The following is a 57,671-nucleotide window of genomic DNA, read 5'->3' as shown; positions in this document are numbered from 1 at the left end:
TAACTACAGGACGCCGTGATCTGGAGCAACTGATTGCAAAATCTATGCTTCCGGACAGTATACAATTGCCCAATTCGATCGGACTGACAGGTACATTCAAAGGAGGAATGAAAGGGTTTGATGCAGATCTGAAACTGAAGACCGAGCAGGGAAATGCCTCGTTTGACGGTAAACTCAATATGGCAGGACGCGACACCTCCTATGATGCACGGGTACGTATCGAGGATTTCAACCTCGGACATCTGTTAAAGATGGATTCCACACTGGGTATACTTGCCTTTGATGCTGATGTGAAAGGACATGGCCTCAATCCCAAAACCATGCAGGCCGATGTAAAAGGAAAACTCCTGCGCCTGGATGCTATGGGATACCGTTATCAGAATATTGACCTTGATTTACTTGCCAACAAAGGAGATATCGGCGCAACGATCAGCAGCAGCGATCCGAATCTGGATCTTCATATGAATGCTAATGCAGATATGCGCGGAAAATATCCCAAGGTAAATATGGAAATGATGATCGATAGCATCAATTTCAAAAACCTCAAACTCATGACAGACGATCTGCGCTATCATGGTAAGATCGTTGCTGATTTTGAAACTGCAGACCTTAATTTCTTAAACGGCCGTATTGACATTGTCAATTCGTCTATCGCCTACAACAATGATCGTTTTGTACTGGATAGTGTCTCTATGATCGCTAAAGCAGACACCAGCCGCAATATGCTGACCCTGCAATCTGAATTCCTGAAAGCTCACCTTGTGGGTAAATATAAGCTTACCGAACTGGGAAGTGCTATGCAGGATATTCTGCGGGTATATTATCAGCCGAATGCCAACCCTGCAAAAATACCTCCGTATTCACCTCAAAATTTTGAGTTTAGTGCGCAACTGAACAATTCGCGATTTATTCGTGACTTCTTTCCTGATCTGGAGGAACTAAGACCCGTAACACTGGATGGTACATTTGATAGTCAGACCAAATCTATCCTGGCAAAACTCGTTGCGCCAAAAGTCATCTACGGAGGAACAAAAATTGAAAATGTTTCACTCGATATCAATACTGTAGACAGCACGATGTACTATTCTACACTTATCAATAAAATTGCGATCAGTAATGTTGAATTGATTAATACCGTATTGAGTGGAAAGGTAATAAAGAACAACCTGGACTTTGGTCTCTGGATAAAAGATAAACAGGAGAAAGAACAATACTATCTCGGAGCGCAAATGAAAGTCAATGATGATAATTATATCCTCAGTTTGCTCGAAAATGGTCTGATGCTGAACTACGAAACGTGGAACATCAACCAGAATAACAGCCTTTCCTTTGGTAAAGCCGGTATCCGGGCGCAGGATTTTATTCTGACCAATAAAGGTCAGGAACTGAAGATTGTTTCTCAGGATTCATCTCTGAACTCTCCGATCAACTTAAGTTTCAACAATTTCAGAATCGAAACATTCTCTCAAATGCTGGAATCTGAAGCGCTGAATCTGGGTGGAGGAATAAACGGAAGTGCCACCATATCCCGTCTGGAAAGTAAGCCTGTTTTTGTTTCTGATCTGACAATAGATAAATTCTATTTCGGGAAAGATACAGTCGGAAATATTGCCATTAAGGTCAATAACGAAAAAGAGAACACTTATGCAGCGGATGTGAGCATCACAGAAAATGGCAATAATGTACGTCTTCTTGGAGAATATATAAGTCCTCCGGATGGCAAGTCCACTTTTCAGGCAACATTAGACCTCAAACCACTAAAAATGAAAACGGTCGAGGCTTTCAGTCTGGGCTATCTTCAAAATACAGAAGGGAACCTCGAAGGAACACTCAATATCAGCGGCACTACAGCCAATCCGAGTATAAATGGTGATCTGGTATTCCAGGATGCACGGCTGAATATCACCATGCTTAATGCCGACTTTTATATGGACGATCAGACCATTTCATTCAATGATCAGGGTCTTGCATTCAAAGAGTTCAACATTAAGGATAAAAGAGGAAATACAGCCAGAATCAACGGTTCGATCCTTACAAAAGATTATACAGACTTTGATTTTAATCTCAATCTGAATACAAATGATTTTACGGTGGTCAACTCTACACGCGAGGATAACGATCTGTTCTACGGTAAACTATTTGTAACCTCCAATCTGCGCATCAGAGGGGATATGCACAAACCTGTAGTAGACGGTAATATCAAAGCAAATGACAAAACCGATTTCGTATTTATCGTTCCTAACGATAATCCGGGAATGGTACAGCGGGATGGTGTAGTCGAATTTGTAAATAAAAGTGATACTTCAGCAGCCAATGTATTTGCAAAGCTCGATTCCATGACCACTACATCACATCTCTCAGGAATAGATCTTACCCTGAATCTGCAAACAGATAAAGAGGCTAAATTCAAGATCATCATGGATGAAGGTTCCAAAGATGCGCTGAATATACAGGGAACAGCCGAATTGAATATGGGAATTGATGCCAGTGAGAAAATCACGATGTCAGGTACATTCACCGTAGAAAAAGGAGATTATTCCTTCAGCTTCGGACCACTCAGTAAAGAGTTTGCTTTTGAAAAAGGCAGTACCATTACCTGGAACGGGGATCCGCTGGATGCACAACTGGCCATTACAGCTCTTTATACAAATAAATTTCCGACACTGGAACTTGTACAGAATCAGATCGGTACCGAAAGCGCCAACTTATACAAACAACGGATTCCATTTGCTGTAAAACTGTTACTGACCGGTGAGTTGTTCAAACCGAACATTAACTTTGACATTGATCTCGATGAGAAGAATGCTATTGTTTCGCAGGATGTGGTAAGTAAGGTCAACATTGCACTCACGGCTCTTCGTGAAGATCAGTCTGAATTGAATAAGCAGGTCTTCTCCCTAATTATACTAGGTCGCTTTATGGCCTCAAATCCATTTGAAAGTCTGTCCGGAGGTGGCGGCGTAGAGGGTACTGCCCGTAATACCATGAGTTCCTTCCTGAGCGGGCAGTTAAATGCGCTGGCTTCCGACCTGATAAAAGGTGTAGAACTTGATTTTGGTCTGGAATCTTCACAAGATTATCTGACCGGATCCGGCAATACGCGTACTGACCTCAATATCGGTGTATCTAAAATGCTGTTTGACGATCGTCTGAAAATTACAATCGGTTCTAACTTTGAGGTCGAAGGAAGTTCCAGACCGGGTGAACAAGCCAACAATATTGCCGGTGATATTTCTTTGGATTATCAGCTTTCACAGGACGGAAGATATTTTGCACGTGTATACCGCAAAAATCAGTATCAGGCAACGCTGCAGGGACAATTTGTAGAGACAGGGATTGGTTTCATTATCAATATGGACTATAATAAGTTCAGGGAGATATTTATGAATACCAAGCAACTGGAGAATTATTATGACACGGAAAGTAAAGGATTCAGAAGAAGATTTGATGTAGAGCGTATGGATAAGGATTCGGTTTACAGGGATAGCGTAAGAGCAGTAATACGGGATAGTCTGATGCAGAACAGTCCCGAGTACCGTAAACGTCAGGAGAAAAAACTCCAGGAACAGCAACAGCTTAAGAAAGATTCACTGGACAAATCCGGTAAAAATGATACAAACCACAAAAAGACAGATACTTTAAAATCAGCTATTCGTAATGAAGAAGAGGAAAGGAGACAAAATGCAAAAGGGTAAACTGCAGGCGCTGGGATTTATTACTGTTCTGCTGCTGCTCTCTTCAGCATGTAGCACGAAAAAGCATTTGCCGGAAGGAGAATCATTATACGATAATGGCGAAGTAGTCATCAATTCGGATACCATCCCTGCTGACAAAAAGAAGCTGCTATCTGAACATCTGGAAGGACTTCTGATGCCTAAGCCTAACAAAAAACTCTTAGGCTTACGGATTAAAAGCGGACTATATTATATGGGAGGCGGAGATTCTGTCACCAATAATATTGTACGCAAATGGATCAAAGGTCTGGGTGCAAAACCTGTTTTTCTGAGCGATGTAAACCGGGAATATAATGAAAATCTGGTCCGGAATAAACTGGAGAATATAGGCTTCTTCAATGCAGAAGTGACGTCGGACACCACCATTAACAACAAAGAAGCTACAGTAACCTATACAGCAACTCCCAATCTGATCTACAGGATCAAGTCTGTAAAATTTGATATAGACAGCACCTCCCAGATTGGTAAAGATATTCTGGAATCGAAAGACAGATCACTTCTCGTCGTAGGCCAGAATTACAGTCTGGATGTTATTCTTAATGAGCGTGACCGTATAGACAACGAACTTAAAAATAAGGGATATTACTATTTCAATCCCGAAAACCTTCTTGTTCAGGTAGACAGCAGCATCGGAAATCATAAGGTAGATATGTATGTGGTGTTGAAAAAAGAAACACCTGAACAGGCTAAACACCCTCAAAAGATAGGCAACATCTACATTTATCCCAATTACCAGCTTTCTAACAGCGGATATCAGTTGTCTAACCCCCGAAATGCTGAACTCTTCAGAGACAATTATTATATCATCGACCGAAAGAATACCTTTCGTAAACCCGTTATTGCGAATCACATCTTCTTTAAACGCGGGGACACGTATAACCGTCACAATCACAACCTGACGATCAACCATCTGGTCAATCTCAACAGTTTCAAATTTGTGAAGAACAACTTTGTAGACTCCAAAGATTCGACGAATACACTAGATGTGTATTATTACCTGACACCGCTTCCGAAAAAGTCGCTTCGACTGGAATTACTGGGAAAAATGGCATCCGTATATAACGGTTCCGAACTAAACGTAACCTGGAGCATGCGTAATGCCTTCAGAGGAGCTGAACAATTATCGCTGAATGTATTCGGTGGATATGAAACACAGACCGGCGGAAGCGTCAATCTGAATTCCAGTTACTACCGCTACGGAGCCGAACTGACCTATTCATTGCCCCGCCTGCTGACCCCGTTTAAATGGTCAGGAACACGCAAGTACATTCCTAAAACATATTTCAAAACAGGATTTGAATTTCTTAACAGAAAAGCAGCTTACCAGCTCAATTCCATCAAATTTGACTATGGATATGCATGGAAGGAAACTGATGAGAAACAACATGATCTGAGCGTACTGGAGGTCATATATGTACAACCACGAAATGTATCTGACGATTATCGCGCGCAGATGGATACCGTGCCTTCACTGAGACATATTATAGATCCGCAATTTTCATTCGGCCCCAACTATAACTATACCTACACCAATACCATGAATACGGCCTTGAAAAATACATTCTATTTCAAAGGAGGAGTAGATTTGTCGGGTAATATTCTGGGATTGATTCAGGGAGCCAATTATGCAGAAGGCAAGCGCCACAAGATATTCAATGCGTACTATGCTCAATATATCAAGCTACAGGCGGATGCCAGACATTACTTTAAATTGTCTGAAACCTCGCAGATCGCTTCCCGTGTTGCGATCGGATATAGTTATTCCTATGGCAACTCCAATTCCCTGCCCTACCTCAAACAGTATTTTGTAGGAGGTCCCAACAGCTTAAGAGCATTCAGAGCAAGAGCTATCGGCCCGGGTAGTTCCGCGCCGCAGAATGTAGGACAAAACAACTTTTTTGCAGATCAGACGGGTGATTTAAAGTTAGAATTAAACACAGAGTACAGAGCTAAATTAGCCAGTATTGTCCATTGGGCAGCGTTTATTGATGCCGGAAATGTGTGGTTACAAAATGAAGATCCGGACAAGCCGGGAGGTAAGTTTTCAAAAGACTTTATCAGTGAACTGGCGGTAGGTGCAGGTGCAGGTCTGCGCTTTGACTTTACCTTCCTGATCTTGCGTACGGATTTTGCAATTCCCTTGCGGGTACCCTATTTACCAAAAGGAGACAGATGGGTATTCAAGGATATAGATTTTGGAAGCAAAACCTGGAGAAGTAACAATCTGGTATTCAATCTGGCTATCGGATATCCATTTTAATACCGTATCCGGAGAACTCTTTTTTCCGGATTTTATTTTTTATAATCTAGAGGATTTCGTTATTTATTCAGTATATTTACCATATACCGAATAAGTGTAAAACAAGTTAAATTCAAGGTTTATGAAAGTAACAGTAGTTGGTGCAGGAGCTGTTGGTGCAACCACAGCAGACAATCTGGTCAGAAGAAGTGTAGCAGAAGAAATCATCCTTCTGGACATAAAAGAAGGTTTTGCAGAAGGTAAAGCTCAGGACATCTCGCAGACTGCAGCTCTTCTGGGTTTTGATGCAAAAATAAAAGGTGTCACTAACGATTATGCGCAGACGGCAGGTTCTGCGGTAGCTGTTATTACTTCGGGTATACCCCGTAAACCTGGAATGACGCGTGAAGAACTCATCGGAACCAATGCAAACATTGTAAAATCTGTTGTAGAAAATCTGGTAAAACATTCTCCGGACATTATCATTGTTATTGTTTCCAATCCCATGGATACCATGACTTATCTGGCTCTTAAATCCAGTGGACTTCCTAAAAACCGTATTATCGGAATGGGCGGAACATTAGATTCAGCCCGCTTTAAATATCAGTTAAGCGAGAAGCTAAATGCCTCTCCCGCAGACCTGAATGCTATTGTAATAGGCGGACACGGTGACACAACCATGATCCCGTTGATTCAACATGCCACGTGGAACAGTATCCCCGTATCTACCTTTTTAACCAAAGAAGAACAGGACGATATTGTACAAAAAACAATGGTCGGCGGTGCTACTCTGACAGCTTTGATTGGTACATCTGCCTGGTATGCTCCGGGAGCGGCATCTGCTGCTGTAGTAGAAAGTATCGTTCGGGATCAAAATAAACTTTTCACAGCTTCTGTCTACCTTGAAGGAGAATTCGGACAGGAAGATATCAATCTGGGTGTTCCGGTAATTATCAACAAAAATGGCTGGGATCGCATCGTTCCTTTGGAACTTTCGGATGAAGAATCGCAAAAGTTTAATGCAAGTGCTGAAGCTGTGCGCAATATGAACAATGTGCTGAAAGAGATTAATGCGCTATAATATTTTTTTCGATTATCCCATATAGCGCTCTTTTTAAGCATAAATGACTATTATTCCTTTCACGCTGCTGAACCTTCAGGGAGATGGTTACCACATTGTCCTTGAAGTCGAAATATTTGACAGATCCTTCAATATGGTTTTGGATACAGGTGCTTCCAAAACCGTATTGGACAAGGCTACAGTTATCTCTTCCGGTCTGGCCGAGCAGGATCTGCAAAGCACCGATATTCTCTCTACTGGACTGGGAACCAATTCCATGGAAAGTTTTATCCTCCACCTGCCTAAATTACGAATCAGGGAATGGGAAATTAAAAAGGTAGATGTGGCGGTATTAGATCTGAGTTCGATTAACTATGCTTACGAACAAATGGGCATTGAACCGGTAATAGGCGTATTAGGTGGTGATATTCTAACCCGTTACGGTGCGGTAATAGATTACAACAAACATACGGTCAGACTCAGGAGTCGCCCCGTTCGTAAAAACTGAATTTGAACAGCCTTCTGTGAATATGCAAGCGCAGATAAGTATAATAAGCTACAGAAATCAGCACTCCTACTCCACCCATTATATACAAGGTATTGCGCAGTCCGCAGTATTCAGCGATAACACCTACCAGTAAACTACCTAACGGAAATATACCCTGAAAAGCCATTACATAATAGCTGATAGCCCGTGCACGGTAAGCCGGTATAGCATGCGTCTGGATATAGGTATTGATACTGGAATTCTGAACCATCATAGCAAAAGAAATAACAGCTATATAGATTAAAGCAAAAGCCAGCATTTTAGATGCGGCAAGAAAGACCAGCCCGACGCCCATTGCAAGTGCTGAAAATAAAACACCATAACGAAGATTGCTTCCTGACTTAAGCCTGGCCATATTAAAGGCTCCAAGCATCGCTCCGAGCCCGGCAGCACTCTCAAACCATGAAAACGTATCGGCATTACCCGAAAACATATCTTTTGCTACAGCGGGCAATAACGAGGTGAAAGGAATAACAAACATACTCGACAGTGCCAGCAACACGATCAGCGAAGAAATATGAGGAGAATGCCGAAGATAATTAAAGCCTTCTACGAGTCCTCTCCACGTACTCTCTTTATGATTAAGCGATACAGATTCCTTCACATTCATCAGCATCAGCATAGCAATAACAGGAATAAAACTGATAAAATTAAGACCAAAACATACCAATTCTCCATATTTACTCAGTAAAAAGCCTCCTATTGCAGGCCCTACCATTCGTGCGGCATTGAATACAGATGAATTGAGCGCTATAGCATTAGGCAGATCCTTTTTATTATCAACCAGCAACACCATTAACGATTGGCGGCCAAGAACATCATAAGCATTGATCACGCCCTGTACAAATCCCAGGACGCTAAGCCAGAGTACGGTCTCCCATTTCATGTACACCAGCAAAGTCAGTAAACCCGCCTGAATCATTAATCCAATCTGCGTCAGAAAAACAAGTCTGTATTTTTTGTGCTTATCTACAAAACTGCCGATAAAAGGAGAGAAAAACAGGGAAGGTGATAAGGAAATAAATGTGACCAGACCCAGATAAAATACAGAATCAGTAAGACGGTAGACCAGCCAACTGATCGCGACACGCTGCATCCATGTACCCAGAAGAGAGATAGCCTGGCCTGTTACGTGAAGTCTGAAATTAGGATATGATAAGGATCTAAAAAGTTGCATGCATGTAATTTCAGGATAAAAGTACCACTTATCTTAGCAGAATAGTGGCATTAAGGGTACATTGTTACATTCTATACAGAAAAGAAGCCTAAAAGTTTGAAAAATATGCAATATTTAATTTACACAACGAGTATCCCGGGAAATAATTATCTTTACACAAAATTTATTTTTTCAAACAATTAACAATCAATTCAATACATCATGAAATTTTTTATTGATACCGCCAACTTAGATCAGATTAAAGAAGCACAGGACTTAGGCGTATTAGACGGCGTTACGACAAACCCTAGTCTGATGGCTAAAGAAGGCATCAGTGGTGACGAGAACGTAATCAACCATTACAAAGCTATCTGTGCTATTGTTGAAGGCGATGTAAGTGCTGAAGTAATCTCTACCGATTATGAAAACATGATCAAAGAAGGGGAAGCATTAGCGGCGCTGGATGACAAGATTGTGGTAAAGGTACCCATGATCAAAGATGGTATCAAAGCAATCAAATATTTCAGTAAAAAAGGTATCAAAACCAACTGTACTTTGGTCTTCTCAGCAGGTCAGGCCTTATTGGCTGCCAAAGCCGGAGCAACTTATGTATCTCCTTTTATCGGAAGATTAGATGACATTTCGACAGACGGATTAGCCTTGATCGAAGACATTCGTCTGATCTACGATAACTATGGTTTCACAACACAAATCCTTGCTGCTTCCGTACGTCACAGTGCTCATATTTTGGGCTGTGCGAAGATCGGTGCAGATGTTATGACAGGTCCTTTATCAGCGATTGTATCCCTGCTAAAACACCCGTTAACAGACAGCGGTCTTGCGCAGTTTCTGGCGGATCACGCTAAGGCTGCAGGCAAATAAAAAGTAAGGCGAAAGTCATAAGAGAACCGAAAACAAGACCGGGCTATACCGCGACTGTTTTCGGTTTTTTTATACCTGAAAGTTTATGTAAATTTGCAATATGAAGTCGATTGAAAATCCGGAAAATAAAGCTACTCAGGAAGCACATTTCACAAGCCTGTTACGTTCAAACAAATTGAAAGTGACACAGCCAAGATTACGTGTTCTGGAGATTGTATCTGCAAAGAATTCTGCGATATCCCAACCCGATTTAGAAAAGATTCTCGGCACGGAAATAGACCGTGTAACGCTGTACAGGATACTGGCAAATTTTGAAGAAAAAGGAATCCTCCACAAGATCTTTGACCTGAACGGAACTGCCACATACGCCATCTGCTCTACCCAATGTTCGGCACATGATCATCACGATCAGCATGTACATTTTATCTGTGCTGTCTGCAACAGCATCTTTTGTCTGGAAGAAATTTCACTTCCTAAAATCAATCTTCCCAAGAATTTCAAACTTCATTCGATAGCGGTAAATGCCGTAGGTCTTTGCGACAATTGCCAGTCTTCAGAAGAATAATAGCCATCAGCTACACCTCTGTATCCTCCTTTTAATCATGTAGTGTTTTAATCTGCATTTGCTACATTATGTAAAAATATTCATGCTAAAAATAAACTTCTATATATTACTAAATAAAATAAATACAATTCGCAAAACATTGTATTTAAGATAATTATAAAAGATAAAATAACCAATCAATTCACATTTTAATTTTAGCAAAAACATGTAAAAAAGATGATTTTGCAATAACAATGCTCTCATTTCAATTAAACGCAGATATGTATTTTTATAATTTTAGCAAAAACACACATATAAATCTGTAAATCAAAATAAAATATAAGCTAAAATAAACATAAAATACATATTAGAATATTTTCGCAAAAACTTACCTACTCATAACCCATCTCCGCAAAATTTTACGTACATTCGAATTACATAGAAATTTCTACTGTGAGCAAATTCTCACATGAAGAACAGCTCTCCATCCTACTTCCCTCCTCCTCTGCTCAGGAGGAAAGAACCGGAGACATAACTGTAAAATTTATTACATGAGAACAAAAAAAGAGAATCCTTATAAAGAAGTGTTGACACAGATGATCGTCGACATTTTCGAAAAATCCGGAAACAAACCCCTTAACTACAAACAGGTCGCAGCGAAACTAAATGTATCCGACTCGGACAGCAAAGCAGCCATAGCTGAAGTGCTGACCATAGACCCCAGGAACAGCCCCTTTGTCGAAAGCGAAAGAGGCAAGTTTCAGCTCCGTCAGATAAAGGTATATGTTACCGGAAAAGTTGATATGACGGCCGATGGTTCGGCCTATGTAATACCCGAAGATGAACTGGAAAATGACATCTTTATCGCACCCCGGAAGTTGCGTCAGGCTCTGCATGGAGACATCGTCAAAGTACACACGTACGAGAAGCGCAAAGGCCGCAAAAAGGAAGGTGAAGTGGTGGAGATTTTGCAAAGAGCAAAGACCGATTTCACAGGTATTATCAACCTTTCCAAAAGCTTTGCATTCTTCATTGCGGATGACCGTAAAATGCTTCACGACATTTTCATTCCGCTGGACAATCTCAACGGCGCAAAGGATGGCGAAAAGGTAGTGGTGTCAATCACCGAATGGCCAAAAGGAAGTAAGAATCCGGTGGGTCGGGTAAAAGATGTATTAGGAAAAAAAGGAGAGAACAACACCGAGATGAATGCCATATTGGCAGACTATGGATTCCCGCTTTCCTTCCCTCCGGAAGTAGAAAAAGAAGCCAACAGTTTCTCTGCTGTCATTGACAATACAGAGATCAGGAAGCGTCGTGATTTCAGAACCATCCCAACCTTTACAATCGATCCTGCCGACGCCAAAGATTTTGATGATGCGATCTCCTTTCAGCAATTGCCGAATGGTCATTATGAGATAGGTGTACACATCGCAGATGTATCGCATTTTGTAAAACCGGATACTGCACTGGACAAAGAAGCATTTGAGCGTGCAACATCCGTCTATCTGGTGGACCGCGTGATCCCGATGCTTCCTGAGCGGCTTTCCAATGACCTGTGTTCACTCCGGCCAAACGAAGACAGACTTTGTTTCTCTGCAGTATTCGAACTCGATGACAAGGCGAATATACACGACCAGTGGTTTGGAAGAACCGTCATCCATTCAGACCGTCGCTTCTCTTATGAAGAAGCTCAGGAAGTCATTGAAAACAAAACCGGCGATTTTACAACTGAAATATTAAAACTAAATGAGCTGGCCTATATCCTTCGTGAGAAAAAATTTAAAAACGGCGCCATCAGCTTTGAAAGCGAAGAAGTCAAATTCACACTGGATGAAAACGGAAAACCTACAGGAGTATATACCAAAGTCAGAAAAGATGCACATAAGCTGATCGAAGACTTTATGCTACTGGCAAACCGCAAAGTAGCTGAATACATCGGTAAGCAGGGAAAAGGTAAAAACAAGCTGACATTTGTATACCGTTTCCACGATCTTCCGAACCCGGAGACCTTGACAACCTTTTCGCAGTTCGCATCCCGTTTCGGACATAAGCTGACCATACGGTCAGATAAAGAAACAGCCAAATCGCTGAATGCCTTAATGACCAAAATAGAGGGTAGTAAAGAACAGAACCTGCTGACCTCTCTTGCTGTACGCTCTATGGCCAAAGCCGTATACACAACCAAAAACACAAGCCACTACGGCCTTGCTTTTGATTATTACACTCATTTCACTTCACCTATCCGCCGTTACCCCGATGTAATGGTGCACAGATTACTTCAGTTCTATCTGGATGGAGGTCAAAAAGTAAATGCAGAGCATTATGAGAAGATGAGTGAGCATTCTTCACAAATGGAAAAGAAAGCCGCCGAAGCGGAACGCGCATCGATCAAATACAAACAGGCAGAATTCCTGCAGGATCAGATAGGAACAGAATATACCGGTATCGTATCAGGTGTAACCGAATGGGGAATGTATGTAGAGATCGAATCCAATAAATGCGAAGGTATGGTACGTCTCCGCGATATTACAGATGATTTTTATGTGCTTGACGAGAAGAATTACGCCATAATTGGTCAGCGCAAGAAAAAGAAATACCAACTGGGGGATGAGGTACAGATCAAAGTAAAAAAGGTAGATCTGGACAAAAGACAGATTGACTTCACCCTCCTTGGCTAAAATTCTGAATACGCATATCAGAAAAAGGCTTATTTCGAAAGTATAAAATATTCACTCTGATCTATCGGCTGGTAGATCAGAGTTTGCATAACTTAACGCATCAGCAACCAGGTATAGCTCTCAGCAGGAATAGTTACAGTATAGGTAACCATACCTTGTCCGTCTACTTTCAGTTGTTCAGTTTTACCTTCCTGCTCACTCAAACTAACAGTGTTATTCAATCCGGTATAATAAACCGGCAAGCGCAAGGTACGGGTAATCGCACTTTTAGTGGGATTGTACAATACAGCCAACCCTTTCTCCTTCCCTTGCGAATCTACATGCAGAATACCATCCCAGTCCCTTCCGTCAGGTCTCCTCAGATGCACCACATCCGCATTAAGGATAGTACGGTACTTTTTATACCAACCCACCACCTCCGTTACCATCCGCTTCGTTCGGTCTGTATCATAAAGTCTGGGACCACGATAACAGGCCTGCACACCTGACGCATAGTACTGCACCATCAGTTGCCTGTAATCTTCGAGATGCTCATCCAAAGGTTCAATAACAGCATCTGCACCACCGCCGTGATACGCTGTCAGCGGAACAAAGCCCCAACTCATAGACGGTATCCGCTCCCAGGTACCATCATATATATTCTGACGGTTCAATATTTTCTGCTGTGTGCGCGATAATGCAAAATTCACTTCTCTGTACCCCAGTCCGATTTTATTCGTACCATCCAGAAAATACCAGTCCGGTGCATTTATATATACATCCATTGCATTCAGCTCATGGAAGATCTTTTTTTGGATATTCATTTGCGCCCATTGCGAATCTTCCAGGCCTTTATGGCCGGGATGATTATGCGAAGCACACACATCTCCGGGATACGGACCATCCATTTCCAGAATATCAAATCCTGTTTGTTTAAAAAAATCCGCAATTGCTTCAGCATATTTCAACCCCCATTCACTGGCCATACATGGCGCATTTCCAAAAAATGCTCCCCCGGGCTTTCCTGTCTTCGGATCTATAACATCTGTTTCTGCAGAGATTTTACGGGAACTGAACAGCGTATATCCTCCAATCCTTACCCCTTTACTTTTGGCATATGTCGCCAGTTTTTCCCATTTAGCATGGTTAGCTGCAGAATTATCTTCCATATTAAGATGACTTCCGAAACTCAATATCACCGCTTCATAACCTACTGCTGCAGCCTGATCAATAGCCGTCCGCACATCATCATCATTTTTACTGACAAGATGCATAAAAATCGGATTTGCAGTCACCCATGGAGACAACAGGCGGTACATGCGCCGCACAGCAAGCCCTCTGCGCTCCCGGTCATAGCTATCCTGTAACAGCTCATATGTCTTGACCGATTCAAACACATTACCATCTGCCACAGATATATCAGAAACCTTAGCGGGATAGATCTTCACTCTAACCGGAGTCTTCAGATCGTAATTGACCTGAGAAGTATAGGCAGAGTCTGTTTCCCAATGTGTTGTCTGATCCGACAGGCGGTATTGCATAGCATTATTGTATGCATAGTTGGTTTCAAAATATATACCGCTTTGTCTTAGCATCTGATCTGTTTCCCCTACCACTGCAGATTCTTCTTCGACCAGACTCAGCACTTCATGGACGACTCTGTTCACCGTTAAAGATTTCCCGGATTGATTTTTTATTGTCACCCACTTGCGGATCACAGGTAGCTTATCATATATCTCGTAATGTACCTGCACTGTGATTCCCGACAATTTCGGATTCTCATAACGAAATACGACAGCTTTTCCCTTTGGATTACTGCTGTTGCTACTCCAGAAGACATGATTTGCTTTTATAGGATTGTTCAGGGAAACAATCTCATGCGACACATAATAAAAGCCGTCCTGCTTCTTTTTAAATGACGGGAGCCATTCGGTCAGTAAATACGCTTTCTCCTTCTGGCCGTCCAGGCCTCCCACAGAATAGTTTGTACCATTAATATTTACCCATGCTTCCGGCTCCACAGCCCGGATCAGTTGCTGACCGGTACGCAGATTACTATAATCATAGCATACCAGATCCGGAGCTAGCCGAAATGAGCGACGAACAAGACCATTATCCAGGATCACATCAGCCCGATCCTTAGTTTCGTATATTTCAGCTTTATACTCTTCAGCATTGATCAGCCAGTCTTTACCGGCAGCTCTGGAATAATGAGCATCCGTATACAAAGGGTTACTTTGTGCCATTACACCTAAAGGAGACAGCAACAGCAAGCCGAAACAAATAAAGGCAGTCTTTTTCATGGATAAGTTTTCTTAATTGATGGCTCTAACATACGGAATTTCACAAAGAGGATTATGCAACTTTTTGATTACCTTATAAGTAGGTGGAATAAAAAAAGGAGGATATTTTCATATCCTCCCAAACTATTGTAATTTTTTATTGAATTACTGCTTAGTCCCGTTAAATGAATATTCCAATTGCCCTTCAGCAGTTCTTTCTGCTACAAACATCAACCCTTTATTCTCAAAAGTATAAATAAGAGATCCCTGAGGTTCTGTAGCAACAGCCTGAATCGAGATATTCATATTATTTATTACTTCTAGTTCTCTTACAGGCAGATTCAGGGAAGTATTCTGCGCTGTTACTTTAACTTTTTTATCATTCACTTTTGTAATGACTAATGTTTGATCAAACACTTCTGCACCGCCGATAATTTTGATCGTACCTTTGTAGTTGCCTAATACTGCGTCTATACTGCCTCCGCTTGGTGCAGGATCATCTTTATCAGAACATCCTACAAATGCAACCATTACTAAAGCCACTACCATTAAATACATCGCTTTCATTTTCATAATATCAATTGTTTTTTTGTAAATAAATTTTAGTTTTTCATGCTCAGCCTTGCAAATCTATGGCCAAAAGAAGATCAAAACCGCATTACAGAACCATAAAAATGAAAATTACCCGTAAACAGGTACACGATTTTCAGGCATTGAAAAACCACATCTCCACTCCTGTACTAAAAACAACACATCAAAAAAAACAATTAAAATTTATTGGCTAACTATTTAATATTCAAAACAGAATCACTATCTTTGCGGACTTTAAAAAATTATTTTTAATAAATTTTATAATCAAAAACAGGTAAATGCCTACTATTCAACAATTAGTTAGAAAAGGTAGAGTAGCTCTGGTAGACAAGAGTAAGTCTCCAGCGTTGGACAGCTGTCCACAGCGAAGAGGTGTGTGTACACGTGTATACACTACTACCCCTAAAAAACCAAACTCAGCAATGCGTAAAGTAGCTCGTGTACGTTTAACAAACGGTAAAGAGGTCAACGCTTACATCCCCGGAGAAGGTCACAACTTACAAGAGCACTCGATCGTATTGATCCGTGGTGGTCGTGTAAAAGATTTACCAGGTGTACGTTACCACATTATCCGTGGTGCATTAGATACTTCAGGTGTAGCAGGTCGTAACCAACGTCGTTCTAAATACGGAACTAAACGCCCTAAACCAGGACAAGCAGCTGCAGCTCCTGCAAAAGGTAAAAAGAAATAATTAAACGGAGGAAAGAGAAATGAGAAAATCAAAACCAAAAAAGAGAATCATTCTACCTGATCCAAAGTTTAATGACGTTCAGGTAACACGTTTTGTAAACAACATGATGTATGACGGTAAAAAATCTATCGCCTATGACATCTTTTACAAAGCAGTAGAATTAGTAGAACAAAAAACTAGCGAAAGTGGTTTAGAGACTTGGAAAAAAGCTTTAAACAACGTTATGCCAGCCGTAGAGGTTAAATCTCGTCGTGTAGGTGGTGCTAACTTCCAGGTTCCTATGGAAGTACGTCCGGAGCGTAAAATTGCTTTAGGTATGAAATGGTTAATTTCGTACTCACGCAGACGTGGTGAAAAGACGATGTTCGAAAAATTAGCAGGAGAAATCATTTCAGCTTCTAAAGGTGAAGGTGCTGCTGTTAAGAAAAAAGAGGATACGCACAAAATGGCAGAAGCTAACAAAGCGTTCTCACACTTCAGATTTTAATTTTGAAGAATTCAAAAAAATATGGATACACCGATTCCACAGTATAGCTTGTGCTATATTTAGAGTCGGTGTACTTATTTAAAAGCAAAACACAAAGTTCATAGCGAACTAAGCGCATACAAAACTTATATGGCAAGAGACTTAAAATTCACTAGAAATATCGGTATCGCTGCTCACATCGATGCTGGTAAAACTACAACTACAGAGCGTATTCTTTACTACTCTGGAGTTAACCACAAAATTGGAGAGGTACACGAAGGTGCATCTACGATGGACTGGATGGAGCAAGAAGCTGAGCGTGGTATTACGATTACTTCTGCTGCTACAACAGTATTCTGGAACTACCGTAACCAAAAATATCAGGTAAACGTAATCGATACTCCCGGACACGTGGATTTCACGGTTGAAGTAAACCGTTCTTTACGTGTATTGGATGGATTGGTATTCTTATTTTCTGCAGTTGATGGTGTTGAGCCTCAGTCTGAGACTAACTGGAGATTAGCGGATAACTACAAAGTGCCTCGTATCGGATTCGTTAACAAAATGGACCGTTCCGGAGCTGACTTCCTGAAAGTAGTAAAACAAGTTAAAGATATGTTAGGTTCTGATGCTGTAGCATTACAGTTACCTATCGGAGCTGAAGATACTTTCACTGGTGTTGTTGACCTGATCAACAACCGTGGTATCGTATGGAATGAGCATGATAAAGGTATGACCTTCACTGAGGTTCCTATTCCTGACGATATGGTTGATGAAGTAGCGGAATACCGTGAAAAATTACTGGAAGCAGTAGCAGGATACGATGAGTCGTTAATGGAGAAATTCTTTGATGATCCTAACTCATTGACTGAGCGTGAAATCCTGGATGCTTTACGTAAAGCTGTATTAGATAACGCTATCGTTCCTATGGTATGTGGTTCATCTTTCAAAAACAAAGGTGTTCAGACAATGCTGGATCTTGTAATGGAATTATTGCCTTCTCCTCTTGACGTAGAGGCTGTAAAAGGTACAAACCCGGATACTGGTGAAGAAATCGAGCGTAAGCCATCTGTTAATGAGCCATTCGCAGCTTTAGGTTTTAAAATTGCGACTGACCCGTTTGTAGGTCGTCTATGTTTTATCCGTGCATACTCCGGTAAGTTAGATGCAGGTTCTTATGTACTGAACACCCGTTCAGGAAACAAAGAGCGTATCTCACGTATCTTCCAGATGCACGCGAACAAACAAAATCCTATTCCATTTATCGAGGCGGGTGATATCGGTGCAGTAGTTGGTTTCAAAGACATCAAAACAGGTGATACACTTTGTGATGAGAAAGCACCTATCGTTCTGGAATCAATGACTTTCCCTGAGCCGGTTATCGGTTTGGCGATTGAGCCTAAAACTCAGGCTGACGTTGACAAACTAGGTATTGGTCTTGGTAAACTGGCAGAAGAGGATCCTACATTCGTAGTAAAATCTGATGAAGAAACTGGTCAGACAGTTATCTCCGGTATGGGTGAGCTTCACTTAGAGATCCTTATCGATCGTCTGAAACGTGAATTCAAAGTAGAGGTAAACCAGGGTGCACCTCAGGTAGCATACAAAGAGTCTATCAATGGTTCTACAGAACACCGTGAGGTATACAAAAAACAATCAGGTGGTCGTGGTAAGTTCGCGGATATCAAAGTTATTATCTCTCCTATTGATGAGGATTATGACACTTCAAAATCTGCGCTTCAATTCGTAAATGAGATTGTGGGTGGTGCTATCCCTAAAGAATACATTCCTTCTGTTCAAAAAGGTTTCGAAAGCTCATTGAACAATGGTGTATTGGCGGGTTATCCATTATCCGGAATGAAAGTTCGTTTGATCGACGGTTCATTCCACGCAGTCGATTCGGATTCACTATCATTTGAATTGGCAGCACGTATGGCTTACCGCGAAGCATTACCTAAATGTTCTCCTGTATTGATGGAACCTATCATGAAAGTGGAGGTCCTTACACCAGAAGAAAACATGGGTGATGTAATGGGTGACCTGAACCGTCGCCGTGGTCAAATGCAAGGTCTGGACTCACGTAACGGAGCACAGGTTATCAAAGCATTAGTTCCACTTTCTGAGATGTTTGGTTATGTAACACAGTTACGTACTATCACTTCAGGTCGTGCAACTTCTACAATGGAATTTGATCACTACTCAGAAGCACCACGCAACGTTTCTGATGAGGTTATCGCTAAATCAAAAGGTAGAGTTAAAGGATCAGTAGAATAATCCTTACTAAAAATAAACCGACCTCCTGTTGCTAATCGCTCTAACAGGAGGTCATTTTAAACAAATATAAAATGAGCCAAAGAATCAGAATCAAATTGAAATCTTACGATTACAATTTAGTTGACAAATCAGCTGAGAAAATCGTAAAAACTGTAAAACCTACAGGTGCAGTTGTTAGTGGACCTATTCCATTGCCTACTGAGAAAAAAATCTATACGGTATTACGTTCACCACACGTTAACAAAAAAGCACGTGAGCAATTCCAATTGTGTGCTTACAAAAGATTGTTAGATATCTATTCATCTAACTCTAAAACTGTTGACGCCCTGATGAAACTTGAATTACCTTCAGGTGTTGAAGTAGAAATCAAAGTGTGATAGATTTCAGTCACTGAAAAAACAAGAAAGGCTTCTAATCAAAAATTAGAAGCCTTTTTGCATTCCGGAAAACAAAGAAATTAAAACTGGCAATCTATTCCTAAGGAGAATATAATACCTTTACTACATAAGATAATTAAGATGTACGTATACTTCAATCCTCTGAAGAAACTCCATAAAAACACGAACAGCGTATCTTCCTGTTTTTAGAATAAGATAAGACTGTATTGATTTAAAATTTATACGTCAACCCAAATTGAGCTGTATTGAAAAAATTATCAAATACATTTATATTGGTATTAAACTCTGTATATGCTTTTGCTCCATCTGTATCTTGTTTGGATGTAGAAAAAGAAGCGACATTTGAAAACACAAAACCAACGGCAATATGCTGTGTCAGAAAGTAGTTAGCACCAATTCAGGCATCAACAGCAAAACGATTCGCCTTAGGCTCTTTAGCCGAATTAGAGTTAATTGTTTTTTCCGTACTGATACTGGCATAACTACCCGCTAATTCGGCGTATGTTTTGAAACGTGTCCCGATTTCCAGAAAATAATACCGTCCGAATACAGCAGCACTGAAAACATTTATTTTTGCTTCAGCTTTGCCTAGTGACAATTGCGTAACCTCTTTCTTGTTACTGAAACCTAACCCTGCACCTACTGCGATTTTATCAGTTACAAAGTATCCGAATTTAGGATTGAACAGAAGATTAGACTTTTTACTGTCTGCAGTTTTATCGTTCTTATTAGAAGATTGAAAAAATCCTTCCACAATAAAATCGGTCTTTTTGTATCCGAATTCCTGCGCCTGAGTCATAAAAGAAAAACCTGCGATTGCAGTAACCGTAAGTAATAGTTTTTTCATATAAAATACAATTAATTAAGTTTGCAATATAATATTTTCTTTTATAACAAAAAAGCGTAGATGAAAATTTCATCTACGCTTATATTAAACATTCGTACGAGACGAATAGTTAAATTAGAATTTGTAAGTCAAACCAAATTTAGCTGTGTTGAAGAAGTTATCAAACACGTTGATGTTTGTATTGAAGTTAGTAGTAGATTTAGCACCATCCACATCTACTTTAGATGAGTTGAATGATACGACGTCAGCAAAAGCAAAACTAACAGCGATACTGTTTGTCAGGAAGTAGTTAGCACCTACACCAGCATTGATTCCGAAACCTTTAGTTTTGTCCAATTTAGTGGTAGTTGTACCGTTGTTTAATTCACCACCGATCTGGCTGTAACCAGCACCTAATTCAGCGTAAGTTTTGAAACGTGAACCCACTTCCAGGAAGTAGTAACGACCGAAAGCACCAATACCAAAAGCATTGTTTTTAGTGTAGCTTTCTACATCGTTTGTAGTTTTTGTAGTTTTAGAGTTACCAACGCCTAACTCAAGACCTACAGCGATTTTATCTGTTACGAAGTAACCGAATTTTGGGTTGAAATTGAAGTTAGAAACTTTTTCATCTTTTGATTTGTCATTTTTGTTAGATGACTGGAAGTAACCTTCAACGATGAAATCAGTTTTTTTGAAACCAAATTCCTGTGCTTGAGAAGCGAATGTTAAGCCTGCAACTGCAGCGATTGTAAGTAAAATTTTCTTCATATCTGTATGAATTTTTGTTTTATGATGGCGCAAAGGTAGTGCTTCAAAACAAAAAAACAAAACATTTTACTGTCATTAATTAATCCTGAAAATAAGTATTATATACTACAGAAAAACTAACAATAATCTAGTTAACCACATAAGCCTCTCATATTCAGCTTATTTCTCGACTTTTTCTTCGCCTAATAAAAATCCCCATGGCTTTAATTCATCCACTCTGTCCATAACAATTTTTACAATTGCCAGCAGAGGAATAGCTAAAAACATACCCGAAATACCCCAGATCAGCTCCCCGCATACAATAGCCATCATCGCAAAAAGTGAATTTATCTTTACTTTGGATCCCACGACTTTGGGTACAATGACATTGCTATCTATCATATGGATAATGCTCATCGCAACAAACACAAATAAGACATGAGAGAAGGTAGATGTGGCGAAGGTAATCAGCGCTACAATAAACATGGAAGAGAAAATGCCTATGTACGGCAGCACATTAAATACACCGGTAATAATAGCCAGTAACAGACTGTATTTGACACCAATAATAGCTAAAGCAATATACACCAGGGTCGTCACAATCAGCATCTGCAGCAATAACCCTATCAGGTATCTTTTGACTACGTATTGTACTTCAGCAACGATTTCCAATACAACAGGATGATCTTCCTTGGCATTGAGATACAACAGGAACCGTACGATATGCCCTCTGTAAATAAGAATGAAAAAGGTATATAAAAATGTAAAAACCAGAAAAATGGCAATAGATGACAAGGACATCAGTGCTGTACCCAGGATTAACGTACCTGAATCTACCGATTTAGATGCTGTTTTATTCAGAAGATTCATTTGTTCATTATACTGAATCCCGAACTGATGATTTACCCAGTCCTGCACGACCTCTACCCCATCCAGTATCTGATGTTTGAATGCCGGCCAGTCTTCCTGCAACATGGAAAGCTGAGACGCCAGCAGATATAGCCCCGTTGCTAATCCTCCGAAAAACAAAACAATACATACAATACCAGCCAGCGTACGCGGAAAACGTAATTTCTTTTCTAACAACGTACTCATCGGAGTCAACAGCATAGCAAACAGTATCCCCAGTATAAGCGGTACAATAATAGTGTCTCCTATCCTGGCCAGATACCCCAGAATAACAATACTAATAAGGATACAAGCCAATTTTATATAAAAAGGCAGGGATATAAATTTTCGCATACGATCAGATTTCTTGGATAACAAACCTAAGTTAATAATGTTTTCGGGATAATAATACAAAAAAATAGAGGTTGTCTGGCAGACAACCTCTATATACTATTTGATAACTAACAGCTTAGAATTGGAAACCAACTCCAAATGATAGTACATTATTTTTTACAGAACCATTACTTGCTCCTGAAATATCCGTTAATCCAAAACCGTAACCGGCATTGATTAAGAAACCATTTGATAATTTGTAACCTAACATCGTGTTGATACCAAAATCAAATCTTTTAAGTCCGTCATCTCCCCACTCTACATCATTCTTAACATCGCCTGTCTTAGTTTTACCTGAAATTCCGTAACCTACGTATGGTCCAGCACCTAAAAATACATTACCAGCTCCGGCAGGAATATAATATACCGCATTAACCGGTACTTCCAGATACATCAGATCCGTTTTAGATTCAATATTATCTGTAAATTTAGTTTTTCCACCTTTACCTTGTAAGGATAATCCTGGCTGAATAGAGAAACTAGGTGCTACAGGAAGATCTGCATATCCTGTCAGATAGAAATTAGTGGAAGTACTTGTAGATGCTGAAGCATTACCACTTGAAACTGTCATTTTTGGCAAGTTCAGACCTGCTTTAATACCATAACTTACCTGAGCCTGAGCTCCTGCAGCTAAAAGAAATGCTGCTCCTAATGAAAGTAAAATCTTTTTCATAACAATTTTCTTTAATTTTTTAATGTCCCTTTATAGACAGCAATGATATAGCAAGTTTGAGACCAAAAAGAAAACTAAACAAAATCAACAGCATAATTACCTGAAAACAAGTACATTCAAATAATGTTAAATTTTTCATTCTTAATATCCGGACTCTTATTAACCTTTTTTAAATCTGCTATATTCTGCTATAGCACACATTTTAAAAATTTGTTTGTCCAATCCCTTTTTTATATCAAATAATAATTTTAATTTTGCATTCCCTTCAGGGGATAAGTAATTAATATGGTCGGATGGCCGAGTGGCTAGGCAGAGGTCTGCAAAACCTCCCACAGCGGTTCGAATCCGCTTCCGACCTCGTTTTATTGACAGAAAAAAGATTTAACAAAATGGGAGTTACACGTTTAAAAAGAAAAGATAGAAGAAATAAAACTGTATCACGTGTTGAAGTACAGTTCTTGAAATTAGGTCGTAATATCGAATTAGGTTCTAAATCACAGATGCCTAAAGATAGTCAGATCACTAAAAACAACGCTATCTTAGATCAGTTAGCTTCAAAAGCGAAATAACTAAAGATTTTTTTATTTTTTCCTTTAAAGTTGCTTATCGCAACTTTAAAGGTTTTTTTAAGATGTCTGCCATTAGGCGGACTTTTTTCGTAGAAGACAATACCGTCCCTTCGTCCATCCCCATCACTTTATTATCCTTATATAACATCCCACTCGCTACATCTTCTTTTGCAGAACTATGTGCTGATAAAGCCTGTGTATAAGACAGCAATTCGGCAATATTATCTTCATTCACTCCTCCACCCGGCATAATCTCTATCCGTCCCTCTGCCTTACCTATCAATTCTCGCAACAATTCTTTACCCTCCCATGCTGAATTCGCTTGTCCTGAGGTCAGAATGCGATCGCAGCCAAGTGAAATAATATCTTCCAGACTGCTATATGGATCCCTGCATTTGTCAAATGCACGGTGAAAGACTACCTTCAATGGCCTTGCAGTTTCTATTATCTTTTGCATGCGTGGTATGTCTACATTTCCCTCTTTATCCAGAATACCCACAACTACTCCATCGCATTTGATCTCTTTACAATAGGTCACATCAGCTAATATCTCATTAAACTCATCATCCGAATACAGAAAATCTCCGCCTCGCGGCCGGATCAGCACATGAATACCGATAGAAAGCCTTTCCCGTGTGATTCGGATCTGCCCGTAGGACGGCGTAGTTCCACCATTTTCAAGATTCTGGCACAACTCAACCCGGCTTGCGCCGCCTTCTTCTGCTGCGATAGCAGAGGTAATTGAATTGGCACATATCTCCAATTTATACCCGTTCAGATCTTTTTCTTTTCCAATCATACTTTTTTTTGCGTGAAAATACCAAAATTGATTAGCTTTAAGAAGATTGAAAAATTTATTACTATGAAATTCAAACTATTTTTATCACTCTTCCTGTGCTTAGTCTTCAGTACAGCTTTTGCGCAGCATAAAAAATTTAAGTTCATAGATGAACTCTGTGAATATGAAGGAACGTATGACAGTAAAAAGTATACTGAACAACAACTCAAAGATACCTACAACCTTTATTATGGAGAAAGTTGGTTACTTTCAGCTGCTGATCACAGACACAGGAGCAAACCAACAGAGCAGGTATTAACCGAACTGAAAACTGAATACCAGACTAAAAGAGCTAAATTAAAAGGCTTTCAGCTTGTCAAAAACCCCGTATTTATATCCTTCCGCGACTCTCTGGTTCTATCTATGGATCAGGAATATCTGGCAAAATCAGCTTTGGTAAAAGCCTTGAAAGACCCGAAGGCTCTGTTGGAATATAAGGCGCCTGACAGTTGTGCAATCAACTACACAAAACCTCTGGTAGAAGGTGGTGAGGCCTTGCTGAAAGCTTATGAAGTATTGACAAAATACCAAATGAAGAACAACGGCGACCCGCAGCGTCTGTATAACATATACCTCGAAAATATACAGAGCAGCAAAAAGTACGAATCGGCATTTAAGGAGGTTCTCATTTACGGCTGGTGGAATTGTGTCAATCATTTTATTCCACGCCCTACATATGATGCCAGATTTAGCGAAAACTATCACAAATTATTTATAAAAGTTGATACACTTGATTGTGACGAACCTTAATCTGTCTGAATAATGCATCTGTCATTAGTAAAAATACATCATGTCGCTGTAATATGTAGCGATTATCATATATCCAAAAAATTCTATACCGAAATACTGGGTATGCATATTATTCAGGAAACATATCGCAAAGAACGGGATTCCTACAAATTGGATCTGGCTATTGGTTCAGAGTATATTATTGAACTATTCTCCTTTCCTAATCCTCCGCCACGACCATCACATCCGGAAGCCTGCGGACTGAGGCACCTATCCTTTTTGGTGGAGAATATTAAGGAAGAAGTTGCCAAACTGGATATGGCTGGTATCCCTCATGAACAGATCAGAACTGACGAACTGACAAATAAAGAATTTGTATTTTTTGCAGATCCGGATGGTTTACCGATTGAATTGTATCAACTTTAATGCGAGAACCTCCTGCAAAATATTACAGCATAGCTAAGCATGAGAAAAAATCTGAGATAATTTAAACAAAAAAAAGTCTTCAATCGGGGAGATTGAAGACCTTAACTAACCAATTATTAACCTAAATTATGAGCTGTAAAGGTAAGGATGATTCGATCCTTCACCAAATATCTCCTCACCTTTAACGTAGTTTTAACACTCTAAAGGGGTCAACATATCCAATCTGTCTATGATTTTTTATATCAGATGTGGAATGTTAAAAAAATCAAAAAAAACAAACAAAGATATAATATAATCTGTTAGCTATTAATAACATAACTACAAATCAACATATTGAATAACACTTAAATACTTCAAGAGTCATGTCTATTATATCAAAAGAAACAGAGATTCAGGAACGTTTGAGTAGTGTCTATGACGCTTTGAAATCGACGAAAGAACAATTGCGTAATGAATTAAGTGTATTACGAGAACGATATGAGGATGCCTGTCTTCACCACATCAAATCAGGTTTTCAAAAGGAACAGGTATGGATGCAGGAATCTGATAATCACCATAGAAAGTATCTGGAATATGATATTCATAATTTTCTACTGGACATCATATCAGACTACCGTGATCTGGACGGATATTTCCCGGAATATTCGTTAATGGTCAATAATATTGAAGAACTTATGTTTGCTTATGTGTACGAAGAGAAATATGAAGTAGCAGCCATCCTTAAGCAATGGCTCAATCGCTTCAAAATCATCGATTCCATCTGATTCATCTATCTAAACATTAGGGATAGGTTCTTTTTACAGACTCAGACGTTCACTATACCGCATTGTTGTTACAGATAGAGGGCTGTACAGCCCTGCTCCTGTGATGTACTGATGTTATCGGTGTTTCTTTTTTTGTTGACCTGGAGCAAATTCCTTTGCAGATTTTTTTCCGTACACTTTTTTTGCCTGTCCCGGAGGCATTCCTCCATTTCCGCGACCATGACTGTGATGTGTAGCACAAGAACCCAGTGTTCCTAATACAAAAATCAGAGCGGCCAGGTATAAAATAGTTTTTTTCATCTCTCTCTAACTTAAAATTACTATACATCAGAAGTCCAACAATCAGGCCACTTTTACAGCATTCAGGATTTCGGCTTTAGCACTTCATCCGTAAAATGCTCTCTATGAGGCTTCTGAGCAAACTTTTCCTGATTATACGTCTGGGATTTTCCTTTAGGTATGGAAAGACTTTTCCAGTTGGAGCCGGCCTGCATCTTTCCCAATATAACTATCTGTCCAACGTGATAAGGATAGTGCGCGAGTTGGCGGTTAATAGCTTCCAGTACAGAATGTCCCTGATTTCGAATATAAATAATACGATCCAGATCGGATTCCTTCAATCCGCGAAGCACTCCAAACAGACAATCCCAGCCTGATTCCCAGTAGGTCAGTAATTCATCTCTGTTGGCGTATTGTAGCTCAAATTCCTCATCTCTGTTTCGCCAGGATTTCTCCCCGTCTTCTGTCAGAAAGTTTGTCCATCTGGATAACATATTTCCGGCCAGATGCTGTATAATAAGCGCAATACTGTTACTGTCTTCATGAGACAACCAGAAAAGTTGCTGATCATTCAATTGCACAAAAGTAGAATCTGCAAGATTTTTATAATATTCAAATTGCTTTAGAACACTTACCAGATAAGCCATATTCTTTATTTTTAAGTATCCTTAAAGATACCTACTTTTAAAAACAAATTAGAACAGATGAAAAAATTAGATACGGCAGGATTGGTTATTGTAAAAGAAAATAGCATACTACTGGCTTTCAGCAAAAACAAGAAAGCCTGGTATCTGCCGGGTGGCAAAATTGATCAGGGAGAAACCGCACAACAGGCCTTGATAAGAGAAATAGAAGAAGAATTGAATGTCAGATTAGATCCCGCTTATATTCAATATTACAAACACATTCAGGCTCCGGCTTATGGAGAAGACCAACTGATGATGGAGCAGGAATGTTTTACATATCATACTGATATACATCCTACAGCAAGTCAGGAGATTGAACAGGTAGCTTACTTTGATTATGCTGCCTATCGGGATGAAGCTATTCAGGTACCCGGCGTCATTAAATTATTTGAAATACTGAAGGCTGACCAGATCATCCATTATTAAGCAACGGATTACAGGATTATGGCAGCTCTATAATCCTTAAATTACGAAAATGTATTTCGGCTCCTTCTGATTCAAGACACAAGTATCCTTTACTGGAAGAGGATTGGCGAACTCCGTTGACAAACTTGCCGTTAACCGAAAGTTTGACTGTACCGTCCACACAGACGACCTCATAGGTATTCCATTCTCCTTTTCCTTTTGCCCGGTTTTCTATTGACTTACTGCGTTCTCCGCGAGGATTATCCGGAATGGTCGTCACTCCTCCTGCACCGAAAAGCTCTCCGTGTACGTATGCGATCGGCGGCTTGACACCATCTCTGATATGCTGATTAACCCAATCCAGTTCCAGCATCTGCACCTCTACGCCCGCCGGAAGACGTGTACCTTCCTGCGGAACGGCATCGCACCAGATAAACACACCTGAATTACCCCCCGCTTCCATATGCTTCCACTCTACATGCAGGATAAAATTCTCATACATCTTTTCCGATCGCATCACTCCTATCGGGAGTCCTTTGCAAATCAGCAGATCCTTTTGCTTAAACCACGTTTCCGGACTGGTATTCACATCTATCCATTGAATAGGTTTTGCTTTTATATTCGTATTACCATTCAGGGTGCTCAATGGAATCTCCGAACCGAAAGAAAGCGTTTTCTTATCCTGAGCCCTTAGCGCTGTGCTGTATAAAATCAAAAAGAAAAAAGGAATTAAATAACGTTTCATGTAGGCTTATAATATGCTTGTCAGGTTATATGATAAATAGCTCTGAAAATAAGATATTTTTAACAAACCTGAAAGGTTGCAACTAAAATTATACATTCATTTTAATTTTATGACAAAACCTGATTAAATAAAGAAATAATATAGAATCTCCTTTACCTTTTTAATATTTTGCTTTTTAATAGATTAATAATTACATTAGACTATCAAAATAATGTTTAATTAATTATCACCTTTTCTTCAACTACTAACCTTAATACTACACTTATGAAAGTAAAAATGCATATGCATGCACTTTTGATTCTGGGGTTATCCTTTCAACTCCAGCATCCGGTAGATTCTTTTGCAAAAGAAAGTGCGGCTATAAAGTCCTCTCCTCCTGTTTTTTCTGCTTACCAGACTACATTAAGAGGAAAGGTTGTCAACGAAAAAGGAGAAGGGATTGCCGGAGTTACGATCAAAAACCTGAGCACTAACCTTACGGTACAATCTTCAGCTGACGGCACATTCAGCATTCAGGGAAAAGTATCCGATAAACTGGCCTTTACCTATGTAGGCTATGATGCCCTCCAATATACGGTATCAGATACGGGCCCTATGACCATCACTTTGTCCAATTCCAGCGTTGTTCTGGAAGACATTACCATTACAGGTTATACAAGCTATTCGAAGAAGCTTTCCAGTAATGTGGCCACGACCATTCAGGCTAAAGCCATTGAACAGGTGCCTATGGCTTCTCTGGATCAGGTATTACAGGGACGTGTACCGGGAATGAGTGTACTGGCCAGTTCGGGACAGCCCGGAGCCAATGCCAGTGTGATTATCCGTGGTGTAGGGAGTATCAACGGAGTAACAACCCCTTTGTATGTGGTGGATGGTATTCCAATTTCCGCATCGGAGCTCAAAAATTATAATTCCAATGATTTTGAGAACGTAACCGTTTTACGTGATGCTTCTGCGAAGTCACTGTACGGATCAAGGGGGTCTAACGGAGTTATCGTTATTACGACCAAGAAAGGAAAAGCAGGCGGATTATCTGTTAATTACACCTCTCAATATGGAGTTTCCAAACTAACCCGTCCGAAATTTCAGATGATGAACAGTGAACAACGTCTGCGTTTTGAGGAAGAGGTGGGGCTTGAGATGGATGATGATATCGGCCCGGGCTGGACATATTCTTCCAAAAATCCGGCTAATGCCAACTGGACACCTGCAGAAGCTGCCAATGCCGGCCGTATTCTGGATAGTCTCCGCGGACTGAATGTAGACTGGAGAGATTATTTCTTTCAGACCGGAAAATTCATGGAACAACAGGCGAGTCTGAGTGGCGGAAATGAAAATGTACGTTTCTTTAATAGTGTGGGATACTATAAACAGGATGGTGTAGCTGTACGCTCTGGTCTGGAAAGGTATACCCTTCGCAGTAATGTAGATTTTAATATGAACAAATTTTCCGGAGGTGTAAATGTAACTATTGGCTATTCCAACTCCAGCTTCACAGAAGGTGTAGGCGAAAGCAGAGTCGGATCATCTATGGCTTCCGTATTTTATGCATTGCCTTATGAATACCCTTACGCTCCCGACGGCACATTGATTCACTTTGGAAATGAAGATGACTATAATATTCTTGATCAGCGCGAAGGAAGTGCCGGTCTGGAACGTTTGCTCAATTCAAGCAGCAAAAGCGAACTGTTCAGCACCAATATAGGGATGAATCTGGCGTATCAGATTACACCACAACTAAGAGCCCATACCCGTCTGGGAATTGACTATAAAAATACAGTAACACAAGATTATATTAATCCGGATTCATACTACGGGTCGCGTAACCGTGCACCTACCATTGGCGGGAAAGGCTTGTTCGGAGAAGGATATGCCCGAACTACCAGTCTTATTTCCACATCCGGACTGACTTATCAGAACACGTTTGCAGACGAGCATAATGTAGAGTTTTCCGGATATTTCGAATATTTGTATGATCGCTATCGCGCATTTGGTTATCAGGGATACGGTATAGATGGGCGGCAACCCGAAACTCCTGCAGGAGTCAACGTCAGCGCTGTCTTTCTTCCGGGAATAAACGGAGGACGTACCAGAAGTGCATTAACGTCCTTTTTAGGTGCTGGAAGATACTCGTACGCTAATAAATATTCACTGACCGCCAGTTACCGTTATGACGGATCTACAAAAGTAGCTAGAGAAAACCGCTGGCATGGATTCTATTCGGTTGGAGCCAACTGGAATGTAAAAGGAGAAGATTTTTTACAGGGTAGCACGCTTATACAAGGACTGAATATACGGGCAAGTTACGGTACTACAGCCAGTCAGTTTGCAAGTGATTTCTTATATCTGGCGACCTATCTGACGGATATTTCTTATGGAGGAGAAACCGCCATCCGTCCTGCCACAGCCGGGAATCCTCAATTTGACTGGGAGTACGTAGATGAATTCAATGCCGGATTTGATCTGGAGTTGTTTCCAAAGAAAAGGCTGAGAATTTCTGCTGACTATTATAATAAGCTCACCAGAAATATGTTTATTGACCAGCCACCTTCTTTAACATCTGGGTTTGATATCCTTTCACTTAGTTCCGGAAAGATGAGAAATCGTGGGGTGGAGTTCAGTGTTCAGGGAGATGTCATCAATAAAGATGACTTCGGTTTTACCCTGGGTGTAAACGGAGCTTATAATAAAAATAAAATTTTGTTTATATCTGATGTAACGGATGAAATGCTTGACGGAGATACCCGTATCTTAAAAGTAGGCATGCCTTATGGTACATATTATGCTCCTGAATGGGCGGGTGTCAATCCGGATACAGGAGAACCACAATATTACAATCGGGACGGTTCTATTACCACTACTTATGATGAGTCCTCTCAAAGTGTCACCAAGTCCGGCACGTTATACCCTTCATTTATCGGAGGATTTACCACCGGATTACGTTGGAAAGACCTGACATTGGATGCCTTATTCTCTTTTGTGACGAATGTACAACGCTGGAATAATGAAGATTTCTACAATGAAAACGCAGATTATATGACCAGTAATCAATCTATACGCATGTTGGAAAACCGGTGGAAAAAAGCCGGAGATCAGGCCATCTTACAACGTATAGATATCCCGAGACAATATACATCCAAGGATATACAAGATGCATCCTTTCTCCGTCTTCGTAATGTCAATCTGAGTTACAACCTGCCACAGTCAGCCTTGTCTAAAATCGGTTTTGTAAAAGGGGTACGGATATTTTTTCAGGGACAAAATCTACTTACCTGGACTTCATGGAGAGGTCTGGATCCTGAGAACAGTGAAGCCAGAGGCCGCTTCCAATATCCTGCACCAAGAACATATACTGCTGGTTTAAATGTTAAATTCTAAGATCATGAAAAGAAATATAATGTTATTCAAAAAAATAGTTTGGACAATCATCCTTCCGGTAAGTTTGCTTTCTTTTCTTGCCTGTAACGAACTGGATATCAAACCAACAGACGGCATAGATCCGGACAAGGCATTTCGCAATCTGGAAGATATAGACATGGGTATAAAAGGTGCCTATGCTGCCATAGATTATACTTTAATAGAAAATAATGTCACAGTCTCTGATGAAGCCATTATGCCTGCGGAAAACGTAGTTAGCAATACCAATGCCTATCGCTGGCTATATACAGCCAGCAGTAGTTCTGTAACAAGTGCTTTTAGGGAATACTATATTGTCATTGACAGAACGAACCGTGTTTTGACCGGATTAGAAAAACTTACGAATGTAGATGAAACTAAAAAAGGGCATTATAGAGGTGAGTTACTGGCTATCCGGGCTTATGCACATCTGGAACTGTTAAGAGCTTTTTCAGGTGGATATGAACCCGCTAATCTGGCAATTCCTTATATGCTGGAATCCAAAATCAGCTATCCTGCCCGGAATACGGTACAGGAAGTGGTCAATTTTGTAAAAACCGATTTAAATGAAGCACTCAGTCTGATCGGAGATGAAGCATCTGTAAGCCGGATATCCAAACCTGCTGTTTATGCAATTCTGGCCCGTACCGCCTTATACAGCAAAGACTGGCCTTTAGCGATATCCGCTTCTACAGCCGCAATCAATGCCAAACCTTTGGCTTCCCAACAAAACTTTGCCAGAATATGGACCGATCAGTCAGAAGATGAAGTTATCTGGTCTTTAAAGAAGTCTGAAGCCAGTGACTCCAGAATCGGAAGTTTTCTGTTCAGAGAAGACGGTGGGATTGCTTTATTTGCACCTTCCAGTAAACTGTTAAATTTATTTGACAAGGACAATGATATCCGTTATTCGAGTTATATCACATATGATCCCGACAGAGGTGCAGGAAAATCTCCGTATTTAATCAAAAAATATGTTGGTCGTAGTTCTGATGCTCCTGGACTGACTAATATCAAGCTTTTCCGGACAGGCGAAATGTACCTGATACGGGCAGAGGCATATGCCGAAACACCAAACCAATTGTTAGGTACTGCAGATCTGAATCAGCTTCGCAAATCCAGAATTACCGGTTATACTGACCAGACATTTGCAGATAAAGAAGCACTGATACGTGAGATCTATACGGAACGCTACAAAGAACTGGCTTACGAAGGACACCGCTTCTTTGACCTGAAGCGTAGAAATCTGCCTGTACAACGTTCGGCACAGGATGCAGTTAATACATCCGGAGCATTAACATTAGAGTCCGGTAAAGCTCAGTACAACTTCCCGATCCCGGCAACAGAAATGTCGGTCAACAAAAATATGATTCAAAATCCGAATTATTCAAATTAGCAGCTCAACTTATATAACATGAAAAGAACAATAATGATCCTACTGTTGATTGGTACTACTTTGGTTGCATTCAAAAATGCATCTGATCCACCTCTCCGAACATCAAATCCTGATAAAACCTATGTTTTGGCTATCCACGGCGGTGCAGGCACTATTCTGCGATCCAATATGACTCCGGAGATGGAAAAAGCATACAAAGATGCACTGACCCTGGCCTTACAAAAAGGATACGAGCAGATCAAAAATGGCAAATCAAGTCTTGATGCAGTAGAACAGGCTATTCATGTTATGGAAGACTCTCCCTTATTTAATGCAGGGAAAGGGGCTGTATTTACCAATGACGGCAAAAACGAACTGGATGCCTCCATTATGAATGGAAAAACACTGGAAGCCGGAGCTGTAGCCGGAGTGACAACTATCAAAAATCCGATCAGCGCTGCCCGTGCAGTAATGGAAAAATCCGAACATGTCATGATGGTAGGAAAAGGTGCAGAACTATTTGCCAAACAAGCTGGCATTGAAATAGTAGATCCTTCTTATTTCTGGACAAAAATGAGATGGGATGCCCTGCAAAAAATCAAAAAAGAGGACAGCACTAAAGTACAACTGGATCACGATCAGAAACAGAGCCAACGTCTGGGTATAGTTAACAAAGATTCCAAATTTGGGACTGTCGGCTGTGTGGCGCTCGATAAAAACGGAAATCTGGCAGCCGGGACTTCTACGGGTGGAATGACCAATAAGAAGTTTGGCCGTGTGGGAGATTCTCCGATCATTGGCGCCGGAACTTATGCCAACAACGCGACTGTAGCCGTTTCCTGCACCGGATGGGGGGAATATTATATTCGTAATGTAGCTGCCTATACGGTATCTGCTTTAATGGAATATAAACAGGAGCCGGTCAAAATCGCGAGTCAGATAGTAATCGATAATATTGGGAAAATGGGAGGCGACGGTGGCCTGATTGCATTAGATAAATCGGGCAATCTTGCTATGCCTTTTAATACAGAAGGTATGTACCGTGGTATGGTCACTGCAGATGGTCAGATCGAAATATATATTTATAAGTAACTATGAAATTAAAATTTACTAAGGCACTCCTGATCATTGGTCTGGGGTGCTTATCCTTATCCTCTTTTGCAAAAGAAACGAAAGAGCCCAAAGGCTCTCTGTTTATTATCGGAGGCGGTGCTAAAGACCAGCAGCTGATCCGCAGCATGGTAGATGCAGCAGCATTATCAGCCAGTGATTATATTATGATACTTCCTATGGCCAGTACTGTAGCAGATGCTTCTGTAGCCGATATAAGAGAACAGTTGCAGGAAGTAACTGATCATAAAATAACAGCTATAAATTTTTCTAAATCGGATGCATCAGATCTCAGACTGGTAGATTCGGTCAGAAAAGCAAAACTCATATATATAACCGGAGGTGATCAGAACAGATTCATGGCCGTAGTCGAGCACTCTCCTTTATTTGATGCTATTCACAGCGCATATCAGCAAGGAGCCTGTATTGCAGGTACAAGTGCGGGAGCAGCAATCATGAGTGATCAGATGATTACCGGTGAGCAAGCACAGGATTCTACTTATCGGGCTACCTTTAACCGGTTGAACAAAGATAATTTAGTCACTGCAAAAGGTATGGGCCTCATACGCACAGCTATTATTGATCAGCATTTTATTAAGAGAAGCCGTTACAACAGGTTATTTTCAGCTTTAGCCGAACATCCGGATAAGGTATGTATCGGTATAGATGAGAGTACAGCGATTCTCATTCACAATAAAAAAGCAAAAGTCGTAGGTCAGTTTCAGGTTGTAGTGGCCAGCAATCCGGTCAAACTTGAAGTCAACAAGGAAGGCAGGATTATCTGGGATGATATCCGGCTCAGTATTTACGATAACGGAAAAACGTTTCCTATACAATAAAGCAACCGGCAGAAAGAGGATTATTTATGCTTTTTGGCAGGTATCTCTCTTACTTCATCGTCAAATAAGATACGAACCGAAGGGGTGTATGTATCCTCATTCTGCCCTGTCTTGTGTGCCCAGAAAAAAGCTCCTAAGAAGATCAATGCTACAAAAATGCTGCATCCGATCAGAAAAAATATTATACTCATATCTGTATTTTTTAAAAACCTATCTGCCCTTCTGGCATCTCTCCTTAAAAAAGAGAGAATTAGTATAACAGCACGCAGGGTACCTTTATCAACTATATTAACCTTTTCAACTTATTTACAACTTCTCTGTCCTACAGCGATTTAATTCCATTGCGTTTGCTGGTGTCCCCACCAGCAATTCAGAATGCTAAAGTAGCTTTTTGCGTATGGCGTAATAACGTGTCATCAGACTCGTAAATGAAATAATAGTCACCGTACTTATAGGCATTAAAATAGCAGCAAAGAGAGGTGACATAGTTCCTTGTACTGCAAAACTCAGCCCAATTATATTGTATGTCAAAGAAATCACAAAACTCATATGAATTACCTTAACAGCATCTTTTGCAAAGGAGAAGAATTTTGGTAATTTTTCAAATGCTTCTCCATCTAATATCGCATCACAACCCGGAGAAAAATTATTGATATCATCACTTACTGCAATCCCAAGATTAGCTTTTCTTAATGCGCCGGCATCGTTAAGTCCGTCTCCTAACATACACACTGATTTTCCCTGATGCTGCCATTTTTCTATAGCAGACAATTTATCCACAGGGCTCTGATTGAACAACAATGTTGCTCGTACAGGAAAGATTAGTTTCAGACTGTCTGAACGCCTGTCATTGTCTCCGGATAACAGATGTAGTTCATATTTTTGCTCTAATGTATTTACCAATGTAGTCAATCCGGGCCTCCAGGATTGTTCCAATGTAAAGCAGCCTTTGACTATCCCGTTGACCATTACATACACAGCTGATCCTTTTTCTTCGCGATGTCTGATTTCCAGAAAAGATGCACTTCCCACCATAAACGCAAATTCACCGGTAACTGCCTGTATGCCCTTCCCTGGGATTTCTGCGTAATAATCTAACGGAACAGAACTACTGACACCCAACCAGCGAACGATTTCACGGCTAAGGGGATGGCTGGAATTGCGACAGACAGATGAAAGCATCACCTGTTCATCTTTACTTAATGATCCTTCGTAAAACAGAGAAGACTTTGTAGGGGAAGAGATAGTACCTGTTTTATCAAATACAACTGTATCTATAGCTGCCATCTGCTCAATAGCTCCGGTATTCTTAATGTAGAACTTGTTTTTGTCAAATATACTCAGGGCGGCCGAAAGTGTAAAAGGTGAGCTTAAAGCCAGTGCACACGGACATGCAATAATAAGCACAGCGGTAAATGCACCCCATGCACGAGTGGCCTCGCCACCTGTCAGCCAGATGACTGAAGACACCAGTGCTATTAACAATAGACCTAAAGTGAAATATTTGCTGATAAACCCAATAAATGTATCAAACTGCTTGTCGTATGCTTTAAAACTTTCATTATTCCACAGTTTCGTCAGATAACTCTGAGATACGGGTTTCACCACCTCCAGTTCAATTGCTTCCGCCATTTGTCGCCCTCCCGCATAGACTACTTCTCCCAACACTTTGCTCACTTCTTTTGATTCTCCTGTCACAAAACTAAAATCCACAGAAGCCTGTCCTTTCAGCAGGATCGCATCTGCAGGGATAATTTCATTATTACGAACCAAAATACGATCTCCCACTTTCAGATCGCCGATAGGTGTGGGTTTATCTCCATCATTGGAAATTACTGTCACTGCTACCGGAAAATAAGAACGGTAATCCCGCTCGAATGATATATGATAGTAGGTCCTTTGCTGTACCCACTTTCCGATCAGAATAAAAAACACTAAACTACATAAGGTATCTCCAAACCCCGGTCCCGAAACCGTCAGCACTTCAATAGCAGTGCGCAGAAACAACACAAAAATACCCAGAGCCAGCGGAACATCCAGATTCAACCGCTTTTGTTTCAGACTTAACCAGGCGGAACGAAAGTAATCAGATGCACTATACAACAATACCGGAAGTGTAAACATAAGGTTCATATATCCGAAAAAAGCAGAATAACTCTTCTCAAAAGACGCCATTCCAAAATACTCCGGGAAACTAAGCATCATGGAATTGCCAAAACAAAAGCCGGCAACTGCTATTTTCCGAACCAGATTATCCTGATTAAGTTTCTGTCCTTCTTTTACCACATCCTGAAGCGTGATCTTCGGTTCGTATCCGATATCTGTCAGCAATGTCACCATTGCCCGAAGCGATATCTCCCGGTGCTTAAATTTGATAGTCGCCTGCTTCTTCATAAAATCTACCTGTGAAGAAACAATTGCAGGATTAAGTTTATACAGATGTTCGAGTAACCAGATACAGGAACTACAGTGAATTACCGGAATATATACAGTAATGATTGCAAGTTGATCATCTTTATAATCCAGCAGCTTTGCAGCGATCTCTTCTTCATCCAGATAGCTGAGATCCACACGTTTTGTTTTATTTGACTTGCCGGGATGTGCATTATAGCGATAGTAACTTTCCAGATTATTTGAACTTAATATCTGATAAACGGTCTGACACCCGAGACAGCAAAAATCATGATCATCCAAATGAAATCCAGCCACTTCGACCTGGTCGCCACAATGAAAACACGTTTCCTTTACACCGATATTATACTTCGTTTCCATTACTATATTGCCTGGCTGAATAATCGGGTTTGTTCTTTTGTCTGTTGCAGACGCTCATCAAAAGCCATACAGATATTACGTAAAAAAGATTTTCCGGTTTCTGTGATACGTACATTATCTGCTCCCATAGTCAGTAAACCATCCAGAAACATAGGTTCCAGGCGCTCTTTGATCTTTGTATTAAGTCTAAAACCCCTTTCAAACTCCATCTCTCCTCTACACATCATATGTAAGATATATCTTCTCAATATCTCATCCTCCCCGGTCAATAAATGTCCTTTTACAACAGGCAATTTTCCTTCTGCGATTAATCGGTGGTATTCTTCTACCGTCTTGACATTCTGAGCAAATCCTGTCCAGGCATCACTGATAGAAGACACCCCTAATCCAATCATTAACGGGGTATAGCGATCGGCATATCCCATAAAATTACGGTGTAATCTACCCGCACGTGAGGCCAGAAACAATTCATCATCAGGTCTTGCAAAATGATCCATCCCAACATCTTCATACCCCTCTTGTCCAATCATCTGTTTACCCAGCTTATACAGTCTGAGTTTACTTTCACCCTCAGGCAAATCCATTTCCGTAAACCTGCGCTGACCGGGTTTGATCCACGGCACATGAGCATAGCTGTAAAAGGATATACGATCAGGCTGCATTTCCAATGCTTTATCTATAGTCTCTGTAATCGTACTTTCGGTCTGAAACGGAAGACCATATATCAGATCAAAGTTGATGGAAGTATATCCAATCGCTCGCGCCTGCGCAACCACACGCTCAACATCTTCAACTGTTTGCAACCTATTGATCACGAATTGCACTTTAGCATCAAAATCCTGTATACCCAAACTTAAACGTCTAAAACCCAATCTATAAAGCGTTTTCAGATGACTTTCAGTTGTATTCGCAGGATGGGCTTCAAAAGAGAAAGAAGCATCTTCAGCACAGGTATTACCATCCAGAATACCTGTTATCAACCGTTCCAGATTGGCTGGCTGAAAAAAGGTAGGAGTTCCTCCGCCTAGATGTATTTCACTGATTTTTACAGCAGTATCTTCTAATAACTGTTTGTACATAGCCCACTCCTTCAGTACAGCGGTAATGTAAGGATCTTCAACTTTATGATTTTTAGTAATACGGGTATTACAGCCGCAATAGGTGCATAAATCTTCACAAAAGGGCAGGTGAATATAGATACTTACTCCATTCCCTGTTGAGCTTGCATAGGTTTGCTTTACCCGTTCTTCCCATTCGGGCGTATTAAATCTGTCATTCTCCCAAAACGGAACTGTAGGGTAACTTGTGTAGCGGGGTGCTGCCACATTATATTTACGGATTAGGTGTTCTATGTTTTTATTCTCCATCTTTCAGATGTTTAGATTTATCTTCCAGGGCAGCACAGTCATTGGCACAGCAACATGCCCTCCCGACACATTTGCCATTTTCCCATAGATTAAGGTTGCGGATTGTCTGCCTGGCAACACCTTCAATGGTTTGATTCTCGTAAGGTGTATTGGCTATTTTAATATTGAGAAGACTGGCTTCTTCTGTATCAATATGCAAAGTCCCGATAGATCTGGTAATTAAATACTGAACGCCAAGCGATTTGAGTTCACGCAAAATATTTTTATCAAGAATATCGTCGTCCGACACGATGATCGCTTTTTTTCCAATAGCATAATGTACAGTACTGTAATTCAATTCATTGCATATCAAAGTCAGATCGTGCAACTTTCCATTTGCAAGGACCAATATCTCTTTCTCTTCAGGCTTAATATTATAGGCAACGACTTTCATGTAATATCTTCTCCATTTATTCGATAACGCAAAACAAATTTAAGTTTTATACATACCCTCCTTCGTGAAGGCTATCAAGTAAAGAAGTGATATTCATCACTATATCACAAAAAAAAGGAGGGGCTTTCTGCGCGAAAACCTCTCCTCTTTCTATATTAATATCTGATTACTGTTTAATCTTTCTCAATTTTTCTACCGAAAAGATCCGGATTGCATTGCCCTCTTTTTTGATCAGTTTTTCATCTTTAAAATCAGCCAGCATCCTGCTGATGGTTTCATTGGCTGTACCTGCCAATGCGGCAAGATCATCTCTTGAGATACGGATAAGATACTCATCTTCATGTTCAGCTTCGGATTTTTCGGCTACATCTACCAAAGCATTTGCCACACGTTTACGAACAGAATCGTAAGCCAGTTCCAAAAGTTTCTCTTCTTTTTCTCTGATATTTCCGGACAACAGTTTGATAAACTTACCCGTAACAGCCGGTTTCCGATACAGCAGTTCAAAGAAATCATCTTTTGCAATCAATGCCACTTCCGAATCTTCCAGTGCAGATGCATTATCATTGTACTTTTCATTCAACAATACTGACTCATATCCGAAGAAACTGCGATCTACATGTATATCGGTAGAAAGTTCGCGTCCATCCATATAGTACAGAAAACTTCTTATTCTACCTTTAATAAGATAGTAAACAAAAATAGGATTGTCTCCTGATTCATAGATAGCCTGCTTCTTTTTAAAGAGTTTTACTCTGGAGGATTCGATAAGATCCTTTAAGAGTATCTGTTGTTCTTCATCACTCAACTGCAATCCATCCGGTCCGGGTGCAGTCTTAGCAACCAGTTGCCCTCTTTTACGCAGCCGGCTCTCAATAGCGTTTAAGAGTTCCAGATCATCAAATGGTTTGGTGAGATAATCATCAGCCCCCATTTCCATAGCCTTGCGCATATCTACACGCTCGCTTTTGGCGGTTAGAAAAACAAAAGGAATTGTAGCCGTTTCTTCATGTTTACTCAACATGTAAAGGACACCATAGCCATCCAGTTCGGGCATCATGATATCACAAAGTATCAAATCCGGCAAATGTTTCATAGCAAGGTCGACACCGATCTTACCATTTTCGGCAGTGATGATATTATAGTTTCCTGTCAATTCGAGTATTTCAGCTGTACCTTCCCGAATTTCAAAGTTATCTTCAATAATTAAGATATTTTTCTTATCCATTTTATTAATTATTGTTCAAAAGTGAGTAAAAAAGATGTTCCTTCATTTATAACAGATCTGTACACCAGATTTCCGCCAAGCAATTCGACATATCGTCTCACAATATTCAGTCCCAATCCTGTTCCCGGTATATTGCCGGTATTATGTGCCCGGAAAAAAGGTTCAAACAGATTGACCTGATCTTCCTCCGGAATACCGATACCGTTATCTTTGATACTTACCGTACAGATATTTCCTTGAATCATGGTACTGAATTCAATAAACGTATCTTCACCTGAATATTTCACGGCGTTGGAGATAAGATTGATCGCTATACTTTTCCATAAATGTGCATCCATCATAAACTCTGCTTCCGTACCGGTATGTTCATATACGATATGCTGATTTTTCTTACAGATCATCTGCATCTCTTCTGTGATTTCTTCCGCAAGTGTGACCAGATTGATGCGTTCTTTCTGTACAGCCACCACACCTGCTTCCAGCTTTTCCAGTGAAAGGAAATCATTCAGAATATTGGTCAGTAGTTGAACGGATCCTTTGATACGTGAAGTATGCTTACGTACATTCAGAAAATCCGGTTTCTCTATATACTTTTCAATAAGAGAAGCTGACAACTGGATCGAACTCAAAGGTGTTCTGAATTCATGGGAAGCCATAGACACAAAGCGTGACTTCATCTGTCCAAGTTCTTTTTCCTTTTCCAGCGAATTACTCACCTCAGCTTTTGCCTTTTCAAGCTCAGAAACCGTCTTTATCAGATCTTTGGTGCGTTCACGTATTCGCTGTTCCAGTTCCAGAGCATGCTTCAGAAGTTTATCTTCAGCAGCCTTTTCTTTGGAGAGGTCATGAATAAATCCTGTAAATACATTCTTATGCTCGTAGAATACTTCGCTTACAGCTAACCGGAATGGAAAGGTACTGCCATCCTTGCGTCGGCCCAGCACTTCTCTTCCGATTCCGATGATTTTCTTTTGACCAGTCTCCTTATAATTATGAATATAACTATCATGATTACTGCGGTCGGGCTCAGGCATCAATATGGAAATATTATGACCGATCACCTCTTCCGGTGAATAACCAAATAGACTGGAAGCTGCAGGATTAATACTCTCTACTATTCCTTTATTATCAATCGTAATAATACCATCAATGGCATGATCAATGATTGCTTTTAATAATTTTGCTGCTTCCACTTTTTATTATTTTACCAACTTTTTATATTTCACACGTTTCGGTGCAATATCTCCCAGTCTCTTCTTGCGATTCTCTTCGTATTCGCTGTAGTTACCCTCAAAGAAATAGGCTTGAGAGTCTCCTTCAAAAGCGAGAATATGTGTACAAATACGATCCAGGAACCATCTGTCGTGGGAAATCACAACGGCACATCCACCGAAATTCTCCAGTCCTTCTTCCAGTGCACGCAGTGTATTGACATCGATATCATTGGTCGGCTCATCGAGCAACAGTACATTAGAACTTTTCTTTAATGTAATAGCCAGATGTACGCGGTTACGCTCACCTCCGGAAAGTACACCAACATTTTTTTGCTGATCAGCACCGTTAAAATTGAACTTGGAAACATAGGCTCGTGAGTTTACCGGACGATTGCCCAATAAAATATTGTCATTGCCATCCGTGATATTTTCCCATACTGATTTATTAGGATCCAGGTCATTGTGCATCTGATCCACATAACCTAATACAACTGTTTCTCCTACTTTGAATGTACCTGTATCCGGACTCTCCTGCCCTGTGATCAATCTGAATAAGGTAGTTTTACCGACCCCGTTTGGACCTATAATACCCACAATACCTGCTGGAGGCAAGGAGAAGCTCAGATTTTCAAATAAGATACGGTCTCCGTAAGATTTAGAGATATTGTTTGCTTCTATAACGACATTTCCAAGACGCGGTCCCGGAGGGATAAAAAGCTCCAGTTTTTCTTCACGTTCTTTTGTTTCTTCAGAAGCCAGTTTTTCATAATTATGAAGGCGGGCCTTAGATTTGGCATGACGGGCTTTAGGAGCCATACGCACCCATTCCAGCTCACGCTCCAATGTTTTCTGACGTTTAGATTCTGTTTTTTCTTCCTGTGCCAGACGTTTAGCTTTCTGATCCAGCCATGAAGAATAATTTCCTTTCCACGGAATACCTTCTCCACGATCCAGCTCAAGAATCCATCCTGCAACGTTATCCAGGAAGTAACGGTCGTGCGTCACGGCAATGACAGTACCTTTATATTGTTGTAAATGTTGTTCTAACCAGTCAATAGACTCTGCATCGAGGTGGTTGGTAGGCTCATCCAGTAATAATACATCAGGTTCCTGCAGTAATAAGCGACATAGTGCCACTCTTCTGCGCTCTCCTCCTGACAAATTGGCAATTTTAGCTTCCGGTTCCGGACAACGAAGTGCATCCATAGCACGCTCCAGTTTGGAATCTAACTCCCAGGCATTTGTAGCATCAATTTTATCCTGCAATTCTCCTTGTCTCGCCAGCAGCTTATCCATTTCATCTGCATTTTCATATACCTCAGGCAGACCAAATTTGTCATTGATTTCTTCGTATTCCTTTAATATGGCTGTAATCTCAGCTACTCCCTCTTCAACGATTTCACGAACAGTCTTTTCTGTATCCAATTCGGGTTCCTGAGCAAGATAGCCTACAGAATAACCCGGAGAGAAAACAACCTCACCCTGAAAGGATTTGTCAAGACCGGCAATGATTTTTAGGAGAGAAGATTTTCCGGATCCATTGAGACCGATAACACCGATCTTGGCACCATAAAAGAAGGATAAGTATATATTTTTTAAAACTTGTTTTTGAGGTGGGTAAATCTTGTTTACACCAGCCATCGAAAAGATAATTTTTTCGTCAGACATATTTATTTTTGTAACTGTTTTGTAAACAAAGATAAATAATCCGGCCGATAAACTGACATTTTGCTACATTTAGGCATATGGCGTAATTGTTGATAAGAATATTAAAATTAGCGTAAGATTTTTGGATATATATTTCTACATTTATAATATCCTTAATTCTAACCCCAAAACAGAAAGGTAAAACTACATGGAAGCAAAATTTTCACCACGCGTAAAGGATGTGATTTCCTACAGTCGAGAAGAAGCATTACGCCTTCGTCATGATTATATTGGCACAGAGCATCTTTTGCTTGGTCTGATTCGTGAGGGAGATGGAGTGGCGATTAAGATTTTGAAAAATATCGGTATCGATACTGCAGCCTTGCGTCAGTCTATTGAGGATGCAGTAAAGGGTTCTTCGGTGTCGCGTGCACCCATTGGCAATATGCCATTAACCAAACAAGCAGAAAAAGTACTAAAAATCACATACTTAGAAGCAAAAATATTTAAAAGTGATATCATCGGAACTGAGCATCTGATGTTGGCGATCCTGCGTGATGATGAGAATATCGCTTCGCAGATCCTTCAGCAATATCAGATATCATATGATGTCTTCAAAAGTGAAGTGGAACAGAATAAAACCACGATTACGGATGAAGCTCCGGGATCATCTGCCGGCGGAGAGGATGAATATCCTGAAGAGGAACAATTCAATCAGCCTAAGAAGGTATCTGACATCAAATCCAAAACTCCGGTACTGGACAACTTCGGACGTGACCTTACAAAAGCTGCAGAAGAAGGTCGTCTGGATCCGATTGTAGGCCGTGAAAAAGAAATCGAACGCGTGTCGCAGATTTTATCGCGTCGTAAAAAGAACAATCCGCTGCTGATCGGTGAGCCGGGTGTCGGTAAATCTGCTATCGCAGAAGGTCTGGCACTTCGTATTATTCAACGTAAAGTATCCCGTGTACTATTCAACAAACGTGTCGTTACATTAGATCTGGCATCATTGGTAGCCGGTACTAAATATCGCGGACAGTTTGAAGAGCGTATGAAAGCGGTCATGAATGAGCTGGAAAAATCGCCTGATGTGATCTTATTTATAGATGAGATCCACACTATCGTGGGTGCCGGAGGAGCGTCCGGTTCACTGGATGCATCCAATATGTTCAAACCCGCCCTGGCAAGAGGTGAGATTCAATGTATCGGTGCGACTACTCTTGATGAGTATCGTCAGTACATCGAGAAAGATGGTGCTTTAGACCGTCGTTTTCAACGTGTCACTATCGAACCTGCAACTCATGATGAGACAGTAGAGATTCTGAACCGGATCAAAGAAAAATACGAAGAACATCACAATGTAAACTATACTCCTGAAGCGATCGAGGCCTGTGTGTCTCTGACAACCAGATATATTACAGATCGTTTCCTACCGGATAAAGCGATCGATGCACTGGATGAAGCAGGATCACGTGTCCACTTAAACAATATTCATGTTCCGCAATCCATTATCGATATCGAGCAGAAGATTGAAGAAGTGAAGATCGAGAAAAACAAAGTGGTACGCAGTCAGAAATATGAAGAGGCTGCAAAACTTCGTGATTCGGAGAAAAAATTACTCGAAGAGTTAGAACGTGAGAAAACAGCCTGGGAAGCAGAAACCAAAACGAAACGCTACGTCGTTACGGAAGATAATGTAGCTGAAGTCGTATCCATGATGACTGGTATTCCTGTACAACGGGTAAGCCAGACAGATAGTCAGAAGCTATTAAACATGGGTGAATCGATGAAAGGCCGTATCATCGGACAGGATGACGCTGTACAGAAACTGGTTAAAGCGATCCAACGCACACGTGCCGGACTGAAAGATCCGAAGAAACCTATCGGTTCCTTTATCTTCCTGGGTCCAACGGGTGTCGGTAAAACAGAGCTGGCAAAAGAACTTGCACGATTTATGTTTGATTCTGAAGATTCACTGATCCAGATCGACATGAGTGAGTATATGGAGAAATTTGCGGTATCCCGTTTGGTGGGAGCGCCTCCGGGATATGTAGGCTATGAAGAAGGTGGTCAGCTTACTGAAAAAGTACGTCGTAAACCTTATGCTGTAGTCTTACTTGATGAGATTGAAAAAGCTCACCCGGATGTATTCAACTTATTGTTACAGGTATTGGATGAAGGTCAGTTGACAGATAGTCTGGGACGTCGTGTAGATTTCCGTAATACGATTATTATTATGACTTCCAATATCGGAGCCCGTCAGTTGAAAGAATTTGGTCAGGGAGTAGGTTTTACTACTGCTGCGAAAAGTAATCAGGCAGATTCACATTCAAGAGGTGTGATCGAGACAGCCTTGAAACGTGCATTCGCTCCTGAATTCTTAAACCGTATCGATGATGTAATTGTTTTCAATTCGTTAACAAAAGAAAATATCTTCAAAATCATTGATATTGAATTGAGATCTCTGTTCGCACGTATAGAAGGATTGGGTTATAAAATTCAATTGACGGATACAGCTAAAGAATTCATTGCGGAGAAAGGGTACGACACCAATTTTGGAGCTCGTCCGCTGAAACGCGCTATTCAGAAATATCTGGAAGATCCGATTGCTGAAGAAATCCTGAAAGGAGAACTTCAGAGCGGAGCCACCTTGACAGTTGATCTGGATAAGGAGAAAAGTGAAATTACAGTTAAAGGCGAATCTCCGAAAGGAGGCAAAGACAAGCCAAAAGAATCTGATGTATCAAAAGACAATTAAGATTGTCACTAAATAAATAGAAAAGCACCGAAATACGCGGTGCTTTTCTATTGTGGCCAAATTTTTGCTTAAACACTTTAAACTTTTTTAACATTTCATTGTCTTAGTAACATAGATAACAAATATTAATTTTAAAACTCGCATAACATGAAAAGAATTCTATTAGCCCTATTAGTGATCGGCACGACAATTGGTTTGTCCAGCTGTACAAAAGAATATATTACCAACTCTCTGCCAGGAGTGAGTTATGTTCTAGCTGTTAAACAAGGAGATTGGCAGTTACAAAGTGGAACAGACAGATATAAAACTACTATCTCTATGCCTCAGTTAGATTCAAGATATTTTGAAGATGGCGATGTGAGTGTAGCTATATCTTACGATAACGACAAAACCGCATATAAACTTATTCCGGCTGTAATTCGCAATTATAGCTATGAAGCAAGTTACCGTGTAGGTAGTGTTGAAATTGAAGCGACAGAAGTTGGAACTAATCCAACTATTGTTCCTCCAGGCGACATGCTTGTCAAAATTGTTTTGACGGATGCTGAGATCGGTAACTAAGAATTACTGAATCCATAAAAAAATGCCTGCAAGATTATGTTGCAGGCATTTTTTTATGACGATTATTTTCAATAAATATTTCTTCAACCCTCAATCAATTCCGTTGCATGTTTGATTGCGGCTTCTCCCGGATTTGCTCCGCTCAGCATTTGAGCCACTTCAAGAACGCGTTCCTGCTGATTTAGCAGTACAATATTTGACTGTGTCTTGTCGCCGCTATCTTCCTTATATACTTTAAAATGACTCTTCCCTTTTGAAGCTATCTGCGGCAAGTGAGTAATGGCCAGTACCTGCATATGTGAGGCCAGGCGTTGCATAATCTCTCCTACTTTTAGCGCGACCTCTCCTGATATACCGGTATCGATCTCATCAAAGATAATGGTTGGCAGAGCTGTAGACCGGGCAATTAAAGATTTGATGGCAAGCATTACCCGTGAGAGTTCTCCTCCGGATGCGACCTTATGTATAGGTTGTAATTCCTGTCCTTTATTAGCTGAAAAAAGAAACTGTACGCTATCCTGTCCGGATTCTTTAAATTGCGTCTCATCGAGGGATTGCAGCTCAATATGCAATCTCGCATGCGGCATGCCTACTTCCGCAAGGACAGAAGCTACATGATCCTGAATCTGTGGTAATACATCTTGCCTGGATGCGGAGAGTTGACCCGCAAGATCTTTTAATGCCTGCAGAACAGATGTAAGCTGCTTTTCCAGCGTAATCAACAATTCTTCCTGTGAGGAAGCCGATATAATCTTACTTTCCAAATCATTACGCAAGGCTATAAGTTCTCCGATCTGCTCCACACGATGTTTCTTTTGGAGTGTGTAAATGATATTCAACCGATCATTGACTGCATCCAGACGCGACTCGTCCAGTACGACTGTCTGTTCCAGTCCTTCGATTTCATTAACGATATCCTTGAGTTCAATATGTGTACTCTGTAGTCTGTTGAAAAGATCTTCTGAAGCGGGCATATATTTTTCAATATGTTGCAGCTGTACCAATGCATCTTTAATCAAAGAAACGGCATTAGCTTCCTGTTCAGTCAGATAATTAACTGCGCTCAGCAATCCTCTTTTTATCTCCTCCGCATTCTCCAGCTGCTGCTGTTCTTCTTCAAGTCTGATCTGCTCTCCATCCTGCAGATTGGCCTGTTCCAGTTCATCAAATAAAAACTGGTGATAGTCCAGTTCAGCATTTGCATTTTTGATAGCTCCTTTAAGTTCCTCCAGTTTTTTCTTTGTAGCCCGGTATTCTTTAAATGTTTTTTCAAAAGCTATCTTTAATTCGGTATTGCCGGCAATACTGTCAATTACTAATAGCTGGAAAGCTTCAGTATTGATCTGTAATGTGGCATGCTGAGAATGTACATCGATCAATTGTTCTCCCAGGCTTTTCAATATGGCCAGATTGACAGGTGAATCATTGATAAAAGCACGTGATTTACCATCTACACTGATTTCTCTCCGAATGATAGTTTCGGTTTCATAGTCCATATCATGTTCATCAAAAAAAGATTGCAGATGATATGCGCCTATGTTGAAATATCCTTCGATAATACATTTTTGATCCTGATTGAAAAAGTATTTACCTTCGATACGGCTTCCCAATATGAGAGAAAGTGCTCCCATAATAATGGATTTACCGGCACCAGTTTCTCCGGTGATGATATTTAACCCTTTATCAAAGGAAATATCCAGCGTATCGATCAGCGCATAATTTCGAATATAAAGACGGCTCAGCATATATATAAGTCTAGATTCAAAAGTAAAAAATTAATATTTTGACGATAGTACAGCAAGTTCGTGGTCTGATATCCGGAGATCATCTGACTATTTTCGGATTTCTTCGTACTTAGTCGAATTTGCCGGATCCAGCTCCACCAGCAGGTTGTAGGCTTTTACGCCTTCATTACCGGGCATACGACTGAATATCCCTACAAACTCATTAGATTTGGCACTATAAAACGCAGATGTCAGAATATTACCGCTATTATTTCGGTCTACTTCTTTAAGCCTAGGAAGAAGTGCTCCCATTTCTGTACGTGCCTGTGGTTCATTTTCAGCCATTTTGTCCAATCCGTTTATATGGTAATTATAGGCAAAATCACGATATGCCACATAGCGGCGATCGGTCAGATTGGTGATCAGCCAGTACCGGTTATCAAAAGCATCCATAGAGCGCCAACCTACATAATCTCCATTTTGGGAATAATTGACAATATCTCTCGCGACAGAGAAATAAGTATTACCGCCGTATAACTTGAAAGAATCAGCATCCATTCCGATAATGACATTGGCATAAAATCCCAGCAAAGAAGCCAGATTACTCATATATTGATTCTCATTATAATCCAGAATATCCCCTTCTATATACGAGAAATTAAAATACTTGTCATTAAATGCCAGTATGGGACTGTTGTAATTCGTACCATACACAGGTCTTGAGGAAAAAACCTGCGCCGTTCCCTTGAATTCTTTGGAACCATCCCAGGAAGTAATCGTGATGACCAGTGCACCGTCTATACGTTCTTCGTTCTGCACTTTATTCGCAGTCCAGGCTCTGTTGTTTAAGAAGTCTGAAATTGCTTTCTGCAGGACTTCCAGAGCACGTTTATTTGTATTCTGTACCTGTGGAGACTGTACTTCTACACGAATATTGAGCTCCTGTGCGAAACTTCGTGTTATCAGCATACTCAACAAAAGAATACAGACTATTTTATACATAAGATTAATAAGTAAAGCGTTTAGTCAAATATAGGATTATTTTACAGGTTTTCTATATACCTGTCCTCAACTTATCCGCCTCACAGGGACTTCTCTTTTCAGACTGAATTGCTTATTTTTGTCAAAATGCCTGACTATACCAAACAATTGCAAAAATACATGCCGGAACTGGCTGCTCCCATTATCTCTCAATGGATCATTGACTCTAAATGTTCCTTTAAGATCAGCCGGGCACGTGCAACAAAATTGGGCGATTATCAGGCTCCATACCGCGGAGAATCCCATAAGATCTCCGTTAACAACAATCTAAATCCTTATTCTTTTCTGATTACCACAATTCACGAATTTGCGCACCTCCGAACCTGGCAACAACATAAGAATAAAGTCAAACCACACGGAACAGAATGGAAGGACAATTTCAAATTTCTGATGGAGCCCTTTCTGAAGCTGCATATTTTCCCGGAAAAAATACTGCATGCCGTTATCAAATACCTCAACAATCCGGCAGCTTCCAGCTGTACCGACCTGCATCTGTTCAGGACATTAAAAGAATATGACAGTGCACAGTCTCCCGTCATAACGGTAGAGATGCTCAATCAGGATGATCTGTTTTCAATGAAAAACGGACGTGTATTTCAACGAAAAGAACGAATCCGCAAGCGATACAGGTGCGTAGAAGTCTCTACCAACCGTATCTATCTCTTTCATCCTGTCGCAGAGATATATCCAATCCCTGATCCGTCTCTTTAATCAGATATTTCTTGTATTTTTATTCTTCAAACTACTATTTATGAAAAGAACCGGTTTCCTTTTATTATTTTCTGCTGTGCTATTGTTTTCCTGTCAAAATAAAGAGTCAGAAAACAAATCTGTACATGATACCTCAGGACTTGATTCTGTCGCACTGAATGCTATTTCAGAGAGTAGCTACAAAAAATATGTGGAGGAACTTTCCTCCGATCGTTTTATGGGCCGAAAACCATTTACCAAAGGTGACACACTGGCTGTAAACTATATCCGCGAACAATTTGAACAGCTTGGTCTGGCTCCTGGAAACGGAGACAGTTATTTTCAGGAAGTCCCGATGGTAGAAATCAACAGCACTGCTCCTGCGCAACTAACTTTTACAGGAGCAAAAGGCAGCGTGACTGTAAAAGATCTGGAAGACTATGTTATAGGCAGCCGACAGTTGCAGGAGCAAATACAACTTGATCAATCCAAACTGGTCTTTGCTGGATTCGGAATTATTGCACCCGAATACGGTTGGAACGACTATGCAGGTCTGGATGTAAAAGGTAAAACAGTCATCGTCATGGTCAATGATCCCGGACACTATGACAAGACTTTATTTAAAGGTGACACCATGACTTACTACGGTCGCTGGACATACAAATATGAGGAAGCTGCCCGTCAGGGTGCTGCCGGTGTGTTGCTGATACATGATAAAGCCGCAGCAAGCTATGACTGGGACGTTGTCAAATCAAGCTGGAGCGGATCCCAACTGGATCTGGTATCTAAAGATAACGGAGCATCTAACTGTTTATTTGAAGGATGGATCTCTGCCGCGACAACTCAAAAGCTGCTTGCTCTTTCAGGATCAGGACAAGCTGTACTAGAAAAAGCTAAGAAACCGGGATTCAAGCCTGTTGATCTGGGTCTGACCACAAGTCTTACACTTAAAAACAAATTCAGAAAATCTGCCTCCAATAATGTGATTGCCCGATTAGAAGGAACTTCACGAAAGGACGAAGTCATTATTTATTCCGCTCACTGGGATCATCTTGGCATTGGGGAAGCCATAGCCGGAGACTCTATTTATAACGGCGCGATTGATAATGCTGCAGGTGTATCCGCTCTTTTTGAAATTGCAAAGGCATTCAAAGCCGCAAAAATTAAACCTGAGCGTACGATTGTATTTATGGCACTGACCGGAGAAGAGCAAGGTCTGCTGGGCTCGGCCTACTATGCTTCGCATCCTGTCTATCCCTTCAAAAAAACTGTAGCAAATCTCAATATGGATGCTTTTAGTCCAATGGGTGCAACCAAAGATGTATCTATTGTGGGCATGGGTCAATCGGAAGTAGAAGACTATGCTGTTCGTTCTGCTGCAAAGTTCGGCCGTGAAGTCCATGATTCCGGCAACCCTTCTTCAGGAGGATTTTTCCGTTCGGATCATTTTAGTTTTGTCAAAAAAGGTGTACCGGCCATATTTATGGGAAGTGGAAAACAATATCTGGAAACAGATTCTGCACAGATCCTCAAACGTACAAAAGCTTTGGCAGGCCGTTATCATAATGTAACTGACCAGGTGGATGAAAACTGGGATTTCGGAGGTATACTTGCAGATATCAGATTGTTTTTTGACATCGGCTATACCATGAGTCTGGAAAACTACTTCCCGAAATGGAAAGAAACATCCGAATTTAAAAATATCGGAGCTAAGAGATAGCACAATAATCAATAATTTGCCTTTATATGCAATCAATTAAATTGCACATAAAGGCAAATTTATCTAAGTTTGTGACCGAACATTAAAAAAGAGAACTCATATGCTACACTTACATTCAACATTAGCGATTGTCCTACTACTTGCATTGGTGGTATCGATAATCATTACGTTGGCCAACTTTGCCGGCAACAAGCCTTACAATCGTAAAATTGCGCTGATAGGACTAATTTCTGCTCACTTACAATTAGTTGTAGGTTTAGTACTATTCTTCGTCTTAAAATACCCTTCTATGATCTCCGGAAGCGTGATGAAAGATCCTACTTTGAGATTCAAGATTATCGAACACCCTTTGACTATGATCATCGCTATCGTATTGATCACTATCGGATATTCAAAAGCTAAAAAAATTACAGATGCTAAAAAAGCAAATCAAACTGTATTGATCTTCTTTATCTTAGGTCTTATCTTTATTCTGGCACGTATTCCATGGTCTACATGGTCATTTTTCGTTTAGTCCTGTATATTCCATATATATGAGTGAGGCCTGCATATGAAAATATGCAGGCCTTATTATTTTGATCAGAGATACAGTTGGCGGGGACGCCAACTGACGCTGTGTTTGTTGTTCACAGATGCTATACCTGAAGACCTTCTTTATATGTTGTTTGCATGGAAAACCCAAAATGACGCTATGTTTGTTTCTTACTAATGCTACAACCCTACCGACTTGCTTATGTATGCTGTATAGCGGGGATGCCAACTGACGCTGTGTTTGTTGCTCACAGATGCTATACCTGAAGACCTGCTTTATATGTTGTTTGCATGGAAAACCCAAAATGAGGCTGTGTTTGTCTCTTACTGATGCTACAACTATAGTGGGGACGCATGAATACCGACCTACTGATATATTGTTTGGCCGGAAGGCACCAACTGACCCGGTGTTTCCTACTGACTTGCTTATATTATGTTTGGGGTAGATACTATCGAATATATAAGGATATCATATGAAGCCGGGAATGAAACACTATGCAGAAAGATTGTGACCGGCCTGTGAGCCTTAGTCTGACAACAGGAAATGTATACTTATTCTGTTTCTTATTGCTAAGAACATACAGGCACAAAAAAATCCTGTCGGTTGAGCGACAGGATTTTTATATTTAAAGTTTCCTTTTTACTTATTTCTTGCTTCCGAATCCTAAGATTGAAAAAACAGTTTTGAAAGCGATAACAGACGCAATGATCAACAAAATGTTTGCGATAGCCGAAAAAAGAAATGAATCCTGAATAAATCTTACAAATACTCCTGCAAGACCAATAACAATAGCAACTGTTAACGTTACATAATATTCTGTACGGTTAGCGTTATTATCTGTCTTTTTTGGCTGTCTTTGCGCTGCTGTATTTTCCATGTTTGTATTTGAATGAATGTTACGGGACAAATGTACAAAGTATAGCAGTAAACAAAAAATTTATTTCCAAAATAGTCAGCATTTTATGCGCTTCCTGAATATGATTTACAAAAATGAATGATTTTATCTATTATTGCAGAGAAATAAAGTATTATGCAGAGGTATCTGATCATTTGTCTATTATTCGTGTTACCGTTTCTTGCTGTAGCGCAACAAAATACTATCGAAAACTTTACGATAAAAGAAAATCTGACACAGAATGGAAAACTGGCTATAGTGGCTCTGGATACAGCCGAACATGCTAACGAACGTATCAACGGTACATATGCTTTTAGCTTAAACGGACTTAAACAAGACCTTATTTTTCATAATGGTGTAGCTGTAGCGACCAATACAATTGAATCTTCTACTTTTGTATTCTTCAAGCATAAAAATCAGGAACATTCACTGGGTAAGTTATATTATATTTTCAAATCGGACAAAGGGCTGAATCCGGTTAAGATCAGCGGGCTGATTCTGCTTGTTGTGCCTTGTATTATCTTACTGATTGCTTATACTTTTCGTCGTTTTCTGGTGACAGCTGTTATTCTGGCGCTGGTATATGTGTTCTTCAACTATTCTCAGGGTCTTAGCATTTCCAATCTTTTGGAGAGTATATTTATGGGAATTAAGAGCTTCTTCTAAAAAGGGAAACCTATTCCGAAATTATATTGCACAAAATTATAACGGTCCGGTGCATGTGTGGAATTGAAAGCATCTTTGAATTCTTTTTGATTAAACAGATGCTGGATAACCCACTGCTCACTGCCCTGAAACTGCGGATCCTTGACTTTGACACCTGCATCGATCCGGATGACAAAGTAGTCGGAATCAAAACGCAATCCGAAGCCTGAACCGATGGCCATCTGACCTAAAAATTTATTAAATCTGAATTCGCCACCTGGATTTTGTTCGTTCTCTTTCAATCGCCATATATTACCAAAATCCACAAAGGTTGCCCCATTCAGTTTTGCTCCCAGAAGTTTGTTCAATATCCGGAATCTATATTCAGCATTTCCTTCAAGTTTTATCTCTCCCAGCTGATCCAGATTACGCAATCTCAACCGCAGGTCCTCCGTTAGTCCTTCCCTATTGTAATTACCCGGTCCTAGTGTACGTGCCTGCCATGCCCGTATACCATTCATTCCTCCACTGTAAAAATTCTTTTCGAAAATCAACAAGCTGGAGTTGTTGCCATAAGGAACAGCTATTCCCGGATTAATACGGAATATAAATTGCCGGTTACCACCCAGATGTCTGTAAAGACGGTAATCCAGCTCTATTTTAGCATATTGCAGATACGGTACTTTGAAAAGTGTACGCTGTCCGTCATTCTCCGGAAAGCTAAACAATTTGTTGGCTAATCCCAGTATATTACCACTCAGGTCTAAGGCTCCGCGGAAATAACTGAAATTCTCGAGCTTCAGGAGTTTTGGCGCATTCAGGGTATAGGAATACTGAGACCCTAAACCAAAGTACTGACGATCATTACTCTGTACATACAACAAAAAACCTTCATCTATCAGTTGCTGTTTGAAAGCTTCATTGAGGCGTCCTACACGATATTCCAATACAACAGGCGTAAAACTATGTTGTTTATTAGCCGTTTCAAACCAGGTATAGTTCAATGTGTTGGTCAGATAGCGGTTGGAATAGGTATTATCCTGATTAAAGATCTGCAGATTGGAAGAGAATGTCGTTCGGGGCAATCCATATTTTCCTATGCTGTTGAAAATGCCGAATGGCACCATCAGACGCGGAAAGGACAGATTAGCGCCAATCTGAAAGTCATTATTGAATATTTTGTTGGCTAATCCTCCTTTGATACGGGGATCAAACAATACACCATAACGCAATTTTACTTCAAGCTGTTCGGCTCCGCCGAAAATATTCCGGTGTGAGAAAGTATTGGCAATATTAAATCCGCTCATACCGGATCCAAACGTATATTCACCCTCGATCTGATTGCCCATGATCGGACGGGGAATGAGTTCGTAACTTACATTCAGTTTATTAGAGTCTACCTTTTCATACTGTATCTTGACACTTCTGAATCCATTCATCTCATACAATCTGTCGTAGGACAGATTTTCTTTACTCAAATCATATTTTTCTCCTGAGCGCACAAACATATAACGCGCAATAGGCTTGAGTCTGAAATTACCTGTCTGATCCTCATAATGGATATTCAAACTGGTATCCACATAGTTTTTGGCTCTTCTTCCTGATACATTGTTCAGATTCCGGATCTTCAATGAGGTTTTATTAATTTCATAAACCGGATGTTCCTGTAGTTGCGGAGGATTTTCGATCGTAATCTTGAGATCTGTCTGGTAATTGCGTAGCCCGGAATCAACGCCCACCCGCATATATTGGCGGAGGTAGTCATAATAACCCTGATTTTTCATCAGGAGAAACAATTGCTCCCGTTCTGCCAATAGTTTACCCGCATCGTAGATATCTCCTTCTTTGACAGGAGAACTACTGCTCAGTCTGGATTCGTAGAGTTCTTTTACCTGTGGGTCTTCAAAAGTATAAGTCTTGGTTCTGATTTTATATGGCGTACCGGGATCTACTTTGAAATCTATATGTGCTCTCTTTCTTGCAATCTTCACTTCTGGTTGTACCTTTGCATTAAAGTATCCTTTAGTCTGCAGGAAGCGCTGTATCTGCTGTCCCGAAAGTTCTACCAGAGCCGAATCCAGAATGCTGGGAGCCTCTCCTACATTTTTTATGTCGGCTTTCTTGTATCTGCCGTCTTTGGTATTGAATACATTATAGATAAACAGGTTGACTCTGGAATTTGGTCTTAGTTCACTTGAAATATAAAGTGAGGATTGTTCCTTCAGACTGGCATTTACACCGGAGACACTCACATTTGTTACCAAAGCATGATCGTCTTCCAGGTATTTTGTTGAACGACAAGATGTAAAAATTAACAACAAAAGCGTTATACTTGCAAATGCGAAAAGGGTCGTTTGTTTAATCATTAAAAATGTTATCAAAAGCGCAAATCAGTCTTATTACATCTCTACAGCACAAAAAGTTTCGTAAGCAACATGGCCTTTTTGTCGTAGAAGGAATAAAATCCGTAACCGAGTTTTTATCTTCAGCATATGACGTGCATGCACTGTTTTACACAGCAAATGTGACTACAAAAGTGGTTAAAATACCGCACAATATAAAATCTTATGAACTGACTGATAACGAATTCTCAAAAATCAGCCAACTCAAATCACCTCAGGGGATATTAGCACTGGTCAGGTTACCGAAGGAGAAAACTCCTGAACAGCTGGATTTTGCCAATCAGTTTACACTTGTATTGGATGATGTACAGGACCCCGGTAATCTGGGCACCATTATCCGTACTGCCGAATGGTTTGGATTTAAGCATATTGTCTGTTCGGCAGGAACAGTAGATGCCTATAATCCTAAGGTAGTACAAGCGACCATGGGTTCGCTATCCCGTACGCAGATTCATTACACCGATCTGGAGTCTTTCATCCGTACAGTCCGCTTACCTGTTTTTGGAGCATTACTGGATGGTACGTCGATCTATGAGACGCGCTGGGGCAAAGAGGGTCTGATTCTTATGGGAAATGAAGGTAACGGCATCAGTGAAAAACTATTAGATCTTATAGACCATGCTGTCACTATACCCCGTACAGGACAGGCTGAATCGCTCAATGTAGCTGTTGCAACCACGATATTTTGCAATGAAATTGCGAGAATGAATTTTATATAATGGCGGAGTCTTCTCAAAAATCGATCTACACCCTGCAATTTGCTCTTCTATGTCTTAGTTCTCTGCTCTTTTCGTCGAGTTTTAATATGATTATACCCGAATTGCCA

The 57,671-nt window shown here is 40.4% G+C and carries 50 protein-coding genes and 1 tRNA gene (2 of these 51 running past the window's edge); 29 read left to right on the top strand and 22 right to left on the bottom strand.

Translation table 11 applies throughout. The features are described 5' to 3' along the window. From HMPREF0766_RS02970 to HMPREF0766_RS02955, 4 genes are all read left to right on the top strand, one after another. Window positions 1-3,695, top strand: the 3' portion of a protein-coding gene (locus tag HMPREF0766_RS02970) for a translocation/assembly module TamB domain-containing protein (RefSeq protein WP_002993575.1). It extends 1,603 nt beyond the left edge of the window; the window shows 3,695 of its 5,298 coding nt (coding positions 1,604-5,298); its start codon lies beyond the left edge, outside the window; its stop codon occupies window positions 3,693-3,695. After that, entirely contained in the window at window positions 3,658-5,994 is a 2,337-nt protein-coding gene (gene tamL, locus HMPREF0766_RS02965) for a translocation and assembly module lipoprotein TamL (protein ID WP_002993574.1), read from the top strand. The genes HMPREF0766_RS02970 and tamL (HMPREF0766_RS02965) overlap by 38 nt, the downstream gene beginning before the upstream one ends. 121 nt (window positions 5,995-6,115) lie before the next feature. Then, window positions 6,116-7,054, top strand: coding sequence for a malate dehydrogenase (locus HMPREF0766_RS02960; RefSeq protein WP_002993573.1), 939 nt, complete (start codon window positions 6,116-6,118; stop codon window positions 7,052-7,054). 43 nt (window positions 7,055-7,097) lie between these two features. Next, window positions 7,098-7,541, top strand: a complete 444-nt coding sequence (locus HMPREF0766_RS02955; protein WP_002993572.1) for a retropepsin-like aspartic protease — start codon at window positions 7,098-7,100, stop codon at window positions 7,539-7,541. Here HMPREF0766_RS02955 and HMPREF0766_RS02950 read toward each other — a convergent pair. Then, the gene (locus HMPREF0766_RS02950; protein ID WP_002993570.1) at window positions 7,513-8,757 is read right to left on the bottom strand and encodes an MFS transporter; all 1,245 of its coding nucleotides are present in this window, start codon (window positions 8,755-8,757) and stop codon (window positions 7,513-7,515) included. The two genes, HMPREF0766_RS02955 and HMPREF0766_RS02950, sit on opposite strands and share 29 nt — an antisense overlap. A gap of 201 nt (window positions 8,758-8,958) precedes the next feature. Here HMPREF0766_RS02950 and fsa point away from each other — a divergent pair, with 201 nt between their 5' ends. The 3 genes from fsa (at window position 8,959) to rnr (ending at window position 12,843) form a co-directional block, all read left to right on the top strand. Next, complete coding sequence (gene fsa / locus HMPREF0766_RS02945) at window positions 8,959-9,618, top strand: fructose-6-phosphate aldolase (RefSeq protein ID WP_002993569.1); 660 nt, start codon at window positions 8,959-8,961, stop codon at window positions 9,616-9,618. A gap of 100 nt (window positions 9,619-9,718) precedes the next feature. Then, on the top strand, window positions 9,719-10,183 hold the full coding sequence (locus tag HMPREF0766_RS02940) for a Fur family transcriptional regulator (RefSeq protein ID WP_002993565.1): 465 nt from the start codon (window positions 9,719-9,721) through the stop codon (window positions 10,181-10,183). Window positions 10,184-10,713: 530 nt separating this feature from the next. Further along, the gene (rnr, locus tag HMPREF0766_RS02935; protein WP_002993561.1) at window positions 10,714-12,843 is read left to right on the top strand and encodes a ribonuclease R; all 2,130 of its coding nucleotides are present in this window, start codon (window positions 10,714-10,716) and stop codon (window positions 12,841-12,843) included. A gap of 92 nt (window positions 12,844-12,935) precedes the next feature. Here rnr and HMPREF0766_RS02930 read toward each other — a convergent pair whose 3' ends face one another. Next, window positions 12,936-15,125 (bottom strand): hypothetical protein, encoded by a 2,190-nt coding sequence (locus HMPREF0766_RS02930; RefSeq protein ID WP_002993559.1) that lies wholly within the window; start codon window positions 15,123-15,125, stop codon window positions 12,936-12,938. 144 nt (window positions 15,126-15,269) lie between these two features. Continuing rightward, entirely contained in the window at window positions 15,270-15,677 is a 408-nt protein-coding gene (locus HMPREF0766_RS02925; protein ID WP_002993556.1) for a hypothetical protein, read from the bottom strand. A 296-nt stretch (window positions 15,678-15,973) separates the two neighbouring features. On the opposite strand from HMPREF0766_RS02925, the gene rpsL reads away from it, so the two are divergent. The 4 genes from rpsL to rpsJ all read left to right on the top strand — a co-directional run bounded on the left by rpsL (window position 15,974) and on the right by rpsJ (window position 19,504). After that, window positions 15,974-16,387 carry a 30S ribosomal protein S12 gene (gene rpsL / locus HMPREF0766_RS02920; RefSeq protein ID WP_002993550.1) on the top strand — a complete coding sequence of 138 codons (414 nt, stop codon included), beginning with the start codon at window positions 15,974-15,976 and terminating at the stop codon, window positions 16,385-16,387. Between the two features lie 19 nt (window positions 16,388-16,406). After that, window positions 16,407-16,874, top strand: a complete 468-nt coding sequence (gene rpsG, locus HMPREF0766_RS02915; protein WP_002993544.1) for a 30S ribosomal protein S7 — start codon at window positions 16,407-16,409, stop codon at window positions 16,872-16,874. 129 nt (window positions 16,875-17,003) lie between these two features. Then, window positions 17,004-19,127, top strand: a complete 2,124-nt coding sequence (gene fusA / locus HMPREF0766_RS02910; protein WP_002993542.1) for an elongation factor G — start codon at window positions 17,004-17,006, stop codon at window positions 19,125-19,127. Window positions 19,128-19,198: 71 nt separating this feature from the next. Continuing rightward, complete coding sequence (gene rpsJ / locus HMPREF0766_RS02905) at window positions 19,199-19,504, top strand: 30S ribosomal protein S10 (protein WP_002993539.1); 306 nt, start codon at window positions 19,199-19,201, stop codon at window positions 19,502-19,504. A 418-nt stretch (window positions 19,505-19,922) separates the two neighbouring features. Here rpsJ and HMPREF0766_RS02900 read toward each other — a convergent pair whose 3' ends face one another. The 4 genes from HMPREF0766_RS02900 to HMPREF0766_RS02885 all read right to left on the bottom strand — a co-directional run bounded on the left by HMPREF0766_RS02900 (window position 19,923) and on the right by HMPREF0766_RS02885 (window position 23,055). Further along, window positions 19,923-20,372 (bottom strand): outer membrane beta-barrel protein, encoded by a 450-nt coding sequence (locus HMPREF0766_RS02900; protein WP_002993533.1) that lies wholly within the window; start codon window positions 20,370-20,372, stop codon window positions 19,923-19,925. 114 nt (window positions 20,373-20,486) lie between these two features. Next, the gene (locus HMPREF0766_RS02895; protein ID WP_002993531.1) at window positions 20,487-21,122 is read right to left on the bottom strand and encodes an outer membrane beta-barrel protein; all 636 of its coding nucleotides are present in this window, start codon (window positions 21,120-21,122) and stop codon (window positions 20,487-20,489) included. A gap of 159 nt (window positions 21,123-21,281) precedes the next feature. Further along, window positions 21,282-22,343 (bottom strand): AI-2E family transporter, encoded by a 1,062-nt coding sequence (locus HMPREF0766_RS02890; RefSeq protein ID WP_002993529.1) that lies wholly within the window; start codon window positions 22,341-22,343, stop codon window positions 21,282-21,284. Between the two features lie 115 nt (window positions 22,344-22,458). Next, window positions 22,459-23,055 carry a porin family protein gene (locus HMPREF0766_RS02885; protein ID WP_002993527.1) on the bottom strand — a complete coding sequence of 199 codons (597 nt, stop codon included), beginning with the start codon at window positions 23,053-23,055 and terminating at the stop codon, window positions 22,459-22,461. A gap of 287 nt (window positions 23,056-23,342) precedes the next feature. Here HMPREF0766_RS02885 and HMPREF0766_RS02880 point away from each other — a divergent pair. Together HMPREF0766_RS02880 and HMPREF0766_RS02875 are read left to right on the top strand one after the other, a co-directional pair. Further along, window positions 23,343-23,413 (top strand) — tRNA-Cys (locus HMPREF0766_RS02880). A 31-nt stretch (window positions 23,414-23,444) separates the two neighbouring features. Then, window positions 23,445-23,624, top strand: a complete 180-nt coding sequence (locus tag HMPREF0766_RS02875) for a hypothetical protein (protein ID WP_002993525.1) — start codon at window positions 23,445-23,447, stop codon at window positions 23,622-23,624. 34 nt (window positions 23,625-23,658) lie between these two features. Here the strand turns inward: HMPREF0766_RS02875 and HMPREF0766_RS02870 are convergent, their stop codons facing one another. Then, window positions 23,659-24,423: a copper homeostasis protein CutC gene (locus HMPREF0766_RS02870; RefSeq protein WP_002993522.1), complete on the bottom strand. Its 765-nt coding sequence runs from the start codon at window positions 24,421-24,423 to the stop codon at window positions 23,659-23,661. Window positions 24,424-24,486: 63 nt separating this feature from the next. Here HMPREF0766_RS02870 and HMPREF0766_RS02865 point away from each other — a divergent pair, with 63 nt between their 5' ends. The 3 genes from HMPREF0766_RS02865 (at window position 24,487) to HMPREF0766_RS02855 (ending at window position 26,381) form a co-directional block, all read left to right on the top strand. Beyond that, window positions 24,487-25,212 (top strand): hypothetical protein, encoded by a 726-nt coding sequence (locus tag HMPREF0766_RS02865; protein ID WP_236590555.1) that lies wholly within the window; start codon window positions 24,487-24,489, stop codon window positions 25,210-25,212. Between the two features lie 12 nt (window positions 25,213-25,224). Further along, window positions 25,225-25,617 (top strand): SMU1112c/YaeR family gloxylase I-like metalloprotein, encoded by a 393-nt coding sequence (gene gloA2 / locus HMPREF0766_RS02860; protein ID WP_002993517.1) that lies wholly within the window; start codon window positions 25,225-25,227, stop codon window positions 25,615-25,617. Between the two features lie 362 nt (window positions 25,618-25,979). Next, a complete protein-coding gene (locus HMPREF0766_RS02855) occupies window positions 25,980-26,381 on the top strand; it encodes a hypothetical protein (RefSeq protein WP_002993514.1) in 402 nt (133 codons plus the stop codon). Between the two features lie 114 nt (window positions 26,382-26,495). Here HMPREF0766_RS02855 and HMPREF0766_RS02850 read toward each other — a convergent pair whose 3' ends face one another. Further along, on the bottom strand, window positions 26,496-26,681 hold the full coding sequence (locus HMPREF0766_RS02850; protein ID WP_002993512.1) for a hypothetical protein: 186 nt from the start codon (window positions 26,679-26,681) through the stop codon (window positions 26,496-26,498). A 62-nt stretch (window positions 26,682-26,743) separates the two neighbouring features. Beyond that, window positions 26,744-27,307, bottom strand: a complete 564-nt coding sequence (locus tag HMPREF0766_RS02845; protein WP_002993510.1) for a DUF1572 family protein — start codon at window positions 27,305-27,307, stop codon at window positions 26,744-26,746. A 57-nt stretch (window positions 27,308-27,364) separates the two neighbouring features. Between HMPREF0766_RS02845 and HMPREF0766_RS02840 the strand changes: the two genes are divergently transcribed. Beyond that, window positions 27,365-27,772 (top strand): NUDIX hydrolase, encoded by a 408-nt coding sequence (locus HMPREF0766_RS02840; protein ID WP_002993508.1) that lies wholly within the window; start codon window positions 27,365-27,367, stop codon window positions 27,770-27,772. A 16-nt stretch (window positions 27,773-27,788) separates the two neighbouring features. Here the strand turns inward: HMPREF0766_RS02840 and HMPREF0766_RS02835 are convergent, their stop codons facing one another. Then, window positions 27,789-28,496, bottom strand: a complete 708-nt coding sequence (locus tag HMPREF0766_RS02835) for a 3-keto-disaccharide hydrolase (protein WP_002993506.1) — start codon at window positions 28,494-28,496, stop codon at window positions 27,789-27,791. 264 nt (window positions 28,497-28,760) lie between these two features. Here HMPREF0766_RS02835 and HMPREF0766_RS02830 point away from each other — a divergent pair, with 264 nt between their 5' ends. From HMPREF0766_RS02830 to HMPREF0766_RS02815, 4 genes are read left to right on the top strand one after another with little or no spacing between them, the layout of a single operon-like run. Continuing rightward, window positions 28,761-31,874, top strand: coding sequence for a SusC/RagA family TonB-linked outer membrane protein (locus HMPREF0766_RS02830; RefSeq protein WP_002993504.1), 3,114 nt, complete (start codon window positions 28,761-28,763; stop codon window positions 31,872-31,874). A gap of 4 nt (window positions 31,875-31,878) precedes the next feature. Then, the gene (locus HMPREF0766_RS02825) at window positions 31,879-33,288 is read left to right on the top strand and encodes a RagB/SusD family nutrient uptake outer membrane protein (protein WP_236590556.1); all 1,410 of its coding nucleotides are present in this window, start codon (window positions 31,879-31,881) and stop codon (window positions 33,286-33,288) included. 18 nt (window positions 33,289-33,306) lie between these two features. Continuing rightward, a complete protein-coding gene (locus HMPREF0766_RS02820; RefSeq protein ID WP_002993501.1) occupies window positions 33,307-34,359 on the top strand; it encodes an isoaspartyl peptidase/L-asparaginase family protein in 1,053 nt (350 codons plus the stop codon). 2 nt (window positions 34,360-34,361) lie between these two features. Further along, window positions 34,362-35,216, top strand: a complete 855-nt coding sequence (locus HMPREF0766_RS02815; protein ID WP_002993499.1) for a cyanophycinase — start codon at window positions 34,362-34,364, stop codon at window positions 35,214-35,216. 20 nt (window positions 35,217-35,236) lie between these two features. Here the strand turns inward: HMPREF0766_RS02815 and ccoS are convergent, their stop codons facing one another. The 7 genes from ccoS to ettA form a co-directional block, all read right to left on the bottom strand. Continuing rightward, window positions 35,237-35,407 carry a cbb3-type cytochrome oxidase assembly protein CcoS gene (gene ccoS / locus HMPREF0766_RS02810; protein WP_002993497.1) on the bottom strand — a complete coding sequence of 57 codons (171 nt, stop codon included), beginning with the start codon at window positions 35,405-35,407 and terminating at the stop codon, window positions 35,237-35,239. Between the two features lie 187 nt (window positions 35,408-35,594). Next, window positions 35,595-37,988, bottom strand: coding sequence for a heavy metal translocating P-type ATPase (locus tag HMPREF0766_RS02805; RefSeq protein WP_002993495.1), 2,394 nt, complete (start codon window positions 37,986-37,988; stop codon window positions 35,595-35,597). Window positions 37,989-37,990: 2 nt separating this feature from the next. Next, window positions 37,991-39,355, bottom strand: a complete 1,365-nt coding sequence (gene hemN / locus HMPREF0766_RS02800) for an oxygen-independent coproporphyrinogen III oxidase (protein ID WP_002993493.1) — start codon at window positions 39,353-39,355, stop codon at window positions 37,991-37,993. Beyond that, the gene (locus HMPREF0766_RS02795) at window positions 39,345-39,788 is read right to left on the bottom strand and encodes a Rossmann-fold NAD(P)-binding domain-containing protein (protein WP_002993491.1); all 444 of its coding nucleotides are present in this window, start codon (window positions 39,786-39,788) and stop codon (window positions 39,345-39,347) included. Before HMPREF0766_RS02795 ends, hemN begins: the two co-directional genes overlap by 11 nt. A 166-nt stretch (window positions 39,789-39,954) precedes the next feature. Then, on the bottom strand, window positions 39,955-41,016 hold the full coding sequence (locus tag HMPREF0766_RS02790; RefSeq protein WP_002993489.1) for a response regulator: 1,062 nt from the start codon (window positions 41,014-41,016) through the stop codon (window positions 39,955-39,957). Between the two features lie 8 nt (window positions 41,017-41,024). Next, window positions 41,025-42,209: a PAS domain-containing sensor histidine kinase gene (locus HMPREF0766_RS02785; protein ID WP_002993487.1), complete on the bottom strand. Its 1,185-nt coding sequence runs from the start codon at window positions 42,207-42,209 to the stop codon at window positions 41,025-41,027. A gap of 6 nt (window positions 42,210-42,215) precedes the next feature. Further along, window positions 42,216-43,898: an energy-dependent translational throttle protein EttA gene (gene ettA, locus HMPREF0766_RS02780; RefSeq protein ID WP_002993485.1), complete on the bottom strand. Its 1,683-nt coding sequence runs from the start codon at window positions 43,896-43,898 to the stop codon at window positions 42,216-42,218. Between the two features lie 187 nt (window positions 43,899-44,085). On the opposite strand from ettA, the gene HMPREF0766_RS02775 reads away from it, so the two are divergent. Together HMPREF0766_RS02775 and HMPREF0766_RS02770 are read left to right on the top strand one after the other, a co-directional pair. Next, window positions 44,086-46,635, top strand: coding sequence for an ATP-dependent Clp protease ATP-binding subunit (locus HMPREF0766_RS02775; protein ID WP_002993483.1), 2,550 nt, complete (start codon window positions 44,086-44,088; stop codon window positions 46,633-46,635). A gap of 147 nt (window positions 46,636-46,782) precedes the next feature. Then, window positions 46,783-47,196: a hypothetical protein gene (locus HMPREF0766_RS02770; protein ID WP_002993481.1), complete on the top strand. Its 414-nt coding sequence runs from the start codon at window positions 46,783-46,785 to the stop codon at window positions 47,194-47,196. 83 nt (window positions 47,197-47,279) lie between these two features. On the opposite strand, the gene recN is transcribed toward HMPREF0766_RS02770, so the two are convergent. Together recN and porD are read right to left on the bottom strand one after the other, a co-directional pair. Next, a complete protein-coding gene (gene recN, locus HMPREF0766_RS02765; protein ID WP_002993480.1) occupies window positions 47,280-48,941 on the bottom strand; it encodes a DNA repair protein RecN in 1,662 nt (553 codons plus the stop codon). 87 nt (window positions 48,942-49,028) lie between these two features. Next, entirely contained in the window at window positions 49,029-49,922 is an 894-nt protein-coding gene (gene porD, locus HMPREF0766_RS02760) for a type IX secretion system protein PorD (protein ID WP_002993479.1), read from the bottom strand. 126 nt (window positions 49,923-50,048) lie between these two features. On the opposite strand from porD, the gene HMPREF0766_RS02755 reads away from it, so the two are divergent. The 3 genes from HMPREF0766_RS02755 to HMPREF0766_RS02745 all read left to right on the top strand — a co-directional run bounded on the left by HMPREF0766_RS02755 (window position 50,049) and on the right by HMPREF0766_RS02745 (window position 52,885). Next, window positions 50,049-50,672 carry a SprT-like domain-containing protein gene (locus tag HMPREF0766_RS02755; RefSeq protein ID WP_002993478.1) on the top strand — a complete coding sequence of 208 codons (624 nt, stop codon included), beginning with the start codon at window positions 50,049-50,051 and terminating at the stop codon, window positions 50,670-50,672. A 40-nt stretch (window positions 50,673-50,712) separates the two neighbouring features. Next, window positions 50,713-52,371, top strand: coding sequence for a M28 family peptidase (locus tag HMPREF0766_RS02750; RefSeq protein ID WP_002993477.1), 1,659 nt, complete (start codon window positions 50,713-50,715; stop codon window positions 52,369-52,371). A gap of 100 nt (window positions 52,372-52,471) precedes the next feature. Further along, entirely contained in the window at window positions 52,472-52,885 is a 414-nt protein-coding gene (locus HMPREF0766_RS02745; RefSeq protein ID WP_002993476.1) for a hypothetical protein, read from the top strand. Between the two features lie 661 nt (window positions 52,886-53,546). Here HMPREF0766_RS02745 and HMPREF0766_RS02740 read toward each other — a convergent pair. Continuing rightward, window positions 53,547-53,780, bottom strand: coding sequence for a hypothetical protein (locus HMPREF0766_RS02740; RefSeq protein ID WP_002993473.1), 234 nt, complete (start codon window positions 53,778-53,780; stop codon window positions 53,547-53,549). 153 nt (window positions 53,781-53,933) lie between these two features. Between HMPREF0766_RS02740 and HMPREF0766_RS02735 the strand changes: the two genes are divergently transcribed. Continuing rightward, the gene (locus HMPREF0766_RS02735) at window positions 53,934-54,464 is read left to right on the top strand and encodes a hypothetical protein (protein WP_002993472.1); all 531 of its coding nucleotides are present in this window, start codon (window positions 53,934-53,936) and stop codon (window positions 54,462-54,464) included. Here HMPREF0766_RS02735 and tamL (HMPREF0766_RS02730) read toward each other — a convergent pair. Beyond that, window positions 54,461-56,809 (bottom strand): translocation and assembly module lipoprotein TamL, encoded by a 2,349-nt coding sequence (gene tamL / locus HMPREF0766_RS02730; RefSeq protein ID WP_002993470.1) that lies wholly within the window; start codon window positions 56,807-56,809, stop codon window positions 54,461-54,463. The genes HMPREF0766_RS02735 and tamL (HMPREF0766_RS02730) overlap by 4 nt on opposite strands. Window positions 56,810-56,814: 5 nt before the next feature. Here tamL (HMPREF0766_RS02730) and HMPREF0766_RS02725 point away from each other — a divergent pair, with 5 nt between their 5' ends. Beyond that, window positions 56,815-57,564 (top strand): TrmH family RNA methyltransferase, encoded by a 750-nt coding sequence (locus HMPREF0766_RS02725; protein ID WP_002993468.1) that lies wholly within the window; start codon window positions 56,815-56,817, stop codon window positions 57,562-57,564. Then, on the top strand, window positions 57,564-57,671 hold the 5' portion of the coding sequence (locus tag HMPREF0766_RS02720) for an MFS transporter (protein WP_002993465.1). The gene runs 1,083 nt beyond the window's last position; 108 of the gene's 1,191 nt are visible here — the first part of the coding sequence; it begins with the start codon at window positions 57,564-57,566; its stop codon lies off the right edge, out of view. Before HMPREF0766_RS02725 ends, HMPREF0766_RS02720 begins: the two co-directional genes overlap by 1 nt.

Origin of the sequence: Sphingobacterium spiritivorum ATCC 33861 (assembly GCF_000143765.1) — a bacterium.
Taxonomy (GTDB): Bacteria; Bacteroidota; Bacteroidia; order Sphingobacteriales; family Sphingobacteriaceae; genus Sphingobacterium; species Sphingobacterium spiritivorum.
This window is presented reverse-complemented; position numbering and strand designations above follow the sequence as displayed.

Coding starts and splice junctions, on each gene's coding strand:
- HMPREF0766_RS02870 (WP_002993522.1), bottom strand. CDS start 24,423: ATGATTGGAAAAGAAAAAGATCTGAACGGGTATAAATTGGAGATATGT.
- fusA (WP_002993542.1), top strand. CDS start 17,004: ATGGCAAGAGACTTAAAATTCACTAGAAATATCGGTATCGCTGCTCAC.
- HMPREF0766_RS02925 (WP_002993556.1), bottom strand. CDS start 15,677: ATGAAAATGAAAGCGATGTATTTAATGGTAGTGGCTTTAGTAATGGTT.
- HMPREF0766_RS02725 (WP_002993468.1), top strand. CDS start 56,815: ATGTTATCAAAAGCGCAAATCAGTCTTATTACATCTCTACAGCACAAA.
- HMPREF0766_RS02845 (WP_002993510.1), bottom strand. CDS start 27,307: ATGGCTTATCTGGTAAGTGTTCTAAAGCAATTTGAATATTATAAAAAT.
- HMPREF0766_RS02890 (WP_002993529.1), bottom strand. CDS start 22,343: ATGCGAAAATTTATATCCCTGCCTTTTTATATAAAATTGGCTTGTATC.
- HMPREF0766_RS02950 (WP_002993570.1), bottom strand. CDS start 8,757: ATGCAACTTTTTAGATCCTTATCATATCCTAATTTCAGACTTCACGTA.
- HMPREF0766_RS02900 (WP_002993533.1), bottom strand. CDS start 20,372: ATGAAAAAACTATTACTTACGGTTACTGCAATCGCAGGTTTTTCTTTT.
- HMPREF0766_RS02815 (WP_002993499.1), top strand. CDS start 34,362: ATGAAATTAAAATTTACTAAGGCACTCCTGATCATTGGTCTGGGGTGC.
- HMPREF0766_RS02850 (WP_002993512.1), bottom strand. CDS start 26,681: ATGAAAAAAACTATTTTATACCTGGCCGCTCTGATTTTTGTATTAGGA.
- tamL (WP_002993574.1), top strand. CDS start 3,658: ATGAAGAAGAGGAAAGGAGACAAAATGCAAAAGGGTAAACTGCAGGCG.
- ettA (WP_002993485.1), bottom strand. CDS start 43,898: ATGTCTGACGAAAAAATTATCTTTTCGATGGCTGGTGTAAACAAGATT.
- HMPREF0766_RS02895 (WP_002993531.1), bottom strand. CDS start 21,122: ATGAAGAAAATTTTACTTACAATCGCTGCAGTTGCAGGCTTAACATTC.
- HMPREF0766_RS02840 (WP_002993508.1), top strand. CDS start 27,365: ATGAAAAAATTAGATACGGCAGGATTGGTTATTGTAAAAGAAAATAGC.
- HMPREF0766_RS02830 (WP_002993504.1), top strand. CDS start 28,761: ATGAAAGTAAAAATGCATATGCATGCACTTTTGATTCTGGGGTTATCC.
- ccoS (WP_002993497.1), bottom strand. CDS start 35,407: ATGAGTATAATATTTTTTCTGATCGGATGCAGCATTTTTGTAGCATTG.
- gloA2 (WP_002993517.1), top strand. CDS start 25,225: ATGCATCTGTCATTAGTAAAAATACATCATGTCGCTGTAATATGTAGC.
- rpsG (WP_002993544.1), top strand. CDS start 16,407: ATGAGAAAATCAAAACCAAAAAAGAGAATCATTCTACCTGATCCAAAG.
- HMPREF0766_RS02735 (WP_002993472.1), top strand. CDS start 53,934: ATGCAGAGGTATCTGATCATTTGTCTATTATTCGTGTTACCGTTTCTT.
- hemN (WP_002993493.1), bottom strand. CDS start 39,355: ATGGAGAATAAAAACATAGAACACCTAATCCGTAAATATAATGTGGCA.
- HMPREF0766_RS02960 (WP_002993573.1), top strand. CDS start 6,116: ATGAAAGTAACAGTAGTTGGTGCAGGAGCTGTTGGTGCAACCACAGCA.
- HMPREF0766_RS02805 (WP_002993495.1), bottom strand. CDS start 37,988: ATGGAAACGAAGTATAATATCGGTGTAAAGGAAACGTGTTTTCATTGT.
- rnr (WP_002993561.1), top strand. CDS start 10,714: ATGAGAACAAAAAAAGAGAATCCTTATAAAGAAGTGTTGACACAGATG.
- HMPREF0766_RS02740 (WP_002993473.1), bottom strand. CDS start 53,780: ATGGAAAATACAGCAGCGCAAAGACAGCCAAAAAAGACAGATAATAAC.
- HMPREF0766_RS02770 (WP_002993481.1), top strand. CDS start 46,783: ATGAAAAGAATTCTATTAGCCCTATTAGTGATCGGCACGACAATTGGT.
- HMPREF0766_RS02790 (WP_002993489.1), bottom strand. CDS start 41,016: ATGGATAAGAAAAATATCTTAATTATTGAAGATAACTTTGAAATTCGG.
- HMPREF0766_RS02795 (WP_002993491.1), bottom strand. CDS start 39,788: ATGAAAGTCGTTGCCTATAATATTAAGCCTGAAGAGAAAGAGATATTG.
- porD (WP_002993479.1), bottom strand. CDS start 49,922: ATGTATAAAATAGTCTGTATTCTTTTGTTGAGTATGCTGATAACACGA.
- HMPREF0766_RS02750 (WP_002993477.1), top strand. CDS start 50,713: ATGAAAAGAACCGGTTTCCTTTTATTATTTTCTGCTGTGCTATTGTTT.
- HMPREF0766_RS02885 (WP_002993527.1), bottom strand. CDS start 23,055: ATGAAAAAGATTTTACTTTCATTAGGAGCAGCATTTCTTTTAGCTGCA.
- HMPREF0766_RS02930 (WP_002993559.1), bottom strand. CDS start 15,125: ATGAAAAAGACTGCCTTTATTTGTTTCGGCTTGCTGTTGCTGTCTCCT.
- HMPREF0766_RS02955 (WP_002993572.1), top strand. CDS start 7,098: ATGACTATTATTCCTTTCACGCTGCTGAACCTTCAGGGAGATGGTTAC.
- HMPREF0766_RS02820 (WP_002993501.1), top strand. CDS start 33,307: ATGAAAAGAACAATAATGATCCTACTGTTGATTGGTACTACTTTGGTT.
- rpsJ (WP_002993539.1), top strand. CDS start 19,199: ATGAGCCAAAGAATCAGAATCAAATTGAAATCTTACGATTACAATTTA.
- rpsL (WP_002993550.1), top strand. CDS start 15,974: ATGCCTACTATTCAACAATTAGTTAGAAAAGGTAGAGTAGCTCTGGTA.
- HMPREF0766_RS02745 (WP_002993476.1), top strand. CDS start 52,472: ATGCTACACTTACATTCAACATTAGCGATTGTCCTACTACTTGCATTG.
- HMPREF0766_RS02755 (WP_002993478.1), top strand. CDS start 50,049: ATGCCTGACTATACCAAACAATTGCAAAAATACATGCCGGAACTGGCT.
- HMPREF0766_RS02875 (WP_002993525.1), top strand. CDS start 23,445: ATGGGAGTTACACGTTTAAAAAGAAAAGATAGAAGAAATAAAACTGTA.
- tamL (WP_002993470.1), bottom strand. CDS start 56,809: ATGATTAAACAAACGACCCTTTTCGCATTTGCAAGTATAACGCTTTTG.
- HMPREF0766_RS02835 (WP_002993506.1), bottom strand. CDS start 28,496: ATGAAACGTTATTTAATTCCTTTTTTCTTTTTGATTTTATACAGCACA.
- HMPREF0766_RS02855 (WP_002993514.1), top strand. CDS start 25,980: ATGTCTATTATATCAAAAGAAACAGAGATTCAGGAACGTTTGAGTAGT.
- HMPREF0766_RS02775 (WP_002993483.1), top strand. CDS start 44,086: ATGGAAGCAAAATTTTCACCACGCGTAAAGGATGTGATTTCCTACAGT.
- recN (WP_002993480.1), bottom strand. CDS start 48,941: ATGCTGAGCCGTCTTTATATTCGAAATTATGCGCTGATCGATACGCTG.
- fsa (WP_002993569.1), top strand. CDS start 8,959: ATGAAATTTTTTATTGATACCGCCAACTTAGATCAGATTAAAGAAGCA.
- HMPREF0766_RS02940 (WP_002993565.1), top strand. CDS start 9,719: ATGAAGTCGATTGAAAATCCGGAAAATAAAGCTACTCAGGAAGCACAT.
- HMPREF0766_RS02865 (WP_236590555.1), top strand. CDS start 24,487: ATGAAATTCAAACTATTTTTATCACTCTTCCTGTGCTTAGTCTTCAGT.
- HMPREF0766_RS02825 (WP_236590556.1), top strand. CDS start 31,879: ATGAAAAGAAATATAATGTTATTCAAAAAAATAGTTTGGACAATCATC.